Annotated in this window: 48 protein-coding genes, 1 other RNA gene and 1 pseudogene; 27 read left to right on the top strand and 23 right to left on the bottom strand. The window is 49.0% G+C overall.

Translation table 11 applies throughout. The features are described 5' to 3' along the window. Positions 1-400: 400 nt before the first annotated feature. A complete protein-coding gene (gene bchB, locus H6G50_RS22570) occupies positions 401-1,927 on the bottom strand; it encodes a ferredoxin:protochlorophyllide reductase (ATP-dependent) subunit B (protein WP_190721588.1) in 1,527 nt (508 codons plus the stop codon). 248 nt (positions 1,928-2,175) lie between these two features. Beyond that, entirely contained in the window at positions 2,176-3,246 is a 1,071-nt protein-coding gene (locus H6G50_RS22565) for an outer membrane beta-barrel protein (protein WP_190721587.1), read from the bottom strand. Between the two features lie 576 nt (positions 3,247-3,822). Here H6G50_RS22565 and petC point away from each other — a divergent pair. The 3 genes from petC to H6G50_RS22550 all read left to right on the top strand — a co-directional run bounded on the left by petC (position 3,823) and on the right by H6G50_RS22550 (position 6,756). Beyond that, entirely contained in the window at positions 3,823-4,362 is a 540-nt protein-coding gene (gene petC / locus H6G50_RS22560; RefSeq protein WP_190721585.1) for a cytochrome b6-f complex iron-sulfur subunit, read from the top strand. 35 nt (positions 4,363-4,397) lie between these two features. Then, the gene (petA, locus tag H6G50_RS22555) at positions 4,398-5,387 is read left to right on the top strand and encodes a cytochrome f (protein ID WP_190721583.1); all 990 of its coding nucleotides are present in this window, start codon (positions 4,398-4,400) and stop codon (positions 5,385-5,387) included. Positions 5,388-5,538: 151 nt separating this feature from the next. Further along, positions 5,539-6,756, top strand: a complete 1,218-nt coding sequence (locus tag H6G50_RS22550; protein WP_190721581.1) for an AI-2E family transporter — start codon at positions 5,539-5,541, stop codon at positions 6,754-6,756. Here the strand turns inward: H6G50_RS22550 and rnpB are convergent. Beyond that, positions 6,757-7,200: RNase P RNA component class A (gene rnpB / locus H6G50_RS22545), an RNA gene on the bottom strand. A gap of 98 nt (positions 7,201-7,298) precedes the next feature. On the opposite strand from rnpB, the gene H6G50_RS22540 reads away from it, so the two are divergent. From H6G50_RS22540 to H6G50_RS22530, 3 genes are all read left to right on the top strand, one after another. Beyond that, positions 7,299-11,552 (top strand): CHAT domain-containing protein, encoded by a 4,254-nt coding sequence (locus H6G50_RS22540; RefSeq protein ID WP_190721579.1) that lies wholly within the window; start codon positions 7,299-7,301, stop codon positions 11,550-11,552. Between the two features lie 89 nt (positions 11,553-11,641). Continuing rightward, entirely contained in the window at positions 11,642-12,376 is a 735-nt protein-coding gene (locus H6G50_RS22535; RefSeq protein ID WP_190721602.1) for a DUF1995 family protein, read from the top strand. A gap of 452 nt (positions 12,377-12,828) precedes the next feature. Beyond that, complete coding sequence (locus H6G50_RS22530; protein WP_190721577.1) at positions 12,829-13,431, top strand: Uma2 family endonuclease; 603 nt, start codon at positions 12,829-12,831, stop codon at positions 13,429-13,431. A 166-nt stretch (positions 13,432-13,597) separates the two neighbouring features. Here H6G50_RS22530 and H6G50_RS22525 read toward each other — a convergent pair whose 3' ends face one another. Both H6G50_RS22525 and H6G50_RS22520 read right to left on the bottom strand, forming a co-directional pair. Then, positions 13,598-14,707, bottom strand: a complete 1,110-nt coding sequence (locus H6G50_RS22525; RefSeq protein ID WP_190721575.1) for an S-(hydroxymethyl)glutathione dehydrogenase/class III alcohol dehydrogenase — start codon at positions 14,705-14,707, stop codon at positions 13,598-13,600. 69 nt (positions 14,708-14,776) lie between these two features. Further along, the gene (locus tag H6G50_RS22520) at positions 14,777-15,244 is read right to left on the bottom strand and encodes a hypothetical protein (RefSeq protein ID WP_190721573.1); all 468 of its coding nucleotides are present in this window, start codon (positions 15,242-15,244) and stop codon (positions 14,777-14,779) included. Positions 15,245-15,426: 182 nt separating this feature from the next. On the opposite strand from H6G50_RS22520, the gene H6G50_RS22515 reads away from it, so the two are divergent. Further along, positions 15,427-15,597 (top strand): hypothetical protein, encoded by a 171-nt coding sequence (locus H6G50_RS22515; RefSeq protein ID WP_190721571.1) that lies wholly within the window; start codon positions 15,427-15,429, stop codon positions 15,595-15,597. A gap of 220 nt (positions 15,598-15,817) precedes the next feature. Here the strand turns inward: H6G50_RS22515 and H6G50_RS22510 are convergent, their stop codons facing one another. Then, entirely contained in the window at positions 15,818-16,102 is a 285-nt protein-coding gene (locus H6G50_RS22510; protein WP_190721569.1) for a DUF427 domain-containing protein, read from the bottom strand. Between the two features lie 341 nt (positions 16,103-16,443). On the opposite strand from H6G50_RS22510, the gene recQ reads away from it, so the two are divergent. After that, positions 16,444-18,591, top strand: a complete 2,148-nt coding sequence (recQ, locus tag H6G50_RS22505) for a DNA helicase RecQ (protein ID WP_190721567.1) — start codon at positions 16,444-16,446, stop codon at positions 18,589-18,591. A gap of 24 nt (positions 18,592-18,615) precedes the next feature. Here the strand turns inward: recQ and H6G50_RS22500 are convergent, their stop codons facing one another. Next, positions 18,616-19,386 carry a Uma2 family endonuclease gene (locus H6G50_RS22500; RefSeq protein WP_190721566.1) on the bottom strand — a complete coding sequence of 257 codons (771 nt, stop codon included), beginning with the start codon at positions 19,384-19,386 and terminating at the stop codon, positions 18,616-18,618. Positions 19,387-19,639: 253 nt separating this feature from the next. Here H6G50_RS22500 and H6G50_RS22495 point away from each other — a divergent pair, with 253 nt between their 5' ends. Next, a complete protein-coding gene (locus H6G50_RS22495) occupies positions 19,640-20,608 on the top strand; it encodes a DMT family transporter (protein WP_190721564.1) in 969 nt (322 codons plus the stop codon). Between the two features lie 70 nt (positions 20,609-20,678). After that, on the top strand, positions 20,679-21,173 hold the full coding sequence (locus tag H6G50_RS22490) for a YbjN domain-containing protein (protein WP_190721562.1): 495 nt from the start codon (positions 20,679-20,681) through the stop codon (positions 21,171-21,173). Positions 21,174-21,434: 261 nt separating this feature from the next. On the opposite strand, the gene H6G50_RS22485 is transcribed toward H6G50_RS22490, so the two are convergent. Together H6G50_RS22485 and H6G50_RS22480 are read right to left on the bottom strand one after the other, a co-directional pair. Then, on the bottom strand, positions 21,435-23,339 hold the full coding sequence (locus H6G50_RS22485) for a S9 family peptidase (protein WP_190721560.1): 1,905 nt from the start codon (positions 23,337-23,339) through the stop codon (positions 21,435-21,437). A 123-nt stretch (positions 23,340-23,462) separates the two neighbouring features. Further along, the gene (locus H6G50_RS22480) at positions 23,463-23,735 is read right to left on the bottom strand and encodes a GlsB/YeaQ/YmgE family stress response membrane protein (protein WP_347239985.1); all 273 of its coding nucleotides are present in this window, start codon (positions 23,733-23,735) and stop codon (positions 23,463-23,465) included. Positions 23,736-23,996: 261 nt separating this feature from the next. Between H6G50_RS22480 and H6G50_RS22475 the strand changes: the two genes are divergently transcribed. The 4 genes from H6G50_RS22475 to alr all read left to right on the top strand — a co-directional run bounded on the left by H6G50_RS22475 (position 23,997) and on the right by alr (position 27,561). Continuing rightward, entirely contained in the window at positions 23,997-24,314 is a 318-nt protein-coding gene (locus H6G50_RS22475; RefSeq protein WP_190721556.1) for a hypothetical protein, read from the top strand. A 190-nt stretch (positions 24,315-24,504) separates the two neighbouring features. Continuing rightward, positions 24,505-25,194, top strand: a complete 690-nt coding sequence (locus tag H6G50_RS22470) for an SOS response-associated peptidase (RefSeq protein WP_190721555.1) — start codon at positions 24,505-24,507, stop codon at positions 25,192-25,194. Positions 25,195-25,377: 183 nt separating this feature from the next. Then, positions 25,378-26,145 carry a glycerol acyltransferase gene (locus H6G50_RS22465; RefSeq protein ID WP_190721600.1) on the top strand — a complete coding sequence of 256 codons (768 nt, stop codon included), beginning with the start codon at positions 25,378-25,380 and terminating at the stop codon, positions 26,143-26,145. A 222-nt stretch (positions 26,146-26,367) separates the two neighbouring features. Then, the gene (gene alr, locus H6G50_RS22460; RefSeq protein WP_190721553.1) at positions 26,368-27,561 is read left to right on the top strand and encodes an alanine racemase; all 1,194 of its coding nucleotides are present in this window, start codon (positions 26,368-26,370) and stop codon (positions 27,559-27,561) included. A 253-nt stretch (positions 27,562-27,814) separates the two neighbouring features. On the opposite strand, the gene H6G50_RS22455 is transcribed toward alr, so the two are convergent. The 4 genes from H6G50_RS22455 to H6G50_RS22440 all read right to left on the bottom strand — a co-directional run bounded on the left by H6G50_RS22455 (position 27,815) and on the right by H6G50_RS22440 (position 30,214). Continuing rightward, positions 27,815-28,237, bottom strand: coding sequence for a peptide chain release factor 1 (locus H6G50_RS22455; RefSeq protein WP_190721551.1), 423 nt, complete (start codon positions 28,235-28,237; stop codon positions 27,815-27,817). 19 nt (positions 28,238-28,256) lie between these two features. Next, on the bottom strand, positions 28,257-29,240 hold the full coding sequence (locus H6G50_RS22450; protein WP_190721549.1) for a GAF domain-containing protein: 984 nt from the start codon (positions 29,238-29,240) through the stop codon (positions 28,257-28,259). Between the two features lie 167 nt (positions 29,241-29,407). After that, on the bottom strand, positions 29,408-29,680 hold the full coding sequence (locus tag H6G50_RS22445; protein ID WP_190721547.1) for a DUF3143 domain-containing protein: 273 nt from the start codon (positions 29,678-29,680) through the stop codon (positions 29,408-29,410). A gap of 27 nt (positions 29,681-29,707) precedes the next feature. Beyond that, positions 29,708-30,214, bottom strand: coding sequence for a J domain-containing protein (locus H6G50_RS22440; RefSeq protein ID WP_347239984.1), 507 nt, complete (start codon positions 30,212-30,214; stop codon positions 29,708-29,710). Positions 30,215-30,264: 50 nt separating this feature from the next. On the opposite strand from H6G50_RS22440, the gene H6G50_RS22435 reads away from it, so the two are divergent. From H6G50_RS22435 to H6G50_RS22425, 3 genes are read left to right on the top strand one after another with little or no spacing between them, the layout of a single operon-like run. Continuing rightward, entirely contained in the window at positions 30,265-30,528 is a 264-nt protein-coding gene (locus H6G50_RS22435; protein WP_347239983.1) for a hypothetical protein, read from the top strand. Positions 30,529-30,535: 7 nt separating this feature from the next. Beyond that, positions 30,536-31,378: an A24 family peptidase gene (locus H6G50_RS22430; RefSeq protein ID WP_190721544.1), complete on the top strand. Its 843-nt coding sequence runs from the start codon at positions 30,536-30,538 to the stop codon at positions 31,376-31,378. Positions 31,379-31,403: 25 nt separating this feature from the next. After that, positions 31,404-31,913 carry a hypothetical protein gene (locus tag H6G50_RS22425; RefSeq protein ID WP_190721543.1) on the top strand — a complete coding sequence of 170 codons (510 nt, stop codon included), beginning with the start codon at positions 31,404-31,406 and terminating at the stop codon, positions 31,911-31,913. Positions 31,914-31,974: 61 nt separating this feature from the next. Here H6G50_RS22425 and H6G50_RS22420 read toward each other — a convergent pair whose 3' ends face one another. From H6G50_RS22420 to H6G50_RS22410, 3 genes are all read right to left on the bottom strand, one after another. After that, positions 31,975-32,991 carry an STELLO glycosyltransferase family protein gene (locus H6G50_RS22420; protein WP_190721541.1) on the bottom strand — a complete coding sequence of 339 codons (1,017 nt, stop codon included), beginning with the start codon at positions 32,989-32,991 and terminating at the stop codon, positions 31,975-31,977. A 9-nt stretch (positions 32,992-33,000) separates the two neighbouring features. Continuing rightward, positions 33,001-33,735, bottom strand: a complete 735-nt coding sequence (locus tag H6G50_RS22415; protein WP_242032950.1) for a glycosyltransferase — start codon at positions 33,733-33,735, stop codon at positions 33,001-33,003. A 386-nt stretch (positions 33,736-34,121) separates the two neighbouring features. Next, positions 34,122-34,661, bottom strand: coding sequence for a Spy/CpxP family protein refolding chaperone (locus tag H6G50_RS22410; protein ID WP_190721539.1), 540 nt, complete (start codon positions 34,659-34,661; stop codon positions 34,122-34,124). A gap of 158 nt (positions 34,662-34,819) precedes the next feature. On the opposite strand from H6G50_RS22410, the gene H6G50_RS22405 reads away from it, so the two are divergent. After that, positions 34,820-36,127 (top strand): sensor histidine kinase, encoded by a 1,308-nt coding sequence (locus H6G50_RS22405; RefSeq protein ID WP_190721538.1) that lies wholly within the window; start codon positions 34,820-34,822, stop codon positions 36,125-36,127. After that, complete coding sequence (locus H6G50_RS22400; RefSeq protein WP_190721536.1) at positions 36,124-36,753, top strand: response regulator; 630 nt, start codon at positions 36,124-36,126, stop codon at positions 36,751-36,753. Before H6G50_RS22405 ends, H6G50_RS22400 begins: the two co-directional genes overlap by 4 nt. Positions 36,754-36,891: 138 nt before the next feature. Here H6G50_RS22400 and H6G50_RS22395 read toward each other — a convergent pair whose 3' ends face one another. Beyond that, a complete protein-coding gene (locus tag H6G50_RS22395; RefSeq protein WP_347239982.1) occupies positions 36,892-39,501 on the bottom strand; it encodes a penicillin-binding protein 1A in 2,610 nt (869 codons plus the stop codon). A 419-nt stretch (positions 39,502-39,920) separates the two neighbouring features. On the opposite strand from H6G50_RS22395, the gene H6G50_RS22390 reads away from it, so the two are divergent. The 3 genes from H6G50_RS22390 to H6G50_RS22380 all read left to right on the top strand — a co-directional run bounded on the left by H6G50_RS22390 (position 39,921) and on the right by H6G50_RS22380 (position 43,754). Then, positions 39,921-41,204: a D-alanyl-D-alanine carboxypeptidase gene (locus H6G50_RS22390; protein WP_190721591.1), complete on the top strand. Its 1,284-nt coding sequence runs from the start codon at positions 39,921-39,923 to the stop codon at positions 41,202-41,204. A 503-nt stretch (positions 41,205-41,707) separates the two neighbouring features. Further along, positions 41,708-42,796: an alanine dehydrogenase gene (gene ald, locus H6G50_RS22385; protein ID WP_190721534.1), complete on the top strand. Its 1,089-nt coding sequence runs from the start codon at positions 41,708-41,710 to the stop codon at positions 42,794-42,796. A 40-nt stretch (positions 42,797-42,836) separates the two neighbouring features. Beyond that, positions 42,837-43,754 carry a class I SAM-dependent methyltransferase gene (locus tag H6G50_RS22380; RefSeq protein WP_190721532.1) on the top strand — a complete coding sequence of 306 codons (918 nt, stop codon included), beginning with the start codon at positions 42,837-42,839 and terminating at the stop codon, positions 43,752-43,754. Positions 43,755-43,855: 101 nt separating this feature from the next. Here the strand turns inward: H6G50_RS22380 and H6G50_RS22375 are convergent, their stop codons facing one another. The 4 genes from H6G50_RS22375 to hemW form a co-directional block, all read right to left on the bottom strand. Continuing rightward, on the bottom strand, positions 43,856-44,170 hold the full coding sequence (locus H6G50_RS22375; RefSeq protein ID WP_190721530.1) for a hypothetical protein: 315 nt from the start codon (positions 44,168-44,170) through the stop codon (positions 43,856-43,858). A gap of 122 nt (positions 44,171-44,292) precedes the next feature. Further along, the gene (locus tag H6G50_RS22370; RefSeq protein WP_347239981.1) at positions 44,293-45,384 is read right to left on the bottom strand and encodes an RNA-guided endonuclease TnpB family protein; all 1,092 of its coding nucleotides are present in this window, start codon (positions 45,382-45,384) and stop codon (positions 44,293-44,295) included. A 285-nt stretch (positions 45,385-45,669) separates the two neighbouring features. After that, positions 45,670-46,425, bottom strand: a complete 756-nt coding sequence (locus tag H6G50_RS22365) for a phycobilisome rod-core linker polypeptide (protein ID WP_190721528.1) — start codon at positions 46,423-46,425, stop codon at positions 45,670-45,672. A 272-nt stretch (positions 46,426-46,697) separates the two neighbouring features. Then, positions 46,698-47,858, bottom strand: coding sequence for a radical SAM family heme chaperone HemW (hemW, locus tag H6G50_RS22360; protein ID WP_190721526.1), 1,161 nt, complete (start codon positions 47,856-47,858; stop codon positions 46,698-46,700). A 238-nt stretch (positions 47,859-48,096) separates the two neighbouring features. Here hemW and H6G50_RS22355 point away from each other — a divergent pair, with 238 nt between their 5' ends. Further along, complete coding sequence (locus H6G50_RS22355; RefSeq protein ID WP_190721524.1) at positions 48,097-49,188, top strand: PIN/TRAM domain-containing protein; 1,092 nt, start codon at positions 48,097-48,099, stop codon at positions 49,186-49,188. A 336-nt stretch (positions 49,189-49,524) separates the two neighbouring features. On the opposite strand, the gene H6G50_RS22350 is transcribed toward H6G50_RS22355, so the two are convergent. Continuing rightward, positions 49,525-50,844 (bottom strand): photosystem II assembly protein, encoded by a 1,320-nt coding sequence (locus H6G50_RS22350; protein WP_190721521.1) that lies wholly within the window; start codon positions 50,842-50,844, stop codon positions 49,525-49,527. Between the two features lie 82 nt (positions 50,845-50,926). Continuing rightward, positions 50,927-51,715 carry an ABC-2 family transporter protein gene (locus H6G50_RS22345; RefSeq protein WP_190721519.1) on the bottom strand — a complete coding sequence of 263 codons (789 nt, stop codon included), beginning with the start codon at positions 51,713-51,715 and terminating at the stop codon, positions 50,927-50,929. 102 nt (positions 51,716-51,817) lie between these two features. Here H6G50_RS22345 and ada point away from each other — a divergent pair, with 102 nt between their 5' ends. From ada to H6G50_RS22325, 4 genes and pseudogenes are all read left to right on the top strand, one after another. Beyond that, positions 51,818-52,873, top strand: coding sequence for a bifunctional DNA-binding transcriptional regulator/O6-methylguanine-DNA methyltransferase Ada (gene ada / locus H6G50_RS22340; protein ID WP_190721517.1), 1,056 nt, complete (start codon positions 51,818-51,820; stop codon positions 52,871-52,873). 111 nt (positions 52,874-52,984) lie between these two features. Beyond that, positions 52,985-53,302, top strand: coding sequence for a type II toxin-antitoxin system HigB family toxin (locus H6G50_RS22335; RefSeq protein ID WP_242032949.1), 318 nt, complete (start codon positions 52,985-52,987; stop codon positions 53,300-53,302). Next, positions 53,280-53,684, top strand: coding sequence for a transcriptional regulator (locus H6G50_RS22330; protein WP_190721516.1), 405 nt, complete (start codon positions 53,280-53,282; stop codon positions 53,682-53,684). Before H6G50_RS22335 ends, H6G50_RS22330 begins: the two co-directional genes overlap by 23 nt. A gap of 387 nt (positions 53,685-54,071) precedes the next feature. Beyond that, a pseudogene (locus H6G50_RS22325) lies at positions 54,072-54,274 on the top strand (hypothetical protein); the annotation flags it as partial.

Below are 54,274 nucleotides of genomic sequence, written 5' to 3'. Positions count from 1 at the left end.
CTCATCGGGTCTTGAGTTAACTCGGGCAGGTCGGCGCGATCCCGCAGGGATCCGCTTCGCGGCGCGCATCCTACCAGAAATTCTTAAGTTGACACCAATGAACATTGTTATGCCCCTACGACAAAAAATTTAGTGCATCGTAACTGAGAATTGGTATAACGTAGCCTACTGCCGTGACACCGATCTGTAGAGACGTTATATACAACGTCTCTACAAATATTTCGTGTAACGTAGCCTACCCAAGCGTTTTCGTAGCTTAAAATGGTGCGTTACGGCGCGCCAAAAATATCAATCTCTTTTTCTCCAAAATTTAGCTCGTGCCTAACACACCCTACCCAAAAGCGTTAACTGAATAACAAATACAAGGGGTAGGGACGTTGTATGCAACGTCCCTACAACATTACGCGCCTACGGCTTCTTTAGCAGCGTACATCACCTCGAGGGTAATCTCGCTCAAACCGCGATCGCGCGCAAACTTCTCGGTGTTCCGCTTCACTTTTCCGCGCACGAAACCGGGAACTTTATTCAGTTCTACTTGCGCTTCTTTCGTCCAACCGAGATCGGAATCTGCCGAAATTCCCTTGGTAATCACTTCTTTGGTATCGTGTCCGCCGAAGATTTCCAACAGGTGATCTTCCATCCCCAAGGTAAAGGAATTGTAGACCAAATCGGCGATTTGATTTGTGCCTTCGTAGCCGCAGAAAGGCTTATAACCGATGGGGAAGTTTTGGATGTGGATGGGCGAGGCAATTACGCCGCAGGGAATATCTAAACGTTTGCCAACGTGACGTTCCATTTGAGTCCCAAAAATGGCAGCCGGTTCGATGCGCGCGATCGCGTCGCCAATCTCTCCATTATCCTCGCTAATTAACACTTCATCGCAATATTCGCTCACCTCATTGCGGAACCATTCAGCATCATACTTACAGTATGTCCCCGCCATAACAACGTGAATTCCCATCTCCCGCGCTAAAATTTTGGTCATCGCCGCAGCATGGGTATTGTCGCCAAAGACAACGGCTTTTTTACCCGTTAAGTTTTGGCAGTCAATCGATCGCGAAAACCACGCCGCTTGGGAAACATAAAGGGTTTGTTCGTTGATAAAATCTTCGTAGTCAACGTTTGCCCCTTGCGCGTTGAGAACTTGTTGAATCTGACGAATACAGCGTGCCGTTTCAACGACTCCCATCGGCGTAATTTCTACCGAAGGCGTTCCGAATTCTTTTTCGAGATATTGCGCTGTCATGCGCCCTAATTCGCGGTAGGGAATGAGGTTAAACCAGGCACGGGGTAGATTTTTTAATTCTTCAACGGTAGCGCCATCGGGAATAACGGCGTTGACTTCAATGCCTAAGTCTGCCATCAACCGTTTCAGTTCGGTAGAATCGTGTTGGTTGTGGAAACCGAGGGTTGAAATACCGATGATGTTAACCGAAGGTTTTTCGGTTTTGCCTTCAGGAAGTTCGCCTTTTTTACGAGCTTTGGCGATGTAGTATTCGACGATTTGTTGGAGGGTGCGATCGGCAGCTTGCAGTTCGTTGACGCGGTAGTGATTGACATCAGCCAGGAGAACGTCGCCCTGACAATCCATTTGGGCGCGATCGACAAAGTTTTGTAAATCTTCTTGTAGAATACTTGACGTACAAGTCGGCGTAAGCACGATTAAATCGGGCGTTTCTTCCTTATCTTTGCGGGTGATATTATCGACGACTTTTTCTTGAGAACCGCGCGCGAGGACATTGCGATCGACGATACTAGCTGTCACGGGAGTAAAGTTTCGTTCCCGTTCGAGCATGGAGCGCATGACGTTGAAATAGTCATCGCCGAGGGGCGCGTGCATAATGGCATGAACGTTTTTGAAGGAGCTAGCAATGCGAAGCGTGCCGATGTGAGCGGGGCCTGCATACATCCAATAAGCCAATTTCATAACCGAGATAGCCTCCAGCCGGTGTTAAGCGTTTAAGCATTGTCTCAAATGTTTTAGGGCGCGGCTCGAAAGGGTTCCGCAACCCAATTGTGGTGCGAAACCCTTGCTCTGTGAGAGATTGAGGGATTGGAGATGGAGCGACTGCCTCACAAATATTTTTGAAATGCAACGAATGTTAACCTTTATTCAACGATGGGTTGGGTAGAGAGTAGTAGAACCCAACCAACGCGATCGCAAGGTAACGCGCTTTAAAAGAAGTGGCGCACGCCAAACTCAAAGTTATGCGCGCCGCCATCTTTCAAGCGCACTTCTCCTAACGGCGTGTCGAAGGTATTGCCGCCTAGGGGATCGAAGTAGCGATAGCCCAAGGTTACGGCGGTTTGAGGACTGAGATAATAGGCCGTTCCCGCCATAATTTGATAGGCAAAACCCCATCTCGCATCGTCCACGCTGGTGGTTAAATCGGTTCCGGGATAGGTGGCGCTAATACCGTTACTGGCCAGTCGCGTTAGCCCAATTCCGCCGCCGATATAGGGCTGCCAATTCGAGCCGGTGTTGAGATCGTAGTAGCCGTTGAGGAATCCAGTAAAGGTAGAAATACTGCCCTTGCCGTTAACTGTTGTTGTGGAAATGGAACGAGAAGCGATCGCGGGAAGTTCGACAACGCCAATCTCGTTTTGACCGTAAGCTAATTGGGCTTCAACTCTCAAATTGTTTTGGAGTGATTTATAACCGACTGCGGCATTAATCCCAAAACCCGCGAAAAAGTCGGTGCTTCCCGTACCGATTGTTCCGATTCCCGATACGGCTAATCCTTGGAGTTGAGCTTCTCTCAACAGGCGCAAATCGCCACTCAGCGCGCCGTAGATGCCTGCGGGTAAGTTACTTGGGTTGGGGTTTCTTCTTTGGGCGACTTGGTTTCTGGGCGCGGTACGAGGGAGTTCTGTCGGTGGGGTAGAAGCAGCTAGCGTTTTCGGCGCGGTGGGGAATGATTCGATTTCGGGGGTAGAAGCAGCGAGCGTTTTCGGTGCGGTGGGGAATGATTCGGTTTCGGGGGCGAGGGAGGGCGACTCTAGGGCGGTTTCGGAAGCCGAAGGATCGAGGGCGGTGATGCGATCGAATTCTTGCAGCCTATCTTCGGTATCTGGGGTATCTCGCAGGGCGGGCATTGCTGAAGGATTGAGGGCAGCAATGGGGACGGTTTCAGCGTCAAAGTTGGGGCTGATATCTTTGGTTTCTTCGGCTCGGGCGGTACTCGCAACAGCGAAAGTCAAGGCTGTTAAAGCGATAACTTCGAGCGCATTTGGTGCTTTTTTCACGATCTATACCTGAGTTTGACTGTTTAACGCACCTATACTCTAGACCTCCGGCTGGAATTCCTCAACCATTTCATCGAAAGCCCCCTTAAAAGTTAAGTTAAAAGGTTAGGCATATCGTGTAGAATACAACAGAAGGTACAGGCTGAAAAACCGCTCTTGGCGCGATATCCGATGTGAATTTCACGCTGGATCGACTTGAAAGGAGCGATCGCCTAGAGGTATAAAAAAACCTCTTCAACGCCATCAAGATTCTTATCGAATCTGCCAACTCGCAAACTTAAAAAACAAAATGTTAGCGACAACACCGTACCGCGAGACAGGCGGAAACGGCGGGAAGAAAGGAAGTCTAATCCCCATCAACCCGAAAAGCTTGGGGAGACTGACCCTCTGGGGTTGCCTAAATTAAGCTCGATACTGGCTGCGGCTTAGCGATGTGCTAAGTCCGAACGGCGAAGATTGGGTTTAAGGACTGCCGCAAGGATAGGTAATCGTTTGGGTCGGTCGCCGAACCAGGAATTTCCGAGTCTTTTAGAGGCGCGGGAAGTGTCAGGAAACTATTCATTTGACGATTGACCCATGACTCAAAGTTCCCTACCTTCAGATGTCCCAGGAATGGGGCGACGGCAGTTCATGAACCTGCTCACTTTCGGTACGATGACCGCCACAGCGTTGGGGGCATTGTACCCCGTTGTTAAATACTTCGTTCCTCCTTCGAGCGGTGGATCGGGTGGCGGCGTAACAGCCAAAGATAAGCTGGGCAATGATGTTGTTGTCAGCGAATTTCTCAGCAGCCATAATGCAGGCGATCGCGTCCTCGCTCAAGGCTTAAAAGGCGATGCAACTTATATCGTCGTCACCGACAGCAAAGAAATCGCTAATTACGGGATTAACGCCGTCTGCACGCACTTAGGCTGCGTCGTGCCTTGGAATGCCAGCGAAAACAAATTCATGTGTCCCTGTCACGGTTCTCAGTACAACGCTGAAGGAAAAGTCGTGCGCGGCCCCGCACCCCTTTCTTTGGCCCTCGCTCATGCTAACGTCACTGACGATAAGCTCGTGTTCTCCGAGTGGACTGAAACCGACTTCCGCACCGGCGAGAATCCTTGGTGGGCGTAAAATCAATTTTGGCTTTTAGATTTTGGATTTAACAGATGAGAACACCTTCGATACAATTCCTTTGGCAGACGGGCAAGCAGATCGTCGTCAGAAGTGCTATTCTCGCGATCGCGACCGTAGCCTTATTCTTGAGCGGAGATCTAGTAGCGCCTCAGTCGGCCGCTGCCTACCCCTTCTGGGCGCAACAAACCGCCCCCGAAACCCCGCGCGAAGCCACGGGCCGGCTTGTTTGCGCGAACTGCCACCTCGCCCAAAAGCCCGCTGAAGTCGAACTGCCCCTCGCCGTCAAGCCCGACAGCGTATTTGAAGCCGTTGTTAAAATTCCCTACGACCTCAACAGCCAGCAAGTTCTCGGCGACGGTTCTAAAGGCGGACTGAACGTTGGTGCAGTATTAATGCTGCCGGATGGCTTTAAAATTGCGCCTCCCGAGCGTCTCTCAGAAGAAATGCAAGAGAAAGTCGGTAGCGTTTTCTTCCAACCCTATCGACCCGACAAAGAAAATTGGGTCATTGTCGGTCCGCTACCGGGCGAACAGTACCAAGAAATTACTTTCCCCGTTCTCTCCCCGAACCCGAAAACCGATAAAAATATCCGCTTCGGGAAGTATCCCATTTACTTAGGTGCAAACCGAGGTCGCGGTCAAATTTATCCGACCGGGGATCCCAGCAATAATAATGCAGTTAACGCCACTAAAGCTGGAACGATTAGCAAAATCGCTCCGGTCGAAGCAGGCGGCTACGAAGTCACCATTACCGCCGAAGATGGCAGTACGACCGTTGCCACGGTTCAAGCTGGACCCGAACTTATCGTTTCTGAAGGCGATACCGTCAACGCCGGACAGCCCCTAACCACGAACCCCAATGTGGGAGGCTTCGGTCAAGAAGATGCAGAAATCGTTCTCCAGGACCCCGCCCGCATTAAGTGGTTGCTGCTGTTCTTCGCAGCGATTGCCTTTGCTCAAGCTTTCTTAGTCCTCAAGAAGAGACAAATCGAACGAGTCCAAGCGGCGGAAATGGATTTCTAGAATCAGTCGGTTATCCGACGCGCGATCGAGTTTCTCCTCGAGAGAAGCTCGATTTTTTTGAGAAACCTCCATCCCAATGACAGAGGATTGCAAAAAGGCAATCCTCTAGAATAATGGAGCTATAGCAGTAGCTCAATGCTTGGCTCATTTCATGGTGAATCCCCGATCCTCTTTACCTAAAAGTCGGCTTTTGCGCTGGTGGGAAGTATTAACACCCGTAGCGCGCTTAGTTGCGATCGCCCTAGCGGCTCCCCTCATCGTTTTGAACGCCTGGGCTTTGGCAACGATTTTCGTTTATTTTCAATCGCTTTTTGTCGTCCTTTTAGTCGCGGCACTTTTTGCCTTTTTCCTCAACTATCCCACCAGTTGGCTGGCGCAGCACGGGTTGCGACGCGGGCAAGCTGCCCTTGTAGTTTTCTTGGTCGCGCTCCTGATCTTGGTTGGGTTGGGCGTAACCTTAGTCCCTCTTGTCTTTACCCAAGCGCAACAACTGGTGGCGCGCCTCCCGGAATGGCTGGACTCCGGGCAGCGTCAATTAATGATGCTGAACGATCGCGTCGATATCATGGGTTGGCCCATCAGTCTCGACGGCTTGATCGAGCAAATGAACACCCGTTTAAAGGACGACCTACAAACCTTAGCCGGACAAACCCTCAACTTAGCGCTTAACTTTACCGTTCTCACGGTTGTGCGCCTGCTGGATGTTCTGTTAACGGTGGTTTTAACCTTTTATCTCCTCCAGCACAGCGAAGAAGTTTGGGATGGTATCGTTCAATGGCTCCCCAAACGCATTCAACAGCCCTTTTCAGAAACTTTGCGCCTGAGTTTCCAAAATTATTTTATCGGGCAAATTATTAATGCGACCTTTCTGGCGATCGGCTTAACTTCTAGCTTTCTCCTCTTCAAAGTCCCCTTCGGATTGTTATTCGGGTTAACCATCGGCTTAATGGCACTGGTTCCCTTTGGCGGTTCGGTCGGGATTTTACTCGTAACCTCCCTCGTCGCCCTGCGCGATATCGGTTTAGCCCTACAAGTCCTTTCCGTTGCCGTCATCGTCCAACAAATCGTTGAAAATTGGATTGCACCCCGCATTTTGGGGCGCGTGACGGGGTTAAATCCCTTTTGGGTCTTCGTTGCTATCCTCACCGGAGCGCGCGTGGGGGGCTTCTTAGGCGTAGTCGTTGCCGTTCCCACCGCTGTTTTAATTAAGGAGGCATTAAACGCGATTCGGGCCGTCAGAAAAACAGAACAAGAACATCTCCCCAGCCTTGAGGAAACCGAAACCGTTCTCATCGCTGCCGACGAGCCAGAAGAACGTCCTCACAGCGCCGAAAAAGCGATCGGGCAAGCTTCGCCCGATCCAAGTTAGAGAAGAGAGTTAGACGTAAGCCGGATTCTGTTCCCCTCTTAACGAGAAGAGGAGGAAGGTTATCTATCTGCGATGTCTGTCACCAGACACCTGTTGCGGTACGCCTAAAACGGGACGGGAAAAAGACCAACCCTTGTCCCTCCGACCTTGCTCCCAGCCGGGGTTTACCGAGCCAGCACCTCTCGATACTGCTGGTGCGCTCTTACCGCACCTTTGCACCCTTACCTTTTAGTCGTTATCAGTCATCAGCGATCGGTTATCAGCTTAAGCGGCTGGGAACTGTTGCATGAATCGTGGGAACGGTCAAAAAGGCGGTATGTTTCTGTGGCACTCTCCTCGCGCTCGCGCGCACTGGGCGTTACCCAGCAAGCTCGGTCTTTCGGGAGTCCGGACTTTCCTCAAGCTGACTTAAAAAGCCTGCCTGCAACCTTCTCGCTAACTCTCTCGTCCTCTAGTGTAAATGAAATTTTGAGTCATATGTGAGGAGAAATAACGCGGTTAGGGCATCCTAATAAATAGAGACTGCATCGAGAGGGTTTTCCATGCGCGCAATCTACCTTACTGCATTATTACCTCTCGTTGGAGCGGGAATTTTGGGTTTAAGCACTCCCCTGGGCGCTGAATCTATTACTGCCGCCGACGACGGAACTAACACGACTGTCACCGTTGAAAATAATCGCTTCAATATTAACGGTGGCACTCTTTCTGGCGATCGCGCTAATCTTTTCCACAGTTTCCAACAATTCGGTCTTTCTACCGAACAAGTCGCTAATTTCCTCGCCACTCCCGGGCTTCAAAATATCTTAGGGCGCGTCGTCGGTGGCGATCCTTCCCTCATCAATGGTTTAATTCAAGTGACTGGCGGCAGTCCCAACCTCTACCTGATGAACCCCGCTGGCATTATCTTTGGAAACGGGGCAAGTCTCAACCTTCCCGCCGACTTCATCGCTACGACGGCGACGGGAATTGGCTGGGGCAATAATTTTTGGTTTAATGCCACTGGCAGCAACGATTATGCCAACCTCGTCGGTAATCCCTCCAACTTTGCTTTTGATCTATCGCAACCGGGCGCAATTGTCAATGCAGGTAACTTAAATGTTGCCCCCGGGCAAAACTTAACGCTACTAGCTGGAACGGTTGCGAATACCGGCAATCTGGCTGCGGCGGGCGGGCGTATTACAATTGCGGCAGTTCCCGGTAGCAGCATCGTCAAAATCTCGCAACCGGGAAGCTTACTGAGCTTAGAAATTCAGCCGCCTCGCTCGGTACAAGGGCAGATTGCGCCCTTTACCGCCCTAGATTTACCGACTCTGTTGGCTGGAGTGGGGGTTGAAACTGGATTGAGCGTTACGGCAGATAATCAAGTCCAGGCAACGGCTACGGGCGCGAGAATTTCGAGTGCGATCGGCAGTACGGCAATATCGGGCAATCTCGATGTCTCTTCAAGCGCGCAACAAGGGGGAGAAATTAATATTTTGGGGAATCGCGTCCAGTTGAGCGGTGCGAATTTGAATGCTTCGGGTAGCGGCGGCGGCAATATCCGGATTGGGGGCGATTATCAAGGCAAAGGGACGATTTTTAATGCAGAACGAACGTTTGTCAGTCGCGATTCGGTCATTGCTGCGGATGCGATCGCTCCTAGCGTTCCCGCGAGCGGAGAAAAAGTGAATGGCGGACGAGTTATTGTTTGGGGCAACGATACGACGCAATTTTACGGCACGCTAACGGCGCGGGGAGCGAGCAATGCGCCCTCTAACGGTGGATTTGTGGAAGTGTCGGGCTTGAATGCGCTGAAGTTCGACGGTAAAGTCGATACTACCGCACCGAACGGGCAAGCGGGGACATTATTGCTCGATCCGAGCAGTATTACAATTATTAGTGGCCCAGGCACATTTACAAGTTTAAGTCAAGTCGATGACTTCAACGATCCGGATGTGGGCGCGAATACGATTGATGCAGCGTTATTGAATGCGGCAACAAGTAACATTATCTTGCACTCGACGGGCGATATTACGTTTACTGCTCCGGTTAATTTAGCAAATTCTGGCGTGGGGCTGAAGGCGGAAGCGTGGAGCAATCTCGTCGTCAATCAAAATATTACAACGAACGGCGGAGCGATCGAACTCATTGCCGATGCAAACAATACAGGCGGTGGAACGCTGAATATTCTAGCGAATCTTGATGCGGGCGGCGGCAATATTATTGGGAGCGGTCGCGGGCCGGATGGCGGGAATAGTAAGTATGGAGTTGTGGTCGGTACGGGAACGACGATTGTAACCGCAGGCGGCGGTACGATCGCGCTGACGGGAACCGGAGGAAGCGGCGGACAAAATAACGACGGGATTTATGTGGGCGGTACGGTTCGCGCGGCGGACGGGGCGATAACGCTGACGGGAACGACGAACAGTAATGCGAATAATAGCTATGGGATTCGCGTCGATAATGGTCGGATCGAGACGACGGGCAGCGGCGCGATCGCGCTAACGGGAACGGCATCGAGTACGGGCATCAATGTTCAAGGGAATAGCGTTATTAGTGCGGGGGGCGGGGGCGATTTAACCCTGACGGGCGACGAGATCGATTTGCTCGACTCGAGCAGCATTCGAGGTAACGGTACGTTAACTTTACAACCGCTTACGCCGAGTTTGGGGATTACGGTAGGCGGCAACGTCAATAGTAACGATCCGCGTTTGAATTTGAATGCTAGTGAGTTGGCGTTATTGCAGCCCGGATTCAGTCAGGTTTTTATCGGACGGAGCGATAGTAGCGGCGCGATCGCGGCCCTCGGAAATGCAACCCTTAATTTTAACTCGCCGGTAACGTTGCGATCGCCGGAGGCTGGAGGAAGCATCGATACAACGCAGGCGAGCATTAACGCGCCGCAATTCAGCGCGATCGCTCATGGGAATGTTAGTAGCAGCGCGATCGCAACAACAGGCGGCCCCCTCTCCCTCAACAGTACCCAAGCTGGAATTACGACTGGCGCACTCTCCTCTGGTGGCGGTAACGTCACCCTCACTGCCCCCAGTAATATCCAAGTCACCTCGATTAATAGCGCAGGCGGCAATATCAATATAACAACCGGGCAATTTTTCCGCGCCACCGGCAGCTTTACCGCCCCGAACGGAGTCTCTGCCAGCCTTTCCAGCATCGGCAACGCGGGAGGCGGCAGCATTACCGTGAATCACGGCGGTCAAGGAACAACCCCCTTTAAAGTCGGAGATGCAACCGTCAACGGGACTAGCGCCGCGATAACCAGCGGCAGCGAAACCATTGCCCCCACCCAAAGCTATCTTTATACCCACAACCAAGGCAACGTGAATATTATCAGTGTGGATGGGCAGTCAACCCCAGCCACACCCCCAACCACACCCACACCCACACCCACACCCCCAACCCCATCCACATCCCCAACCACACCCCCAACCACACTACAGCCTAACCCGTCCGGAAATCCCCAAATTCCTGCTTCTATTGCCACCGATCTGATGTCGTCCTCTAATACACCAATAAGCGTCTCGCTTTCTGGGGGGGCAGGGGGAGGCGGCTACAGCGAGGTTGCCGCAGCAGACGCGCGCATGGCGAAAAAGTTTGAAGATTACTTCGGGATGGGGAATGTTGCCCGCAACGCTCAAGATCCCCAGCAAAAAATGCGCGAATTAGAAGCAGCAACGGGCGTGAAACCGGCTTTAATTTACGCCGTCTTTGTCCCCGCCCAACAGCAGGAAGGGACTTCGTTGCTTTCGGTGGAAGGTCAATCCTCCGAAAAACCGACCGACGTACTAGAACTGATTCTCGTGACTTCTTCTGGGGAACCATTTCGCCATCGCGTCGGCGTAACGCGCAAAGAAGTTATGGCGGAGGCGAGGCGCTTTCAAGCGGCGATTACCAATTCCGGGCGGCAAAACTATCGCGATTCGGCAGGGCAAATGTATCAATGGTTGCTAGCGCCTTTAGAGAAGGATTTGAAAGAGCAGCAGATTGTCAATTTAGTCTTTGTCGTCGATACGGGCTTGCGAACGTTGCCTTTAGCGGCGCTGTACGACGGTCAAGGGTTTGTTGTCGAGCGCTACAGTATTGGATTAATGCCCAGTTTGTCGCTGACGGATTTGAGCTATCGCGATATTCGCGAGCGTACCGTGCTGGCGATGGGGGCGCAGAAGTTTGATTCGCAGCAACCCCTTCCGGCAGCAGCGGAAGAGGTAAAGTTGATTTCGGGTGATTTGTGGCGGGGCGATGCTTTCCTCAATGATGATTTTACGTTGACCAATCTTAAAGGAGCGCGCGATCGCAATCCTTACGGCATCATTCACCTAGCGACTCACGGCGAATTCCGTGCGGGCAAACCCAGTGATTCTTACATACAATTGAGCGATACGCGACTTTCTCTCGACCAGTTGCGGACACTGGGATGGAACGATCCGCCCGTAGAGTTACTGATTTTGAGTGCCTGTCGCACGGCGGTTGGGGATGAGGAAGCGGAGTTGGGGTTTGCCGGACTGGCGGTGTTAGCGGGGGTGAAAACGGCAATGGGCAGTTTGTGGTCGGTGAGTGATGCAGGAACGTTGGGCGTGATGGCGACGTTTTACGAGCAATTGCGGGAAGTTCCGATTAAGGCTGAAGCATTACGACAAGCGCAACTGGCGATGATTCACGGCAAAGTGCGGATCGAAAACGGTCAGTTAGTCACGCCGAAAGGGAATTTTCCGTTACCGCCGGAATTGGCAAATCAACCAATTAATTTGAGCCATCCTTACTATTGGAGCGGGTTTTCTACGATCGGCAATCCTTGGTAATGATGAATTATGAGTGATGAATTATGAATTATGAATTATGAGGGAGGAGCGATCGTGAATAATGGGTGATGAATGATGAATAATGAATGATGCCTGAATTTCCTAAAACATTAGACGATGCGATCGCGACGGCAAAAGAAGCCACCCAGCGCGCCCTTGATGACGGTTGTCAGCGCGTTCAAGTTGAGTTGGGCATTCCGGAAATTGCCCTACAAGCCCAATCGCTCGCCCTGCAATTTACACCCCTGTTTGAGTCCTACGGTTCCGGTTTAAAAGTCCTCTTTTCCGATACGGGAGCAGCAGCCCTCGCACGACGCGATTGGGGCGAAACGACGTTTAAAGTCGGCGATGTCGGGACTTCTCGAACGCCGGTTGAGGGGAAAATCTCCGATGAGGATCGCATTTTTCTCATCGTTGCGCCTTCTTCAGTGGAAGTGGAGCAAGTGGAAAAACTCGCGAATTTGGCGGGCGATCGCCCTGTCGTTTTACTGATTCCGCAGTTGGAAAGCGTGGCAACAGTCGGGATTGGTTACGCCGCCCGTCAGTTGCGCGATCGCTTCCTCAGTACCCTAGAAACGAGCTACTACCTCAAACCTTTTGATGGCGGGGCTGTATTGCGCGCCTATCCTTCGTCCTGGCAAGTTTGGGTCGAAAAGGCAGAAGCCGAGTACGAACTGATAGCCGAAGAATCGCAGAAACCCGTCGGAGAAGCTTTAGAGCGCTTGTTAGCACCGCCGGACAGTGCGGAAACAGAAGCAGCAGGCGTTAAAAAGAAGGGATTTCTCGACAATTTGCAGCAAATGTTCCGTGCTTTAACGCAGTAAGTTGCTGCGATCGTTCTTGACTCGATATTTCTTCTAAACTTGCTACTGCGTAACGTATAAATCGAGCGATCGCTAGAGAGCCGGTCAACTCCTCAGTCACGGGCAAAATGTCGCTGATTTCGTATCCAAGCGAGCATTCTTGGAGAACGGCTCGAGTTTGACCCGACCCGCCCTCCAGCGGGTCGAAGGTGAGCCATTTTGTCGAAAAACGGGGCTTTAAACCCAAAATTTTGGGTAACGGAGGAGTGGGATTCCGACTACTCCGACTGCAAGAGCTTGGTAATTCTTCGAGCTTCACTTCAAGTTGTGCTTAAACAGTCGGCCCTTTGACAGAGGAATTTCTCTCACTTAAAAGGTCACAATACTTAAACGGATCGGCTCGGGTGCGCTGACCGACCTCAAGTATTTCGCGATCGATAGTTCAATTTCATTCATTACATTCTGTAACTATAATGGCAATTCCGACCGGTTTCAGTATCCAAGATTACTTACTTTTAGAAAGCAGCAGTCATCGGCGACATGAATATCGCGGCGGGATGGTTTATCCAATCCAACTAGAAAACGACGACCATCGTCGCATTCGTAGTAATTTGAGCTATTTAATCGCTACGAATCTCCAGCGAAGAGCGCGCGAATTTCAACTCTTTACCGGCGATGCCAGAATTAGCGACGGCGACTCATTTCTCTACTATCCCGATCTTTTCGTTACCGTCGATGTTCGCGATGTTGAAGACAGCAATACAAAATGTTATCCCAAACTGATTGTGGAAGTGGTTTCTCCGGCAACAGAATTATTCGATCGCAGCCCAAAGTTTGAAGATTACCGACAGCTTAACTCGCTTGAAGAATATCTTTTAATCGATCGCGATACCCGACAAGTAGAACGCCGCCATCGCATCAAAGAAGGGAACTGGCAGCGATGGGACATTGAAACTTACCAAGACGAAAAAAACATGATGTTATCGAGTCTGGGCGTAAAAATGTCCCTAGAAGAATTGTATCGTGGTGTGAGTTGGAGCGATCCTTTTCGGGACGATATAGAATCCAAAATATAGCGCTACGCAGAGCCATTTATGACCATGTACCAATTCCCAGTCCTGATGCACTGAATTTTAGATGTAGGGACAGAGTATCGCTCTGCCCTAATTCAGCTTTTAGTACCGCTCATTACCGGGCAGGTAGCGCTATAGCTGGGAGGTCATATAGCGTTTTTCGAGTCTTCTAAAACTCGATGACCGTGCGAATCGATTCACCTTTGTGCATCAAATCAAAAGCTTCATTGATGCGTTCTAATGGCAATTTATGCGTGATTAAATCGTCAATATTAATCTTGTTTTCCATATACCAATCGACAATTTTAGGGACATCCGTTCGTCCCCTCGCGCCGCCAAATGCGCTGCCTTTCCAAACGCGACCCGTCACCAACTGAAACGGGCGGGTACTAATTTCTTGCCCCGCTCCCGCTACGCCAATAATCGTACAAACGCCCCAACCTTTATGACAGCATTCTAGGGCTTGTCGCATGACGTTGACATTGCCGATACATTCAAAGCTATAGTCCGCACCGCCGTCAGTGAGTTCGATGATATGCGCGACTAAATCGCCTTCAATTTCGCGAGGATTAATGAAGTGCGTCATGCCAAATTTTTCAGCAATTTCGCGTTTTTCGGGGTTCAAATCGATGCCGATTATTTTATCCGCGCCGACCATTTTTGCGCCTTGAATGACGTTTAAACCAATGCCCCCCAACCCAAATACAACGACATTCGCCCCGGCTTCAACTTTAGCGGTAAAAATAACCGCACCGATGCCCGTTGTTACGCCGCAACCAATGTAACAAACTGCATCAAAAGGGGCATCTTCGCGAATTTTAGCCAGGGCAATTTCGGGTAAAACGGTATAGTTGGCAAAGGTGGAGGTTCCCATGTAGTGATAGATGGGTTTACCGTTGCTAGAAAAGCGAGAAGTGCCATCGGGCATTAAACCTTTGCCTTGAGTGGCGCGAATGGCTTGACAGAGATTGGTTTTGCGGCTGAGACAGAATTTGCATTGTCGGCATTCTGGAGTATACAAGGGAATGACGCGATCGCCCGCTTTAAGGCTGCTTACGCCCGCGCCGACTTCGACAACCACTCCCGCACCTTCATGCCCTAAAATAGCGGGAAATAAGCCTTCTGGGTCGGTTCCGGAGAGGGTGTAAGCATCGGTGTGACACACGCCTGTCGCTTTAATTTCGACGAGAACTTCGCCCGCTTTTGGGCCTTCGAGTTGTACGGTTTCGATGCTGAGGGGTTGTCCGGCTTCCCAGGCGACGGCGGCTTTTACGTCCATGAATTTTTGGTTGCTGCAATGCTCGGTTTAAGCTTCATTGTATCGCGGTTTTTTCCCCAATTTGCTCGATTATTCCGAGACAGAGAGGCGATAGTTCCAGCGCTGTCCAGGTTGGACGGAACCCACCCAGATTTTATAGGTTCCCGCTGGCACATTGACATCTTTAATGCTCGCGTCGCGACTTCTGTCGCTATCGTCGCCGCAGCGTAGCGTTTCGTCGTTCGGTCCTTGCATGACGAGGGTGGTATCGTTTCCGCCGCTGCTGACTTGCAGGTTGAGTTTGGGGAAGTCGTTTTGGAGCGTTAAAATATGGTCGGGGTTGGTATCGCCAAAACCCAAGCATTGTTTGCCGTTGCGATCGCGGCTGCTAAATTGCTCGGAAAAAGAGTAAGATCCGCCAGTAAACCCGTTAACTGTCGATTGCCGGAAGCCCGTTTTAATCGTTAACGAATCGAAGTTAGCAGCCAATACGGCGACGGGCGCGATCGCAACAGATGCAATTAAAATAATTAAAGGGCTACGCTTAAGTTTAAACATTACTTTTGGCTCCTCGAACCCGAATTGGGAAGCCGTCCGGCCCTTTCTCTATCTCCAGAAGCTTGACTGGCACATCCCGTTTTACATTCATTGTAGAGATTCGGACGGTGCGCTTTGTCGAGGGGGGGACAGTGGACAAGCTGACACATTGATAGCGTCCGAAATGCTTTAGGACTATAGGTATGCCTTTAATTATTTTGTTGGGTCTGCTTTTATTTTGTGGGACAAATTGGTTCTATACTGGCGCGATTGTGGGTATTCCCTTCCATTGGATTCTTGACATCAGCGGCAACTTTCGTTTGCTATTTTGGTTTTTAGTCGCCATCTTTATCGCTTGGTGTTTCGATGACTAATAAAAATTAAAATTTTAGACATTTCCTAGCTCGGTAGGGACGTTATATATAACGTCCCTACCGAGGTTCTAAGAAATTGCCTTCGCGTTTCTCAGCGTTATAGCACTACTTAAAACGTCAAGGTACGTTTCTAAAAGCACCAAAGTCCTGGCTGGTGGGCTACCCAATGTCTGTGTCCATTAATTACGAATTACGAATTACGAATTATTTCGTCAATTTGTCAGGACTCAACTTTTACACCGCGCCAAAACGCAACATAGCCTTGAATATTTTTCGCTTTTTCCTTTGCTTCGGGATAGTACCAGGCTGCATCTTTATTTTCTTGCCCGTCTACGACTACCGTATAGTAACTAGCAACTCCCTTCCAAGGGCAAGTTGTATGCGTGCTACTTTCCTTAAAATATTCGGAGTGAATGGCATCGGGGGGAAAATAATGATTGCCTTCCACAACTTCCGTGCGATCGCTTTGGGCAATAACTGTACCGTTCCAAATTGCTTTTGGCATAAGAATTCCAATTTCCAGCAGATAAAGATTCACTTTTATTATCCCGCAAAGTAACGAAAAATAGTTTTTTAGACAAACTGGTAAAAATGTTCTATGCTAATTTTAAGGTGCGATGACCGTGAAAAGAATCTCCATCGAAGTTACCCTATTATCTCAGTATTATCGCGGTTCTCGATCGGAGGAAATACACCGAGCGGACGTAAGTCGCTGCACCCCTAACCCCAATCATTTAAGAACTTGTAACTGGCTCGGTGAGCTTGTACCTTTTATACTAAAAAATGGATCGCGGTTTCCATAGCAACTACCCACTTTCGGAGCGAGGAACGGAACAAGAAGACAAGATGAACCCCATATCTACTTTAGCCGACTTATCCGAACTCGAAGTTTACCTTAAATCCTTCTTCGGTCATGACAGCTTTCGTCCCGGACAGCGCAAAATTGTTGAAAATGCCCTGCAAAACCGCGATTTATTAGCCATTATGCCCACAGGTGGCGGTAAATCGCTTTGCTTCCAACTCCCCGCACTCTTAAAACCGGGTTTAATGTTGGTTGTTTCGCCCTTAATTGCCCTCATGCAAGATCAAGTGGATAGCTTGCTGGAAAATGGCATTGGGGCAACTTTTATTAATAGTAGCTTGAGTCCGGATGAAGCGCGCGATCGCGCCCGGGATATTCTGGGGGGTAAAATTAAACTGCTTTATGTCGCCCCAGAACGCCTCCTCACTGAGAAGTTTCTCGCTTTTCTCGAACAAGTTCGCTCCCGCATCGGAATTTCTGGATTAGCAGTAGATGAAGCGCACTGCGTCTCAAATTGGGGACACGATTTTCGCCCCGAATATCGTCAATTGAAAGTGCTGCGCGAACGCTACCCCGATATTCCAATTCTCGCGCTCACCGCGACTGCTACCGAGCGCGTTCAACAGGATATTATCAGTCAATTAAACCTGCGCCAACCGCTCGTTCATCTGGCTAGTTTCAATCGTCCCAATCTCTACTACGAAGTTATTCCCAAACAGAAGCATAAATACAGTCAACTGCTAAAAAAGTTACAATCGCTGCAAGGTTCCGGAATTATTTACTGTCTGAGTCGTAGCAATGTTAATGAATTAGTTTTCAATTTACAAAGAGATGGTATTAATGCCCTACCTTATCACGCTGGGATGGAAGAATTTTCCCGCACCACCAATCAAAATCGATTTATCCGCGACGACGTACCCATTATGGTGGCAACCGTCGCATTTGGGATGGGAATTAATAAGCCCGATGTCCGTTTTGTGATTCACTACGACTTACCCCAAACTTTAGAGCAATACTACCAAGAATCGGGGCGAGCGGGACGGGATAGCGAACCGGCAAAATGTATTCTCTTTTATAGCCCTTCCGATATTTATGCCGTTAAATATTTTATCGATAAAAAGTCCGATCCTAACGAACAACGAATCGCCCAACAACAACTCAATAAAACGGTCGATTATGCAGAAGGAACGGAATGCCGCCGCACGATTATTCTAAGTTATTTTGGGGAAAAGTTCAAGGGGAATTGCAGCCAGTGCGATAATTGTTGCGATCCCAAACCGATGGAAGATTGGACGATTGAAGCGCAAAAATTTCTGTCTTGCGTGGCGCGGTGCGGCGAACGATTTGGGATGAAACATATCATCGACGTGCTGCGAGGTTCGCGCGCAAAAAAAGTAGAACAGTACGGCCATCATTTACTTTCTACTTATGGGATTGGGAAAGATAAGACGGTTGAAGAGTGGAAGAATTTGGCGCGATCGCTGTTGAATCAGGGCTTGATGAATGAAACGACGGATGGCTTCCCCATTCTAAAGTTAAATAAACGCAGTTGGGAGGTTTTTCGCAATCAGAGACGAGTAGAAATTCCAGTTCTCTCTCAAAAAGATAAACGCTTGCCGAACAGTGCGCCGCGAGAAATTGAATCGGAAATGTTGCTCGATCGCTTGCGCCAGTTACGCAAACAGATGGCTGACGAACAATCGATCGCTCCTTACATTATTTTTGCCGATTCGACGCTGAAAGTTTTCGCGCGAGACAAGCCCACAAATTTAGAAGCTTTTGGTCGTCTTTCCGGCGTAACGGAGTATAAACTGGAGCGTTACGGCGATCGCTTCGTCTCGGAAATTCGCGCTTTCGTTCAAGAACAAAAACTTCCGACACCTTTACCGACTTCTACGCAAATGGTGACGTTGCAATATTATCAACAAGGGTTGGATATCGACGCGATCGCGCGGGCGCGGAATGTACAAGCGAGTACGATTGTCAACCATTTCAGCGAACTGATTGAAATGAATCAACCGGTAGAGATCGATCGCCTCGTGAATCCAAAATTGCATCAACCGATTGTTAGCGCGATTGAAAAACTCGGCGATGTTTCGCTTACGCCGTTGCGGGAATACCTCGGTGAGGGGTATAGTTTTAACGATATTCGTTTGGTTCGGGCTTGGTGGCGTAGAACGCGATCGCATTAAATTAAATTTGCGATCGCATCTTACCTACTCCTCTCCCTCCGGATCGATTCCTAACGCTCTTAACCGAGCTATTAAGCGATCTGCCCGTTGGCGCTCGTTTTCCGCCCGCTGGCGCTCGTGTTCTGCCCGCTGACGCTCCCGTTCCACAGGCGTTAGCACCCATCCTTCCCCATCGTACCAGCGCAACCAACGATGTTCGATTCCGTCGTATTCTCCTTGCCAAACTCCCAATCCGAGCTTAATTTCTGGCAACCAAAACCGTTCGCTTTCTCCCATTTCTATTGCTCGATAGCTGCCTTCTTCGAGCTTAAACGCTTGAAATTTTTGGCTGTAGCGATCGAAAATTGCATAATAGGGAATCTTTAAAATCTGTTCGTAAACTTCCCACTTTGTCGGCGGTGCTTTCGCATCTCGCAAGGTGCGCCCTAAATCCTCTTTTTCCGTTCCGGGCGAGAGCAACTCAATAACGATAAAAGGACTGACTTTTTCATCCCACACCACATAACTCAAACGTAAATCCCGCTCTGCGTAGAGGCGAGGAACATCCAGCACGGCGTACCAATCCGGGCGCTTGTACCATAGCGTCTGTTCGGGATTGTAGTAGAGGTTGACATCGCTGCCGGTAAAGATGCGCTCTATCGGATAATCCGGGGGACAGAAGGTGTCATCAAGCAGGCGCGGTTGATAGATGTGGAAAGTATCGGGCAATCCGGGTTCCTCTGGGTTTTCACTGGGTAAATCGTACATCGTCGGCAAGTTTTTCGGCGGCGATGCGGGGGAGTCGGGTTGATACATTTTGGCGAACCTCTGACAGGGGCGGAAGGGTATCGCTTTCATTATAGAACTGGGTATTTAGGGGGAGCGAGCGATCGCGCTAGGCTTCTATGCCATCAATAATTAATTAATCGTATCCCGCTGTAACTCGAATTTGTTCTAATTGTTCTTCTATTGGCGTTAAGAAATTGCGCTTGATGTGAATTAAGAGAGTACAGTAAGACTTTACAATATTTATGCTGCCCTAAAAATCCCCCTTCTCGATTTTCCCTGCATGACTGCTCCCCAAGAAATCGCCCAATCGCCCAGCGCTCTCAAGCCTAATACCCTCGCTTTTATTTCTTTATTCATTGCTTTAATAGCTGTCTCCTTCGCTGCCATTTTTATCCGCTTTAGCGAAGCAGATATTGGGTTTAATGCCACCGTTTTTAATCGTTTCTTTATCTTTTTATCCGTCTTTGGAATCGGAAGGGCGATCGCGATTTTACGCCGCCCCAAAGACGAGCAAACGCCTTCAGAACCTCTCACTCGCCGCCACTGGATTCTGCTGCTATCAATGGGCGTTATCGCGACGCTTTCCTTAGTGCTGTGGGCGCTATCGCTGACGCAAACCAGCGTTGCTAACTCTGTTTTACTGAATAATCTTACCCCGATTTTCGCGAGCTTTGGGGGCTGGCTCTTTTTTCGTCAGCGCTTCGATCGCCAGTTTATTATCGGAACGATTATCGCCTTAATCGGGGCGATCGCGGTGGGAATCGAAGATTTTCAGGTTGAGGATAGCAGTTTAGTCGGCGACGGCTGGGCGTTACTCTCAGCAGTCTTTCTGGCTGCCTATTTCTTAATCATCGAACAATTGCGCGATCGCTTCGATGCCACTTCTCTGTTACTCTGTCGGTGCGCGATCGGTGCAACCCTATTATTACCCCTCATTCTTCTCACGAAAGAACCGCTTTTTCCCTCCACGCCTTCGGGGTGGTTTGCGGTTATCTGTCTCGGTTTGATTTGCGAAGGGATGGGACAGCGATTGTTAGCGGCGAGTTTGGAGCGATTTTCCGCCAGTTTCGTCTGCTTATTTTTATTGCTCGAACCGTTATGCAGCGCGCTACTGGCTTGGATTATCTTTGGCGAGAGTTTGAATTTTCGAGATGCGATCGCGTTTGCGGTGGTTTTGAGCGGGATTTACATCGCTAAATCGAGCGAATCGGCAACTCAATCTTCCGTCGTCCAGCACTCCTTAGACTGACTGGCAACAATCGCCTTAAAAAGGGATACTGAATAAACCACCGTGAAGCTAAATTTGAGGTAACGACATTATGACAAGCCCAGAAACCGAAACTGAAACTCTTCCCACGACGAGCGATGCGGAAGCTGAAGCGATATCCGACGAACTCATCGAGCAACAAACCAGCAGTCGCGAAATTATTGAAACTGCCATCTCGAGCTTGGATGCTGAAGGAACCGCGATGGTTGCTCAAAGCGAAGAGGGTTTTTTGTGGAAGTTTCAGTATGGCTCGGTTGAAGTCTTTATCCAAATGACGGGAGAGAGCGATGAAGATATCTTTACTGTTTGGGCGGCGGTATTACCTTTACCGGCGAAGAACGAAGATGCCCTGTTCCGCAAACTGATGGAGATGAATTGGTCGGGAACGTTTGAAACGTCTTTTGGGATTTACAATCAGCAAATCGTCATTTCCTGTCAGCGCGCGATCGCGGATTTATCGCCCCAAGAAGTCTCCCGCGCAATTACGCTCGTTTGCAGTATTGCCGACGAATACAATGAATCATTGAAAGCGGAGTTCGGGCAATAATCTTAAATGAATAATGAATGATGAATAATGAGGGGGAAATTATCAATGATGAATCGCGTCTGATGTACGCATTCCAACAGTCTTGATTTCCCTCATCCCTAGCCCCTCTCACGATCCCCCCTAACCCCCCTTACTAAAGGGGGAAAATGCGAGGGGAGAAAGAACAGTAATATCGACGATCTTTCTGGCTTCTAATTCACATTAGGCGTGAATGATGAGTAATGAGTAATCAATTACGAATTACGAATTACGAATTACAAATTACCAATGAGGTGTATACCCAAACACGCTAGAGTAGAAGTGAAATTCTTCATCGAGAGCGCGTTTGATATTCTCAGCACGGCGAAAACCGTGCTGTTCGCCTTCAAAGGGAACGTAAGACACCGGAATTCCCTTTTGCTCGAGCATCTCAACCATCATTTCCGCTTGGTTAGGCGGTACGATTTTATCTTCGAGTCCTTGGAAAAAGATAACCGGACAAGAAAGGCGATCGCAAGCATGAATCGGCGATCGCGCGATGTAAATTTCCCGTTCTTCGGGATATTTCCCCACTAAACCATCCAAATAGCGAGACTCAAATTTATGCGTATCTTTTGCTAACGCTTCGAGATCGCTGACTCCATAGTAACTCGCTCCCGCTTTGAAAACATTGCGGAAGGTTAATGCAGCCAGAGTCGTATAACCGCCCGCACTACCGCCCGCGATCGCTAATTTTTCGCGATCGACTTTTCCCGCATCTGCTAAATATTTCGCTGCGTTCGCACAGTCATCAACATCGACAATTCCCCACTGGCCATTCAAACGCTGGCGATACTCCCGCCCATAACCCGTACTGCCGCCATAGTTGACATCCACCACAGCAAAACCGCGACTCGTCCAATACTGATAGCGCAAGTTTAAAGTAGCAGAAGCCGCCGCAGTCGGCCCGCCGTGACTGCGTACTAATAAGGGCGGTAATTCGCCTGCTGGCGCTTCGTAATCTTTATTTTTGGGCGGATAAAACCACGCATAAGCCGTCTTTCCCCCCTCGGTTGGAAATTCAATTTCTTCGGGCGCAGATAAGTATTCTGGATCGATTTCTAAGTTGCTCGATCGCGCGATAACGTTTTGCTCTCCGGTTTCTAAATCGAATCGTACTAACTGCGCGGTTGCTGTTGGCGAACTGCCGATAAAATAAAGTACGTTCTCCCAAACCTTTAAGGAAGAAATACTGGTAAAGGAAGTGGAAATCGGCGTAAGTTCTTTGGTTTTTGTGTTGAGAGTTGCTAGCTGTTCGCTGCCACCGCGATCGTAAGTACAAAGGATCGTTTCTTCGGATTGAAAGCGATAGGGCTGCACGCCAAATACCCAATGGGGATAGCCAAATTCTGCTTCCATTTCGTGCAAACATTCGATCGCGCCTGTCTCTGGATTGAGGCGATAGAGATTCCACCAGTTGTTGCGATCGCTTACAAAATACAATACCCCATTCGGCGACCACAAGGGCGCACAAATCGATTCTTCCCCATTCCCCGCAACGCAAGTCCCTTGCGCAAGTTTTCCCTCTGCATCAATCTCAGCCACCCACAATTTTGTCCGATCCCACGGCATATCGGGATGGTTCCAATCGATCCAAGCGAGTTGCTTTCCGTCCGGACTCAATCGCGGCGAACTATAAAAGTCACTTCCAGAAACTAAAATCGTTATTTCCCCTGATTCCAAGCTAATCGATACGATCGCGTTTTCCGGTTCGATTTCAACGTTGCTGTGGTCTTCGATAACGCAAATTAAACGATTTCGATCGGAATCCAAAATTGCATCGGCATAACGCATTTTACCTTCTGGCGTTAAAGGTTCTGGTTCCCCTCCCGGCTTTTGTTTATAAAGGCGTTGGTCGGCAAAGTTAGAAAAATAAATCGTTCCCCCCGCGATTAAAAACGAACCCCCGCCGTATTCATGAACGCGCGTCCTCACATTAAAAGGTTGCGGCGTAATGTCGCTACTTTTTCCTTCCGACGTTTTCTTCACTAAGACGTTGCGCCCACCCTCTGAAGGTCGTCCTTCTAACCAATAAAGATCGTTACCATCTAAGGCAATTCCTCCCAAACCTATCATTCCAGAAACGATGATTTCGGAGGTAATCGGGGATTTCCAGGAACCAAACGGCGCTACATTTTTTGAAGTCATGAATGTAAATTTTCTCCAGATTATAGCGCAAAATTCCCCTAAAAAAATTTGGAGCTAGCGAACTGCTAGCTCCCACCAATCGAGATTTAAAAACCTTAAGGTAGAAGCGTCCCGGCATCTTCTCTAAACCGCGCGACGAGTAACAAGACCCCAGATAAAGATTAAGAGAATTGCACCAAGTACAGCGAAAAACACTGCCGGTATACTGAGTGCGCCTGCTGAGGCTGCTCCTGCCCCACCGAATCCCAAACTTTGTCCGAGAAACCCTCCGAGCATTGCTCCCAAAATTCCTAAGCCAATCGTTGCAATAATTCCGCCGCCTTGCGATCCGGGATAAATCGCCTTAGCGATCGCACCAGCTAATAATCCTAAAACTAACCATGCAATAATATTAATCATTACTTTTCTCCTTTAATTGTATAATGCTCAAACGGGTCAGCTTAAATTGCTGTAGTCTGTTTGGCTTTCATACCCAAATATTAGTACGGTGAAGAGAAAAACATCTTCTCTCCTAAGAGAGAAATATTGCCCGTACCTTCTAGGTAGAAATCTTCAGATCGGCAGATGGTGCGATCGCAGCTTATCCCGGTACGATAGGGCAATAGAATACAGAATTAAACCTTAACAAACGATCGAAGCGATCGAGGAGTCAAACCCATGAGCGAACTGAAAAGCGAAACCAACAAGCCCGATGATGGATACGATCGCGGTATCGTTCCTGCTGAAACCGCAGCCCGCATGGAACGCGAAGGTGAAGATTTTAAAGAACTGCCCGAGAAAGAAGGAAGCATCGATACGACGGGAGGATATACCGTCGATCGAGAAGGTTTAGCCAATAACTATGCAGTTGAACCCGAAATGTATTACGAAACTCCGGGGGATGCAGCCGCAGTAGAGGCAGCCCGCGAAGCAGAACGCGCCCAAGAGTTAAAAGAAGTTAACGAAGAAGGCGGAAAAGGCCCTGGCGTAATTTAGTTCAAGTTAACAGCACGCTCGATTCCCGATTAGCAATCATTGCCCCTAACTCTCTAGGAGTGAGGGGCGATTGCCTGTTAGAAAAGTCGCAGTTGATTAATTCTAATGTACTATAAAGGATAAAAGAAGGCAGAAAGCTTGCCACTTCTTAATTCAGCCCTTTATCGTCAAAGCAACGGGAGTTCCTGCTATGTGTGGAAGATTCACCCAAACCCATTCCGCCGAAAGTTTAGCCCGTACCTTTCAACTCGCCGATATCCCCCAACAAGCCCCCCGCTACAACATTGCGCCCACCCAAACTGTTAGCGCCGTTATCCATTCCGAAGGGACAACAGAACGAAGCTTTAAATCTTTTCACTGGGGTTTAATTCCCAGTTGGGCAAAAGATACCCGAATTGCATCCAAACTCATCAACGCGCGATCGGAAACCGTCGCCGAGAAACCTTCATTTCGCAGCGCCTTTCGCCGTCGCCGCTGTCTGATTGTTGCCGATGGGTTCTATGAGTGGCAAGCGCGAGAAGCCAAAAAACAACCCTTTTATATCCAAGTTGAAAATGGCGAGCCGTTTGCATTTGCGGGATTGTGGGAAACCTGGAAAGATACGACGGGAGAGAGTATCGAATCCTGCACGATCCTAACGACGGAAGCCAACGAAACAATGCAACCGCTCCATGCTCGAATGCCGGTTATTTTAAACCCTAAAGATTGGGATTTTTGGCTCGATACTAGCATTAGCGAGCCGGAGCCGTTAAAATCTTTGCTGATTCCCTACCAAGCCGAAGCCATGAGCGCTTATCCCGTCAGCGCGAAAGTTAACAATCCTCGCTACGATCGCGCCGATTGTCTCGAACGGCTGGAGGGAGAACGCTCGGCTAGCTGAGAGCGGAAAAAACCGTGATGAAAATGATTTATACTCCATTGTGAATTAGTTCTTTTGTTTCTTCCCACTTTGGTTTTGCAAGAAAGTCGTTATAACTCAGGGCTAACGCCTCCTAGTCCCGCCCCACTTCCCCTTACGGGTTGGTCGCTCGACGATCGCGACCCCGCCGCCATTAAATCTTGGATGCCCCTCCTCGAATGGTTCTATCGCCATTATTTCCGCGTCACGACAGAAGGTTGGGACTACGTTTCCTCAGAACGCAGAATGCTCGTTGTCGGTTCTCACAACGGCGGCATTGCATCGCCCGATATGTATATGTTTATGTACGACTGGTTCCGGCACTTCGGCGCGGAACGCCCGTTGTATGGATTGATGCACCCAAAAGCCTGGAAAGCGTACTCTTGGCCTGCCTCTGAAGTCGCTCGCTGGGGAGCGCTGCAAGCCCATCCCAAAATGGCGATCGCGGCACTGCGCGCTAATGCAGCCGTTGCCGTATATCCCGGCGGCGCGCAAGATCTCTTCCGCCCCCACTCCCAACGCAACCAAATCCACTTCGCAGGGCGCAAAGGCTTTATCAAACTTGCCCTGCGCGAAGAAGCGCCGATTGTACCGATGATTTCTACGGGCGCGCACGATACGCTCTACATTCTCGGCGATTGCTACGAACAGATGCAACAATTGCATCAATGGGGATTACCTTGGTTGTTAAACATTGACCCGGAAGTGTTTCCCATTTATTTAGGTTTGCCGTGGATTGTCGGAATCGGCCCCCTGCCCAATTTCCCGCTTCCGGTTCGCATCCATACTCGAGTTTGCGCGCCGATTGTCTTCGAGCGCTACGGACGGGCGGCGGCGAGCGATCGCGATTATGTCGATGCGTGTTACGAACAAGTTGTCGAGCGGATGCAAAAAGATTTAGATGAGATTGTCGCTTTGCACCCGCTGGATTAAACATTGCCCGCGTCAAGTCGCTTCGCTCCAATTCGTAACTAAGACTTCAAAATGAATTAATTATTAATTTTGTCCGTAATTACGAATTACGAATTACGAATTACGAATTATTTCCTCACTTCCTCCCAAGCGTCCTCCTTCTCAATTGCCAAAAATTCTGTTAACTTGTTGCCAAGCTCGGGGCTTGTCCCTTTAGTGTGTGGTGTGTAGGAGGAAATGGTTATGTTGAGTCGAGAAACGACTCCGCGCTCGGAGACGGGTGCGGATCGAGGTTTTCGCTTGTCGAGTACGGTTTGTCAGCGCGCTTGGGTTGAAATCGATCGCGCGGCCTTAGTTCATAACGTCCGGCAATTAAAACAATGGCTATCGCCGCGTACCGAACTGATGGCGGTGGTAAAAGCAGATGCTTACGGCCACGGCGCGATCGCGGTTGCTGAAACCGTGTTGGGGGCGGGTGCGACTTGGCTGGCGGTGGCGACGCTACAAGAAGGCATTCAACTGCGAGAAGCGGGAATTACCGCACCGATCTTACTCCTAGGCGCGAGCAATACGCCGGGAGAAGTCGAAGCGATCGCGCACTGGCAACTGCAACCCACCCTTTGCAATCCCCAACAAGCCCAATTATTTTCCGAACAACTCGCGCAACTGGGAAAAACCCTGCCCGTCCACCTCAAAATCGATACGGGAATGTCGCGCTTGGGAACGTCCTGGGAACGAGCCACCCCTTGGGTTAAATCCGTCCGCAAACTGCCCCATTTGCAGCTTGCAAGCCTGTATTCGCACTTTGCAACGGCCGACGATCCCGATCGCGCCATCATGGATTTGCAACACCAACGCTTCCAAAGCGCGATCGCGCAACTGCAAGCCGAAGGCATACCCCTACCGCGCTTGCACATCGCCAACTCAGCGGCAACCCTTTGCGATCGCAGCTTGCACTACGACTTCGCCCGCGCCGGACTCGCCCTCTACGGACTCTATCCCGCCCCGCACCTACAATCGATCCTCGATCTCCAACCCGTCATGCAGGTTAAGGCGCGCGTCACCCAAGTTAAAACCATCACTGCCGGAACCGGAGTCAGCTACGGTTACAAATATATTGCGCCGAAGGAGATGGCGATCGCAGTTGTGGGCATCGGTTACGCAGACGGCGTTCCCCGCAACCTCTCCAACCGCCTCCAAGTCTCGATCCGAGGGCGAAAAGTCCCTCAAATCGGCGCGATTACAATGGATCAACTGATGCTCGATGTTAGCAGCATTCCCGACTTGCAAGCGGGCGAAGTCGTCACGCTCATCGGCAAAGACGGCGCAACCTCAATCTCTGCCGACGACTGGGCGGACGCACTCGGTACGATTTCTTGGGAAATCCTCTGCGGTTTCAAACATCGTTTGCCGCGAATTACCGTCGATAATAATTGACAATTGATAATGGACAATGGATAACGTCGATAATAATTGATAATGGACAATGGACAATGGATAACGTCGATAATAATTGATAATGGACAATGGATAACGTCGATAATAATTGATAATGGACAATGGATAACGTTCGGAGCCGTTAATTGCTCTGTTAATGCCTCGTCTTTTTTCGTTACATCACACCCATTCATCTCAAACTGAGATTAAGCATTCCATTATCCATTATCTATTATCCATTATCCATTATCCATTACCAAAAACGCCGCCAATAAGGGCGACCTTTCCAAAAGACTCCCACCACAATTCCCATCAGGGAGGTTGAATCAAGCTGCACTAAAACTGGCGCGACAGGAATTAAAGATTTCAATCCGATTCCAACGATTAAACATAAAGTCAACGCCCACAAACTCCCTTGGTTGAGACGAACTTCGTTCTGGAATTGCTCGCAGCAATATACGCCCAAAGCCCCTACACCCACGCTCGCCAACAATAAAATAATTGTTCCTAACAAGTTGGATAAAAGTAGGGAGAGCGCGCGAGCGGCAACCTCCGAATAAGTCGCCGCTAAACTCAAGCTTCCCTCAACTAGAAGCGTTATCAAAGTTGCCAGACCAGCAACTTTAATTAAGGGCAACCAAGGCTGTTGTTTAAAACTGCGTAAAGGATCGCTCATTGTTGTTTTGAGGTTAAGTTTAAAGAGCGCGAAGCGCGCCAATTAAAGTAAATTTTCCGTAAAAACGCGCCCTCGAAGCATTGATTTCTACACCGATTGTCGTTCCTCCTTTTTGCTGTCCTTGAAATTGGCAACTTAGGTGAGCCTGGGGAGTCGGCGCGCTAAAACACTGGGTAAATCTGTCTGTCATCACTTGGCGATCGTCCGACGAAATTAAAACTAAAATTGATTCGAGAGCAACAAATTGTGTCGAAGAGTAACCAAAAATCTCAGCTAATCTAGGATTAGAATAAAGAAATTTGCCGCGATTGTCGATGATATAAAAACCGAGTTGCGAGAGCGTGTAAGAATCGCGACTCGGGTTCGGTAAAGGCTGAGGGGGGGGCTGAGACTCGCGATCGCTTTTCATGTAAAGTCGAGCGTTATCCAAAACCAAAGCCATTTGTGCGGTACAGGTTTGCACGATTCGAGCCATATGCTGGCTGAATTTATTGGGTTCTGAGTGGGTGAGGGTGAGAATACCGATAACAGCGCGCCCCCTGATAATCGGCAGACAGAGAACAGAACGGGCGGTGTAGGGTTGATCGGGGAGTGTCAGCCAGCGATCGTCTTTGGTTGCGTCGGGGATCAGCGCGACTTGGCGAGTGCGCGCCACCCACCCCGCTAACCCTTCGGCCAAGACTTCATTCATAATGTACTTTTTATTTTCCCGGATCGTTGCCCCGCGCGCGAGAATGCTTTCTTCAATCGCGCCGTTTGCGCCCAGCATTAAGAGGCTGCATTCTTCGGCTTGTGCGATTTTGCTAGCAATATGTGCTGCTTGAAGCACAAGCGCCCGCAGCATTAAATGACCGGTTGCTGCTTGTCCCATTGAGGAGATCGAGCGAACTAACTCGTTTTGCGCGTCGAAGGCCACTTTAATGGTGCGCAGGTACGCAACCTCGCTGCGTAGATACTTGAGTTCAGCGAGGAGTCTTTCTGGGGATGAGTCGCGATCGCGCATAAATTGAGGAGATCTCCTTCAAAGGTACCGAACGCAGTTCCCTTTCAATTAAAAGTTAAAAATGGTTTCAGTAGAGAGCGTTACAGGATTTTGAAGGGGATATCATCGGCGCATCCCGACGCGATCGTACAATTGTTCTAAGGGTGGCCGTCGTTCAACGGCTTGTATCAAGGGCCAGAAAATACGGCGGCTTCAATATCCTGCCGACTTAAGGAATATTTAAACGATCGCTTGATATCTTTCGTTCCCCCTCCCGCATTGATATAGCGCACGGACAACTCTTCAACTTCCAAACAGACTTCGGCTTTCCACAAGTCTCGTTCGACTTGCCAACAATGCAGGCGCGATCGATCTTGTTCGCAACCCATTTTCTCGAGCCAGCTTTCGATTTCGGGCAAGGGATGGTTGTATAGGGGCGTATCGGGACTGGGAAGAACCATTGAGATTTTAAAGGAATTTGAATAAGGTTAAAAGGTCAGTTCCCCCCGCGCGATCGCGACGACGACAACTAACAAAGCACAACCAACTAACGTCAAACCGAGAATAAATAACGCAAAAATTTCTCCAGACGAAAGCGGGCGATCGCTCGGATCGAGATAGGCTGAATTGGACTCATAACCCGCCTCTACCGGATCGTTGCTCCGAACGCCAGCATTATTAGCGGAGAACCGAGCGTAGCCAATTTTATTATCGTACAGGAATCGCTTTTGGGGGTCGATCAGGGTGGCGTAAGCTTGGTTAAGCTGCTGGAACTTAGCCGTTGCGATCGCGGGCGCTAACTCCGTCGTATCCGGATGATAGCGCTTGCTCAACTCCCGGTAAGCGCGCCGAATTTCTGTATCGGATGCCGCCGGATGCACCCCTAATAAGGCATAGTAATTGTTGACCAGCCGTGTTTGCGCTGGAAGTTGGCGACTGGTAAATTGAGTGCGATCCCCTTGGGATCCGCGAAGCGGCGGGCGATACTCGCTCACTGATTGCCGATCCTTTCGCGACACTGTATAAGATCGTTATTGTAGCGCCTGTGGTTTACTTTACAGAGCAATTCTATCCAAGTCCGGTCTATCCCACCGTCCAACCGGGTTTTATCGATCCCAGCCTCATTCTAGCGGCTCGCTCCATTTACTTAACCTACTATTCTGTCCATCCAGAACGACAGGATTTGCCCATTGGCGTAGCGATTCACCGCCACAGCTATCGCGGCAAACTCATTTTTGGTCGCAAACCCATTCTTTTACCCAGAGAGTGCTTTATTCCCTTCAACCAAATCGAACCGGGAGCAAAGTAAATTCAAAATGGTAGAAACTTTCCTGTGGAGCGTAACAACTGTCCTTGTTTTTGCCCTCGGCGCTTCCATTGGCAGCTTTATTAATGTCGTGGTTTATCGCCTTCCGGCGGGATTGTCGATTTTGTATCCGCCGTCGCGCTGTCCTCACTGTTTGCATCGCTTGGGAAAGGGAGAAAACGTCCCGATTTTGGGCTGGATGTGGTTGCGCGGCAAGTGCTTGCAGTGCAAAGCGCCGATTTCGGTGCGCTATCCCCTCGTCGAAGCGATCGCGGGCTTCTTATATGTCGCCACTTTCTGGTACTTTGGCTATAGCTGGCAAACTTTGAGTTATTGGGCTTTTCTCAGTTGGTTGCTCGCCCTCTCCTTCATCGATCTCGACACCCTGACACTCCCCAATCCCCTTACCCAATCGGGGTTAGTCGTCGGTACGATTTTCGCCGCCTTGGTTGGCGTATTGGGAACCCCACTGCAACCCCTAACCGCCAGTTTAGTCGCCCAACAGTTGATGGGAGGCATATTAGGGACAGTCGTAGGAATTTGGCTCTTTGATAGTATTAGTCTGCTCGGTTCCCTGATTTTTAGGAAAACAGCGATGGGGGCAGGAGATGCGAAGTTAGCTGCGATGATGGGGGCGTGGTTGGGGTGGAAATACCTCCTTGTGGCTGGTTTTTTAGCCTGTTTGTTAGGGGCGTTAGTCGGCGGCGGCGCGATCGCACTTTCCCTCCTCAGCCGCAAAAAAGCGATTCCCTTCGGCCCGTTTTTAGCCCTAGGAGCCATCCTAACGGTGTTTTGGGGTGAAAAAATCCTTTCGAGTTATTTACAGCTATTCTTCCCCTTATCGATGCAATAGCGCTCTTGTGTAATTCGTTTTGTTTATGAAGGAGTCACAAAACAACGAACTCAATATTCTCATTATTAATCTGCCAACCGAACCGCACCAAACAGAAACTTATCCGCTAGAGTTACGTTTAAATCCCCAGCGTCAAAAAGGAATGTTTCTCTACCAAGCTCAACCCTTATGGATGAGTGGTTCTTACGAAGAAGTTCGTCGCAGCGATGGTTATACGACTGCTTGCAATCGCACGTTTAAACGATTTAGTCGCTGTAAGTGGCTCTGTTGTTGGACATTAGGATATTGGCTTCAGCATCAACCCAAATCTTTTAACAGAACCGAGTTAGCCGGAGAACACCATCAAGACTATCGAGAAAATGGCTTTAAGTTCGATGAAGTCACCCAGAGATGGTATAACTGTTGGGAATATCGAGAAGTTTTTGAGGTCTACCACACAACGCATCGCCAGGGACGAAAAATTGACCTAATGTTTGATGCGATCGCGAAACAAGGAAAATATGTATCCTATTACTACTCGGAAACGCTCGACTAAAAACATTGTCGCGATTAAGTCTTATCGGGTGAAAGCGCCCTTCTTCAACTCTCCAGTTGTTTCACGATTCATTCAACAATGCCAGATCGCTTAACCACGCTTCCACTAAATCTAATTCTTGCTGGGGAAAAATAGATAAGCTAACGAGCTTTTCGTAACAAATTCTTAAATTATCTGCTACATTCTCAGCCCCAGAACGTAAATTTAAACCCGCTAAAGCTTCGCAAATCCTATGATTTTGTAAATATCCTGGAATTTCCTCTTGAAAATCCTTCATCAGATCGTGATCGTTTCGCTCCTGATAAACCGTAGGTTCGTGAAATAACACTCCCCAATCTGCCGTCCACAGAATCCGTTGCGCGATAAAACTCCGCCAAATATCGGTCATCCGAAAAGAACAGTAAGCAGGCAAATACATCAGCGGATAAACTTCCGGCCACCACGTCGTATTTTGACTATTAAAGGGACACCACGCCCCCGCTTGTAATGCTAAACGGCGATCGCTGTAAAAAGACTGCGGCAGCGGTAAAATCAGGCGATAGAGCGCATCGACATCGGGGTTTTCATTCGCTAAACCTTGTTGAATCGGACAATCGACGGAAGCAACCGGAAGCGACGACCAAGACGGAAGCGAATCATGGATTAAGTTTAACGGGAAACCCCTCGGCCAAATATTCTCATCGCTAAAGTATCGATAGGCGTTTACCCATCTCTCGTCGGCGAAGGTTGGAACGGTTTGAACGCGATCGCGCTGTTGCCAAAAACTCTCGTAAGGAATATTATCATCGTCAGTTTCAATAATCATATCTGCTCCCCCTTGCCGAGCGAGCAGATAACCAATGTTCTTGCGCGCGTAATGCTTTTCCGGACACAAGCGAGCAAACTTAAAAGGCGTTTCATGCTGCCGCTCTATCCCATAAAAATCGCACCCCTCCAAGGCAAAATCTTTAGGACTTGCCACATCGCCAATCACAATAAAATCCCAATCTTTCTGTTGACTTCCTTCCGCGATCTTACATAAAACTGGATTGGGAGCAGAAATCGACGTAATGACAACAGCAACTTTAACTTCGTTCATGATAGCGCTTTAAGCTTTTCCCCGTATCCGCAACACAAACAACCGCCACAAATTTTTTAAAGCATCTTGAATCGCGGTAGAATTAACGCTATTTCCATCGACTTTATAATTAATGGGAACTTCTGCAAGATTGAAGTTGCGACAGTAAAATTTTATTTCTGTTTGAAAGAAATGTCCCCGCGAGCGGATCCCGCGATCGAGGATAGAATTTAAAGTAAAACAGTTAAATAGCTCGAAACCACTCGTCATATCCTTAAGCTTCGTACCGAGCAAAAGATTAGTTAGCGCAGTTCCACCATAACTCACTAAATAACGTTTTACCCCACCCGTCATCCTCCCGCCTTTACAAAAACGACTGCCAAAGACACAATCATACCCTTGCGACATGATATGAAAAAATTGAGGAATATCGCTCGGTTGATGGCTGTATCCCGCATCAATTTCTAAAATCCAATCGCAACCGGCAGCCAGCGCCTCTTTGTATCCTCTAACATAAGCATCGACAACGCAGCGATTTTCCGGGGCAAAAATGACCTGAAGTTCGGGAAGCTCCAGCGCGAGATCCTTAAGAATATTGAGAGTATTATCTCGACTAACTCGGTCTAAAACTGCAAATAAACGCACCGAGCGGAAGCCCGTACACTGTTGCAAGACCTCCCGAACGAACGACTCAGCGGCAAATTCTTCGTTTGCCATCGGGCAAACAATCCCTAAATCAATGGTAGATACAGAAATTGATTTCATGAAGTGCTGTAGATTCAATTCTCGATCGCGAAGACGATCTCGGACTTTGACGATAATCTAATAAAAGAATTGTAAACATTCAGGGAGTGGATATTGACACAACATCTCGCTGAGTCATTAAGCGCTATCGTACCTCATCGTACCTCCGGCGGACGGCTGAGATTATTCAAATGTCACTCTGTTGAATAATCGGCGAGAACATTTTACACGATATTACCGGAAGAGCTAGCGAATCTCGGCAATTACGAACAGCGAGTAGTATACTGTAGCACGATAATAGCGGCCAATGCAATAGAATAGGACTGAATTCAGGAGAAGTCGATTTCAGTCCCATTCTTAGCGATTATTTCATCAATTATCCATTGTCAATTATCAATTATCAATTATTAATTGTCTCTTCCCATTCCTCCGGGTTCGCCTCGTTCCTGACGTTTTGCATCCTTCAACTCAGCCATACGAGCGCGCTGCTGCGGAGTCAGAATTTCTCGGACTTGTAACATCGTTTCAAAACGGCGATCGCCCATTTCTTGGTGGAGGCGCTGCATGATGCTATGCTGTTGGCGCAGTTGGTCGGCGGTTGCATTCCCGGCCATTAGCGATTCCATTTGGTCGCGTGCTTGCTTCATTTGCTCGTGCAAACTTTCATTTTCCGTCCGAGATTGTTGGAAAATTGCCTGAATTTGCGACGATTGCTCGCTGCTCAGATTGAGTTGTTGTAGCATTCTTTCCATCGGATTGCCATCGCCGCGCCCGCGTTGACCCCGATCCGGACGATTTCCCGGTTGGGGGTTGGGCTGCGCTTGCGCGAGAACCGAAGGCGATTCTCTTCGCAGTTCGCCTGCATTAGACTGCGACTGTACCGCATAAGTTGCGGCGGGAACCAGTAAAGAAACTGCGGCAAGGCTAGAAAGTGCGAGCCATTTCATAATCTCAATCTCTCCTTAAATATTCGCAGCATTGCTGCAATCTTTGTGCTTACAATTTAATCGTAACCCTTATTAAATTGAATGCTGTCGATCCCAAGTTCTACTTTATTTAGGACTTTGGTACTAAATTTTTATAGTCCTTAAGCACTACTTTTTCCATGCCTACCTTCCTGTGGAAAAGACATCCTTTTCGTCTGCTTCTCTACTTAGAGTGGATTTTGTTCGGCATTGCGGTCATGGCCTTATTTTCGGACTTCTTTCCCGATCGCCCGCCGCCGCGCGTTTTCTTGTATCCTGAAATCGTGCCGCGCCCCCCGCATCCGAGAGAGCGATTTACCCTCGAAGCGTTCGCAAGCATCCTCGCTTTGGGGTTCGTAGGCTGGCGATTGCCCTTCGGTTCTCGATGGCTCCAAGGTAGTTATATTGCGGTCTGTTTTGGCTTAAGTTGGCTGACCATTCTTTTAGGTGGAAAAGCCGAAAGAGTGTTTCCAGCTTTATTGTTAATTGTTGCGATTCGAGCCTGCGTCTTATTTCCTTGGAGCGGTCGCATTTTTGTGGCGCTGTTGGCTTATATTTCTTTTCTGAGCGCGCTAGCTATGTCGTGGCTGAGGATTCGTCCGCTCGGCGTTCCTTTAGGCAGGCCGTTACCGCCGGGATTGCGACGTTTGCCGCCCGATGAATTACAGACAATCTGGTTAAATCTTAATATTAATTCAGCGATTTTGTTTGCCTTGGTTCTAGCATTTGTCTTGTTGTTAGTCGGTGCTGTTTTAGCGGAGAGTCGCAGCCGAGAACAGTTGACAGCAGCGCATCGTCGCTTGCGCGAATATGCTTTACGGATTGAAAATCAAGCAACGTTGGAGGAGAGAAATCGCATCGCGCGCGAGATTCACGATTCCGTCGGACATTACCTTACTGCCCAGAGCATTCAATTAGAAAATGTGGCGTTATTTTTAGCGACAAATCCAGAACTAGCGGCAGATCGTTTGCAAAAAGCAAGGCAACTCGGTAAGGAAGCCTTAGAAAATGTGCGGCATTCTGTGGCGACGTTAAGAAATTATCCGTTGCAAGGGCGATCGCTGCAAGTCGCTTTAGAAGGGTTAGTGAAAGAGTTTAAAAAGACAACGGGTATCGAGTTAAACTCGCAGGTTGCGATCGCTGTTTCGCTGTCGGCAGAAGCGGCGACGGCGCTGTATCGGGTCATTCAGGAGGCACTGACGAATATTACCAAGCACAGTCAAGCGTCGCGCGTTAATTTATCCTTGCAGCAAGAAGGAAATAAAATTGTTTTGCAATTGGTCGATAATGGAGGTGGTTTTGAACCGACGGAGAACACAACGGGTTTTGGATTGCAGGGGATGCGAGAGCGAATCGAGGCGTTAGGCGGGAAGTTTGAAGTGCTTGCTTCGCCCGGTTTTGGGTGTACGATTCGAGTAGAAATTCCAGTTTTGGGAGCGATCGCGTGATTCGTTTGTTATTAGTAGACGATCAAAGTATCGTGCGCGAAGGATTGTCAAGTTTACTAGAAGCCCAGCCGGATTTGGAAGTTTTAGGAGAGGCTGAAAATGGCAAGGTTGCACTAGAATTAGCGCGATCGCTCCAACCGGATGTGGTATTAATGGACGTGCGAATGCCGGTAATGGATGGCGTGGCAGCGACAAAGCTAATCGTCGAGCAAGTCCCAGAAATTAAAGTTCTCGTCCTCACCACCTTTGACGACGACGATTATGTGACGCGGGCGATGGCAAACGGGGCGAAAGGATATTTGCTCAAAGATACCCCCTCAGAAGTGTTAGCTCAGGCGATTCGTTTGGTTTTTCAAGGGTATACTCAACTCGGCCCGGGATTGCTCGAAAAGGTAATGGCTGGCGACTCTCGCCCCACTTCTGCGCCGCCAGAACTGGCGCAACTCACTCCGCGAGAGCAGGAGGTATTGCAACTCATCGGAAAAGGATACAGCAATCGAGAAATTGCTGAAGCACTCTATATTTCCGAACGCACGGTGAAAAATCACGTCAATAGTTTGTTGCGCCGTTTGAATTTGCGCGATCGCACTCAAGCCGCTATTTTAGCTACTACGCTGGGAAATTAATTGATAATTGATAGCACGATTGAAAATATAGCGCTACTTGCCCGATAATGAGCGGCACTAAAAGCACCAAAGCCTTGACTGGTGGGCGCTGCCCACCCTACCGAATGTCCAAACGTATGTGCGTAGCGCTATAGTTCCTCATTCAGTGCCGCTGGGAGCCGCAGAATCCGCCGGGGCAGATTCCACGGATTTTTCCGGCTTCGAGATTTCGGGAACGGGGGCGGGTGCTGGAGCCGATTCTTCAGAACGCGAACGTCTCGAAGAGGAAGAGGAACCTTCTCCGCTTGAATCGCCCGAGGAAGAGCGCGAACGCCCTGATGAGGAAGAGGAACCACTCTCATCTGAGGAAGAACGCGAGCGCTGTCGCCGGGGTGCTTCGCTTTCGTCGCTGTTGTAGGAGCGCCGACTGCGACGACTGGAACGCTCGGAACTTCCCGAACTCGACGACTCATCCGAATCGGAACTGCGGGAACGACGCGATCGCCGGGGGGGGGTATAATTACCAGAGTCGCTGTCGCTGTTGTCGGAATTGTAGGAGCGGCGACGACGAGAACGGCGGCTGCTACCCGAATCTGAATCCGAGTTAGAGTTAGCTTCAGAATCTTCCTCGTTCTTCGGTTTGGGGAGTTCTTTATAATACTGAACTTTCGGTTGAATCGGTTGCGCTTTGATGGTGCCTTTACGCCCTTCAATCTGTTCGGGACGAGGGGGGAATTTTTCTTCCGGGAACCATTCTATGGTGTCTTCCATGAAGTTTTCCCAGGTTCCGGCAGCTAAACTGCTCGCTCCCCAGGTCGGTTCGTTGTTATCGTTACCCAACCACACGCCCGCCACGAGTTGGGGAACATAACCGACGAACCAAAGATCTCGAGCCTTGTCGGTGGTGCCGGTTTTGCCAGCGGCGGGCCGTCCGATTTGAGCGGCAGTTCCTGTTCCGCTCTCTACCACTTGACGCAAAAGCCAAGTCATGATGTTGGCGGAATCTTCATCCAAGGCTTTCACGGGTTTGGGGTTGCTTTGGTAGAGAACTTTTCCTTTGCGATCGACGATGCGGCGGATTCCGATCGCGGGCCAATGTACCCCTTGGTTTGCCAGAGTACCGTAAGCGCTGGTGAGTTCGAGCAGCGTCACTTCCGAGGAACCGAGAGCGAGGGAATAGGTTTTATTCAAAGGCGATTCGAGCCCCATTTGTTTGGCCATCTTGACGACGGGATCCCAACCCACTTGGATGAGCATCTTAACAGCCGGAATATTGCGGGAGTTAACAAGCGCATCGCGCATCGAAAGCCAGCCCTGATACTTTTCATCGTAGTTCTTGGGCGTATAACCATCGACGACGAGGGGATCGTCGCGCAATCCGTCGTAAGGGGAAAATCCGGCAGCGATCGCGGTTGAATAAACAAAAGTCTTAAACGTCGATCCGGGCTGGCGTTTGGCGAGGGTAGCGCGGTTGAATTGACCGTTTTCTTTTTTATCCTCGTAATCTTTGCCGCCCACCATCGCGCGGATTTCGCCATTGCGAGGATCGATCGCCACCAGCGCCGCTTGTTTGAAGTTGCTCGAGCCGCCGTAATTCTCAACTGCGTTTTTCACCGCTTTAGTCGCGGCGCGCTGCCAAGCGGGATGTAACGTCGTTTCGACGACGATTCCACCTTCATTAATCTCTTTGGGCGTAAGGTATTTGGGAATTTGTTTCTGAATGTACTCGGTGAAGTAGGGTTCTTTACGTTCCAGACGTTTGGGCTGTTTCGGATTGAGAACGATGGGAGAGGCGATCGCTTTTTTTGCCTCTTCAGGCGTAAGAAACTTGGCCTCAGCCATGCGTTGCAGCACGACATTGCGCCGCTCCAACGCCTTATCCTTATTTTCGAGGGGCGAATAGAGGCTCGGTGCAGGAGCCATCCCCGCCAGCATCGCCGCTTCGGGTACTGTTAAATCGCGGCCGGATTTCCCAAAATAGTTCCAAGCCGCATCGCTCACGCCGTAGGATCCCGACCCCAAATAGACTAAATTAAGGTAACGCTCGAGAATTTCGTCCTTAGAATAATCTTTTTCGATCTGCTGAGCGAGGCGCATTTCTCGCAATTTTCGCCAAACGTGGCGTTCGCGATCGAGAAAGACGATGCGGGCGAGTTGCTGCGCGATCGTGCTTCCCCCTTCCACCACATCCGCCGCCCGCAAATTAACCACCACCGCGCGCGCAATTCCCCAATAATCCACCCCACCGTGTTCCTCAAACCGCCGATCCTCGCTCGCAATGAAAGCGTGTTTGATATTGGGGGAAATTTGTTTGATGTCGAGGTATTCGTGCGTCACCGGGCCGATTTCTTGCAAGATCGAACCGTCGGTCGCTTTGATAACCATCGTCTTTTCCTGCGCGAAAGTTTCGATTTCGCCCTTTGTTGCTGGCAAACTCTGTTCTAAGCGCTGCCACGTCGAAAGCAGCACAACCGCGCCGCCCCCCGCACTCAGCCCAAACCATAACCAGAACCGACGATGCAGTTGCTTTTCCTTAAAAACGTAGTCAAAGGACGAACGAACGCGCTGCGCGGCAACTTGGTACGGTTTGGGTTGCTGCGGTTGTGGAGTCGTTGTTGTCTCCAACTCGGAACTTCCCGAAGTTGATACCGGAACCAGAACAGAATCAGCTGGAATTGGCTGTTGTTCCGTTCGGTTTGCAGAGTTCTCGGAAGCCGAAGATTCAGAGTTTCCGCTGGGGTTATTAGGTTGGTTGATAAATTTAGTCACGCCGACTCCTCACTAGCGATTGCGCATCATCCGATGGTGAATTGGAAAACTGGGGGGTATTGAGAGCGAGTTTGAGGCTCTCCCATTTTCTTTCTAGGTATTGAAATGTAAATTTTCTGTGCAGACCTTATCAACTCCGGGCATTTTAGCTCGGTTTTAACCGATGAAGGCTATCATATAACATCCAATCCGGAGTCGAAACCCATACTTTTCGGATTATCAAATCCACTCTCTGCGGCAGTCCCGACTCACTTCAAAATCGTTGGAACACTCTCTGGGAGCCTGTTAAGCGCCAAGATGTGGAGGTAAAGAGCGCGATCGCTTCCCTTTGCCCCCTCACCCGAACGGGTAAATTTTGAACTCCACAACAGCGGTATTAGGCTGCTAAAATTGCCCGTGGACAAAAAAATGTGGAATTTATGCTGGAAGTTGTGGCAGCCAGTTTGATAAGTTTATTCACCAAAGTTCTCGGACATCCGGGGGGCGAACCGGGAGTCCATCTGCTGTCGTGGCAAGAAACCAAGTTTTTTCAGTTACCCGCAGAGCCAGATACACAAGCGGAGGAAATTGTCAACCAATATTTAAAAGATTTGTCAGCCAAGGGCTACAACGTCAACCGGCAAGGGATTTGGTTGCAGTCAGATATGAAGCGCCTTGCCACCCACGAAGGGCAAACGCTTCTTTCAGCGGCTTCTCTTACGAAAATTGCGACAACCCTAGTGTCGATCGAAAAATGGGGCATCGATTATCAATTTGATACGCAGTTTTATGCGAAAGGCGAGATTCGCGATGGCGTACTGAAGGGCGATTTAGTCGTGACGGGAAGCGGCGATCCGATTTTTGTTTGGGAGGAAGCGATCGCGGTGGGAAACGCTCTCAATAAACTCGGAATTCGTCGCGTGACGGGCAATCTCGTCATTAGCCCCAACTTCTACATGAACTTTTATCCCAACCCGAATGTTGCCGCCGAAAAGCTCAAAGAAGCCCTTAACTCCAAAGTTTGGCAGCAGGAAGCCAAAAATCAGTACGCACTGATGCCGCCGGGAACGCCCCGTCCGAGTGTAGAGATTGACGGCGGCATTCAAGTGAACAACGATCGCCCCGATACCCTCCGCCTCCTCCTGGTTCATCGTTCGCCACCGATGAGCCAAATTATCAAGCAAATGAATATCTACAGCAACAATATGATTGCGGAGGTGTTGGGCGAGTTAGCCGGGGGCGGCGATGTCGTCGCGAAAACGGCAGCCGAAATCGTCGGCGTACCGCAACAAGAAATTCAACTGGTTAACGGTTCGGGGTTGGGCGTTGCTAACCGGATGTCGGCGCGCATGGCGACAGCAATGCAAGCCGAAATTGCGCGGGAACTGCAAGGCAAAGCGATCGCGATTACCGATTTATTTCCCGTAGCCGGACGGGATAAACTGGGAACGATGGTCGGTCGCAAGCTTCCACCCAGTACCTTAATTAAAACCGGAACCCTCGCCGAAGTGAGCGCGCTGGCTGGAATTTTGCCGACGCAAAAGTACGGTTGGGTGTGGTTTGCGATTATCAATCAAGGTGGAGATGTTTCGGCGTTACGAGTCGAACAAGATCGATTGTTGCGCCGACTGACAGAAGTTTGGGGAACGGAGTCTTTACCTCAATCGAGAGAGGCAGATAATTTCAAATGGGGCGATCCCGATCGCATCTTAGTAAGTCAATAATGAATAGTGAATAATGAATGGTGATTGGCGATTAGCGCTCTTGTAGGGAGGGAGTTCCTGCGAATCAAATAAAACTCAATGCTTATCGATTTCGAGTGTTTAACAAAAACCGATAAGTGCCGAGCGTCAAAAATAAATACAAATTACTCCTATTAATTGAAGATGACGTTGCACAGAATCGATTCCCCTTAATTGTTGGTTAAGATAATGGTGCGTTACGCTTCGCGCTCCGCACCCTACTTTTGCTTCTATGCAGTTTCAGATCGATATTGGGATAAAGAACGAAATATTTAATATCTTGAAAACTGGTTGATGCCAGCGGATTGTCTGAGACTTGTAAGGCAATTTAATATCGACTACTTATTCTATGATTCAGTGTAGATATGTTACTGGAATTAACCCTGCGAGATATCTTTTTGAATTTCAAGGGAGAAGGGAGGGCGTAAACAGTAGAATAATATAAGTTTCTGACTTCTCATTCAGATCGGGCGTAAATTAAAGATATGGAAATTGGCGTTCCCAAAGAAATTAAAGACCGAGAATTTCGCGTCGGGTTGAGTCCGTCGAGCGCGCGATTGCTCTGCGAAAGAAACCACCGCGTCTTTGTCGAAACCCAAGCCGGAGTCGGCGCGGGATTCAGCGATGATGAGTATCGAGAAGCAGGAGCAACCCTCGTTTCGAGTGCTTCTGAGGCTTGGGATCGAGAGATGGTAGTGAAAGTCAAAGAACCGCTCCCGGAAGAGTACCCTTACCTTAAAAGCGATCGCCTTCTCTTTACTTACCTCCATCTTGCCGCCGATCGCGGTTTAACCGAAGCCCTGCTCGATTCTAAAATTCACGCGATCGCCTATGAAACCGTCGCCCTACCCGACGGACGCTTGCCCCTCCTCGCTCCCATGAGTATCATTGCCGGACGTTTAGCAGTACAATTTGGAGCGAGATACCTGGAAAAGCAACAAGGGGGACGCGGCGTGCTGCTGGGCGGTATTCCGGGAGTGCGTCCGGGAAATGTCGTCATCCTCGGCGGCGGTGTCGTCGGTACGGAAGCCGCTCGCATCGCCGTCGGTATGGGGGCAAGAGTACAAATTTTCGATATTAACGTCGATCGCCTCGCTTACCTCGAAACCTTATTTGGCTCCCGCGTTGAATATCTCTACAGCAGTTCGGCGCAAATCGAAGCCGCCGTACCGGAAGCCGATCTCCTCGTCGGCGCGGTTCTAGTTCTCGGAAAGCGCGCCCCCACGATTGTCGCGCGCAAATCGGTTGCCCGAATGCACCCCGGTTCCGTCATCGTCGATGTTGCTGTCGATCAAGGAGGCTGCATCGAAACCCTGCGCGTTACCTCCCATAGCAATCCCAGTTACGTTGAAGATGGAGTCGTTCATGTCGGCATTCCCAATATGCCGGGAGCAGTACCCTGGACGGCTACTCAGGCGTTGAATAACAGCACCTTACCCTACGTTCTCAAGCTTGCCGATGCGGGCTTAAAAGCATTGGAACGAGATGCAGCATTGGCGGGCGGCTTAAATGTCAGCGCGGGCCAATTAATCCATCCGGCAGTGGGAGATGTCTTCCCAGATCTGGCGCGGTAGAGGAAAATTTGAGTATTATCAAACTTTTTTTTGAATCCCGATGACAGCAGCAACACCTTCAATTGGATTGGCTTCTCGCTTCGTGAATATCCTTCTCGGTATTAAACCTCTCTATAATTTGGCAAAGTATCGGGCGCGCAAGATGATGATCGATCGCGCTGAAAGCTTGGGGGTTCCTTGGCGCGATCGCGTGCGAGAATTGAGTACCTACGAGTGGGATAGTCGCTTTGAAGCCATTTGCGATCCCAACCTCGCTTACCCGCAGTATTATTTAAAACCCTTCCACGCCTACGAAGAAGGCAATTTAAGCTGGCAATGCGCTTGGGAAGTCGAACCCGCCTCCTACGCCGTTCACTCCGGCATTTGGCCCGAAGCGGGCGCGCAGGGCGATACCCGACTGCGACAGTGCTATCACGATGCCCTCAAACAGCAACTTTCCGTACCGCCTCAAGATATTTTGGATCTCGGCTGTAGCGTCGGGATGAGTACCTTCGCCTTACAAGAGCTTTATCCGCAAGCGAGGGTGACGGGTATCGATTTATCGCCTTATTTCCTCGCTGTCGCTCAGTACAACAGCGAACAGCGCCATGCTGCTGTAACTTGGAAACACGCCGCCGCCGAAGCGACAGGTTTGCCCGATGCGTCCTTTGACTTAGTTTCGGCTTGCTTGCTCTTTCACGAACTGCCTCAAGATGCCGCTAAAGCCATTTTCACAGAAGCGAAGCGCTTGCTGCGTCCCGGTGGACATTTCGCCGTGATGGATATGAATCCGCGATCGCAAGTCTACGCCCAAATGCCGCCCTATATTTTAACCTTGCTCAAAAGTACCGAACCCTATCTCGATAAATACTTTACCCTCGATATCGAGCAAGCCTTAATCGATGCCGGGTTCGAGCGGCCGACGATTACCCCCACCACGCCTCGCCACCGTGCAGTCGTGGCGCGCGTCGCATCGTAGCCCTTTTAAAACTCTAGGTTGGGTTAAACGGAGGGCTAACTAACTGTTTTGCCTCAACCCAACCTACCAATTGACCCCCATTTTTAAAGCTTGCCAGGATACTACCCTAACTCATCCGGATTAATGCCCATCTGCCGCAATTTTTTCGCCAAAAGTTCGGCTTTGCGCTGTTCTTCTAGAAGTGCCGCTTCAGCTTGCTGGGCGCGTTCTTCGGCTTGTTGGGCGCGTTCTCTTTCGCTTTCAAGTCGTCGCTGCACCTCCACATAACTTGCAAATCGCTCGCCATCCGGACGATACAGATACAACTCCTCCTCGGTTAACTCGAAGCGAATTCCCAAACGCGGACTACTCCAACCCTGTATCTCCTCAATGACTTGAAGGCGCGCGTTTTCTGCTTCTGAGTCTGAGGAGCGCATTGACACTCCCCGTCCTAAAGGAGCGGGGATTCCTGATTCAGCGAGACAACTTACCAAGTAGACTTGCATCTACTTGACAGAGGTCGAACTCTCCACAGGCGTTAATTTGGGTATGCCCTACCCTATGCAAGACCGCTTGCTAAGATATTCAATGCCGCATTGTGGTCGCGGTCTATTACAGTGCCACAATGCCCGCAGCAATGAGTGCGTTGACTCAATGTTTTGACAACTTGCTTACCGCAGTTTGAACAATTCTGACTTGTATATTGTGGTGGCACTGCAACAGTGACTTTGCCAAATACCTTGCCAAAATACTCAACCCATTGCCGGAACATTGACCAACTCACATCGTTGATAGACTTAGCTAATTTATGATTCTTGACCATATTCCGCACTTGCAAGTCTTCGTAGGCAATCAGGTCGTTAGACCGAACTACGCACCTTGCCGTCTTAATGGCAAAGTCTTTACGCTGCCTACTTACTTGTAAATGTTTCTTAGCTAACCGCTTTATAGCTTTTCTACGATTGGCAGACCCTTTCTTCCGCTTAGAAACGTTGCGCTGCAACTTTTTGAGTTGACGTTCTGATTTTCTAAGGTATTTAGGATTCTCGACAACTTCACCATTGCTATCGGTGTACAAATAGTTGAGTCCAACATCTAGCCCGATAGTGGTTTTTGAGGGTTCAATCTGTTCTCTTCGTTCAACATCGACACAGAACTGAGCATAATAACCATCGGCGCGACGCACCAGTCTAATGCGTTTAATCTGCTCGATTGGGTAGAAGTTTAGATCGCGCGAACCGATTAGTTTGAGCCTGCCAATTTTGAAGCCATCGGTCAAAGTTAGATATTTCCGATCCTCGCTAAGATTCCATCCTGTTTGTTTATATTCAACAGAATGACCGCGCTTTTTGAATCTCGGAAAGCCCTTTTTGCCGGGTACTTTCTTCTTGCAGTTTTCAAAGAATCGACGAATGGCAGACCATGCTCTTTCTGCACTGGCTTGTCTTGCTTGAGAGTTAAGCTTTTTAGCAAACTCAAATTCTTTGGCAAGTACAGCGCAGTATTTGTTGAGGTCGTATTTATCGCTCCCTTTTACGTCCATCCATAGCCTCAAAGCTTTATTGCGGACAAACAGAGCAGTACGGATTGCCTCATCGATGAGTGCGTACTGCTCTGTCTTGCCTTTTAATTTTGCTTCGAGGACTAGCATAGAGAAAAGGGAAGCTTATGACGAGAATCCTAGCATAATATGATAGATTAATGCAAAGCTGCCCTGGAAGGGCGGGGTCTTAGACCCAAGTTTTTTGATAACGAGTGCAAATTTAGATCTTGTTGCATTCCCCGAAGGCCTTTGACTTCCTAGCAACCTTCTAAGCCACCGAACAAACTTAGGGGGAGTTACTCACTCACAAGCTAACTCTTAACAACGAGTCATCCTGCGCGAGCGAGTAACTCCCCCATTCACTCATGCGAGAGTTTTAAGAGCGCCGAGAACTTACTTTTTACGGTAAGGCACGGAATCGAGGCTGATGTTCATGGCCGACACGCGCGGGGTGGGAGCGCCTTTAGCGCTGCCGATTCCGCGAGCCATATTCAAGAAGCCGGTAGGATCTCCCTCCTTGACTTTCTTCTCTTGGGGAACAAAGCGACGGACTTCGTTTTGCCAAACAATTTGCGGGAAGCCTAACTGACGGCGGTGGTAGCCGTCGTAGCGCGGAGATTTAATGTTGAAGGGCGTTTCGCCAGATTCGCGACTCGCTAAGTAGCGACGGCGCTGATAGGGAACGGTATCGTAACCGAAGTTTTCCAGGTACTCACTGCTGTTGAGCAGTTCGTCAACAAAGCCTTTAATTCCTTTGGTGGCTACGACAATCGACCAAGCGATTTTTTCGCGTTCGCTATAAACATCGCGTCCGAGAACCCGCTGCACGACCTGCTCGACGAAACGATAGTTACTATTCTTTTCGTAGAAGCTGTTGTAAAAGGTCGGCGACAGCAGCAACGCTCGAATGAAGTCGCGCACGGTAATTTGACCGTTACGGACTTGGGATTCGAGGGTTGCATCGCGATCCCACTTGAAGGCGTGGAAGAAGATTTGGCGGTAGGCCGCTTCGATTAAATCGTTCATCTCAGTCACGCCCAGCAAGTTTTCGCTGGTAAAGATTCTTGGCTGTTCGTCGCCATTAACCTCGAAACCTTCAACGCGCGTGTTTGGACAGTTGGGGTTATAACTCAATAGAGGAAGAGCCAACTTAAAACCTCCGTTATTTTACGAATTCTTAAAAAGTTTAATACTAATCATACGGGAGGAGGGTCACAAACTGGTGGGAGATTATCAATTATTTACGCTGCTAAGCCACATTCAGGGTGGTGTAAGAAAAAGAAGCTTTTGCTTTTCGTTACTTAACTTAATATTTCGTAACTTTTGGTGAGTGTTAAATGAAGAGCCGATGGGATGTGGCCGTGCAGAATTGAAAAAATAAAAAGGAATTGAAAACCAAGTTGCTGTGCGATCGCGAACTGTTAAGATTCAAAGGCTTGAAACAGTTCTGCCAAGATGGTGTTGGAGAAGAGGAAGCCTTCGGGATCGCTTAAGCGAAGGTTCTCGCGATCGCGGGCTACCCAGCCGGAGGACTCATAGCGTTGTAAAGTCGTGACGATGCGATCGCGCGCAGCCTCACCGAAGCGATCGCAAATTTCCCTTAAACTTACGCCCTCCGCTAAGCGCAGCCCCAGCATTAACGTTTCCAGTAATGCTTCTCGGGCGGTAGTCGGCGGAACCTCAACCCTGCACCCCCCTTCCACCCATGCGTAATACTCCCGCCGAGTGCGCGGGCGGGTAAAGCGCTGCCCTTGGGTGTAACTAGCCGCCCCCATCCCAAAGCCGTAGTAAGGACGATTTTCCCAGTAAACGCGGTTGTGGCGGCATTGGAAACCGGGGCGAGCGTAGTTAGAAATTTCATAATGCTCGTAACCGGCGCGGCGGAGGGTTTTGCTGGCAGTGCGGTACATTTGAGCGGTGGCTTCGTCGCTGGGGAGGGGCGTTTCTCCGGGCTGAAACTGCTTGCCGAAGGCGGTAACGGGTTCGAGGACGAGATCGTAGCAGGAAAGATGTTGGGGAGAAAGCGCGATCGCATCCCTTAAAGAATCTTGCCACTGTTCGGGCGTTTGTCCCGGCAATCCCGATATTAAATCCAAGCTAATATTCTTAACCCCGGCTCGATGCAACCACGCGATCGCCTCTAAGATATCCCGAACGCGGTGCGTCCTACCGCAACGTTCTAGCAGTTCGTCTTGAAACGCTTGCGCCCCCAAACTCACTCGCGTTACGCCTGCCTTGACATATTCCTCAATTTGTGTACTTCTAAACGTTCCCGGATCCATTTCCATTGAAATTTCGCAGGCAGCGCTCAAACCGAAGCGAGAATCGAGATCGGTTAAAATTTGGGAAAGTTGCCCCGGCGAGAGTAATGAAGGCGTTCCGCCGCCGAAAAAAACGGTTTCGAGGGATTCTCCTGAAGGGGTGGTGGCAATTTCCCGACAGAGAAACTCGACGTATTGTGCGATCGTTCCCGAAGTTTCGCCTTTAGCGTTATCCCCCACCACAGAGATCGGAAAATCGCAGTAGTAGCAGCGACGGCGACAGAAGGGAATATGAACGTAGGCAGAACGAACCATTTCCATGCTCTTATTCCCCTCATTCCCCCTCATCCCTAACCCCTCATCATTCACTATTCATTATTCATCATTCATTATTCATCCCCCACGGGAGGTTCGGTTGAGGTGAGGACTTTTCGCAACGCTGCGGACATTCAGCCAGAGTTTATAATGAAATGAATGCGATCTGTATCCGAGCGATCGCGCATCTCCCTTTTGGATTCGTCCTCAAGATTGTCGTCCAACCTCAAACCCCATTGGAATCATGCTAGATACCATTATCGTTCTCATTTTTATCATAGCGGCGGCCGGCGTTGGCTACGAAGCGATCGACCTTCTCCCTAGTAACCTATTGGTACAAGTGAGTAACGTTGAGGCTGTGCGTTTTATTGTTGCCAGCTTTGCAGCGATTGTGGGTTTAGCTTTGGGTTTAACGGCGCAAACGACTTATCGCAGGGTTGAAACCCGGGTTCGGAATCTGCCGGTAGAAACGATTTTAACGCGATCGGTGGGTTGGATTCTCGGCTTATTGCTGGCAAACTTAATGCTAGCACCGATCTTTTTACTACCCATTCCCGAACGTTTTGCCCTCGTCAAACCGATGATGGCAGTTCTCGCCAGCGTGGTATTTTCGGTATTGGGCGTGAATTTAGCCGATACTCACGGACGCAATTTTCTGCGCTTAATTAATCCCAATAGCGTCGAAACGATGTTAGTCGCAGAAGGGATGCTTAAACCGGCGACGACAAAAATTTTAGATACGAGTTGCATCATTGACGGACGGATTGAAGAATTATTAGATACGGGTTTTCTGGAAGGACAAATTTTGGTTCCTCAATTTGTTTTACAGGAATTGCAAATGTTAGCCGATGCAACAAACGACCAAAAACGAGTGAGAGGGCGGCGCGGTTTGGACTTACTCAATCGGGTACAGGATGAATACCCCGAACGCATCACGATTCACCCCGCCGATTATGACGATGTAGCGACGGTAGATGCGAAGTTGGTGCGCTTTGCGTTGGAAATCAATGGGGTTTTATTAACGAACGATTATAACTTGAGCAAAGTCGCAAGTTTGCAGAAAGTCGAAATCCTCAATGTCAACGATTTAGCCCAGGCGTTGCGATCGATTTATCTGCCCGGAGATACGCTCGATGTTAAGGTAATCAAACAAGGGAAAGAACCGACGCAAGGCGTAGGCTATCTTCAAGATGGGACGATGGTAGTGATTGAAGAGGGCGATGCTTATGTGGGGAAAGAGTTGCGCGCGGTGGTGACTTCAGCGCTTCAAACCTCGGCGGGACGAATGATTTTTGCCAAACCCCAATCTTCGGCAGTGGCGCGCGGAACGACTTAATTATCGATAGAATAGCACTGAAATAAGAGTTTAAAAATCGCCGTAGAGACGTTGTATACAACGTCGTTATTGATATTTCGTAGGGTGGGCAGCGCCCACCAGCCTTAAGTCAGTGCCATTCGATAATGGACAATTGATAATGATTTGAATTGTCCGTTATAGCAGTTTTCACCTGGATGAGGTATACCCAGCGGGCGAATACCATTCGCCCCTACGGGGCGGCGTTTAATTTCGAGGAGACCTCGAAATCCGCGCCCCTACCGATTTGATTTTTGGAACTGTACCTCACGCAAACGAAAAACGCTATATCTGTTGTTATAACTCATCACTCATAACTCATAACTTCTCTTCATAGCGAGCCAAAATTGCATAGTCGGCTAAAAAATATCTCGAATCGGACAAGGACGCTAAATACTGCTGCTTGAGGGCATTAATGTATTTCTTTTTCGGCAGTTCTAGCAGTTCTTCGTCTTCTAGATAAGGTCTTCTCTTGCCCGTAGAACTTAAATATTTATACCACTCTAACTTCAAGTCTAATTCTTCCAGGAAACACTGAATAATATTCTGTTCTTGCAAAAGGTCATCGGTTGGATAAACTCCGTACATTTCAAAAAGCTTCTCACCTTTAACAATCAAAAGAACATAGCCGCCGGGAGCAAGTTTCTCGCGAAAAATATTTTTATAGATTTTGTAAGATTCTAGGCGCTTTTTAGTGTTAGAGAAGAAGCAGTGCGAAACAACGACGAAATTAAAGAAGCCTTGAGAAATATTTGTACTGTGGTGCGGATAGTCAAATAAATCCGTTGTATCGAACCGGAAATAAATATTCAGTGCCGGATTTTGGGTATCGATGTACTGCCGCCAAAACTGAAGTCCTCGGAATTGTAAGAGGGCTTGTTTTTCTAAGGAATAATAGGAGATATGGAGCGAAGGCATCGGAAAAAAGTCGATGCTACTGCGTAGGAGTAACATGAGTCCGTAAGCTACGGTTCCGGGACCTGCTGCCAGATCGAGAATTCTCAGTTGTTCTGGGATTAAACCGGCTTCATAAATTAAATACCAAGCGATATAATTGCAATAAATGTTATCGAGAAAATCCCGAATTAAATAGGCGTAAGAACTTAACTTAAGGTCGTATTTTGGATCGCCGATCGCGGCTGAAACTTCTAAATCTTGTAGCGCCTCGCTTAAGTCAGCAGCGACTTGTTGGGGATTTTGTTTTTTGAGTTCTTTTTGGATAAAGACGGCTAAACGATGCTCGAAGTCATCAAAAGTTTGCTCGTCAATCCCCGTACATTTGAGTAAAGGCGATTCGCGATCGCTTAACTGAAAGCGATTCGTAACAAATTCAATAAATTCGGGACTTGGTTCTAAACGAGCGACTTCCGAACTTTGGCGCTTAAATTCCCGATCGAGGTCTTCAATTTTACGGATTTGTTGCTGGACTTTCCCGCGCAGACTGATGTTTTCGTGCAATCGGGATTTTAAGTCTTGTTCGGCGTACAACTGCTTGCGATAAACTCGTTCTAAAAGCGAGAGAGGAGCGCGAGATTGTTCGATTTCGCGAAAAATTGTTTCAGCCAACTCCAATTTTCCTCCTTCGAGGGCTTGGCGGAAACGGCGCGATCGCAACCAATTGTTAAAAATATTACTCATTGCTCCATTCGCCCCTATCTCTTAATTATCTAATTCGCACCGCTCTATTCATTATCCATTATCAATTATCCATTATCAATTATTAAGCTCCCATCCCCGAATATTGCTTCAAACCGCGCCGCCACAACCAGCGATTGATAAAGAAGAAAATTGCCATCCAAGCGATGAGAACGGCAAAACCGCGCCAAATATCGACCTTTAAATCCACTAACAAAGCGGTGGGAAAGTACATCAAGTAAGGAAAGGGAGTCCAGAGGGCAAACTCGCGCGCAGCGGGCGGAAAAACATCAAGCGGCGCAATCATTCCTGACAGAAAGAGGAAAAAGAGATAGAAGAATTGCTCGATCGCGGTGGCTCGTTCAGTCCAAAATGCAAACATGGCGTAAGTGTACTGCATCAGGAAGCGTAAGGCAAAAGCAAGCGCGATCGCAACCGCAAACAACAACAGCGTCCCCCAACTCGGAATCCATCGCGCCTGCGGATACAGCCAAAAGAACAATGCTACCAACACCACCACAAAGGGGGATCGCGCCAAGCGTTCCGTCAAATGTCCGGCGAGATGATGCCAAACCGGATCTATGGGTTGTAACAAGCGAAACGAAAGCCGTCCTTCCACAATTTCCCGCTCGAAATCCCAGATTACCCAAACAATGGTAAACTGCCGCACGATAAAAACTGCCAAAAAGTAGCGCGCAAATTCAACGGGCGATAACCCAAAATTTCCGCCGCGCGCCGCCTCAATCCAAACCCCCATTAAAATAATCGGCAGAGAGTTTGACAGAACCCAGAAAAATAATTCGGCGCGATACTCCACCATGAAGGCGTAGTAAACGACGAGAAAGGTAGAAATTTGCTTGAAAATCCATTTCATGGGCATTGTCGGGGCGAGAATTTGAAAGCAAGAATCGGAGTGCGCGAGGACAGGAAAAGCGCAAAGATACAATCGGAGAATACAGCAATCGGTGCAACGGCAATGTTAGAGTCCGATTTTAGATGGCAAGCGATTGTAAAACGCGATCGCGCCTTTGACGAGCGCTTCGTTTATTCTGTTAAAACCACCCGCATTTATTGTCGCCCCTCCTGTCCCGCGCGCCAACCCAAACGGCAAAACGTGCAATTTTACTCTACCGCAGCCGCAGCAGAACGGGCGGGATTTCGGGCTTGCCAGCGCTGCACGCCCAACCAACCTTCATTGTACGAACGGCAAACCGCTTGTATCGCTCGAGTCTGCCGCGAAATTGCATCCCGTGAAACAATTCCTAACTTAGAAGAATTAGCCCGCAGCGTTGGATGGAGTCCCTCGCATCTCCATCGTACCTTCAAAGCGATCGCGGGAGTCACCCCGAGAGATTACGCGATCGCGCATCGCACCCAACGCCTGCAAACCCAACTCCCGAGCAACAGTACCGTCACCGCAGCAATTTACGAAGCTGGATTCAACGCCAGCAGTCGCTTCTACGAAACCTACCCCGAAATTTTAGGCATGACACCCACCCAATACCGCACCGGCGGCGAACACCTGCAAATCTACTTCGCCATCGGCGAATGTTCCCTCGGTTCGATTCTCGTCGCCCAAACCGAAAAAGGCATTTGCGCCATCTTTCTCGGCGATGCACCCGAACCCCTCCTCCACAACCTCGAACAACGCTTTCCCCGCGCCGAATTAATCGGCGGAGATGCTAAATTTGAGTGCCACATCGCCCGCGTTATCGGTTTCGTCGAAGCGCCCGCCTTGGGGTTAGACTTACCCCTCGACGCGCGCGGAACCGCCTTTCAACAGCGCGTTTGGCAAGCCTTGCAAGAAATTCCCTTCGGTACGACAGCAACTTACGCAGAAATTGCCCGCAAAATTGGTTCGCCGCAAGCCGTTCGCGCCGTTGCTTCTGCCTGTGCTGCCAATCCGATTGCCGTGGCTATTCCCTGCCATCGGGTAGTGCGAAGCGATGGCAGTTTATCGGGGTATCGTTGGGGGGTGGAAAGGAAGCAGGCGTTGCAGGAATGGGAAGCTATGAAATCAATTTTAGTTTGAAATTATAACTGTTAAAACGGGTTCAAAATTCCTTTCAATAGTCTGTCAGAAAGAGTCAAATTTTCCCTTGACAGCAATTCCTCAAAATGAGAGAATTGAGAGGGATTTCTCTTGTTTTCTCAAATGCACCTGATTGCTATCAGTCGATTGCGCGAAGCTGCCGCTCGATTTCCCGACGTTTCCACGCAGATAGAAGACTGGTACGCGATCGTTAAAGTCTCCAATTGGCAAAGTTTAGTCGAAGTTCAACAAACCTATACTTTAGCCGAAGCGGTAGGAAACTTTACCGTATTTAACATTAAAGGCAATAATTATCGATTGATTGTTTCTATTAATTATCGCAGGCAAATTATCTATTTCAAATATTTTTTGACCCACGCCGAGTATGACAAGGAGCGCTGGAAAAATGACCCTTACTTTCGATCGTAATACCTATATCAATTTACTGGTAGAAGTTGTTCCGCAACCGATTCAAACCGAAGTGGAATACCAAAGAGCATTAACGCTTGTTGAAGCTTTAATGCACAAAGCGGATGTAACCCCAGAAGAAGAGCGGGTGCTTGACTTGTTTGTCATCTTAATTGAGAAATTTGAGTCCGAGCAGTACCCCCTTCAAAACTTATCAACTCCTCGAAGCCGCTTACTGCATTTAATGGAATCTAATAATCTCAGAGAAACCGATTTACTCGGAATATTTGGTTCTAGTGGAATTATTTCTGAGGTGATTCATGGCAAGCGAGAGATCGGTAAAACCCATGCTCAAAAACTAGGCGATTATTTTAAAGTTTCTCCAGCTTTATTTCTAATTTAGAGAGCGGTTTGAATTCACGAATAACAAATCGTGGAATCGTTTGAACCGTTCGGGTATGCCTAGAAATCGCCTTTAAGTTCTGCCAACTAATTGTTCTTACTCAACTCAAGATTATGCACCTCAAACGAGTCAGAGTCCTCAACTTTCGCTATTTTATAAACTTTTTATAAAAGCCTATAGCAGACCGTAACTTCGAGATATAAGATCGAGTTTAAATTCGGATTTCTACCAAATCCGGTTGTCAAGACCTACGAACAAGGATAAGATTAAATTAAAATCATTTAAATCCCTAAAAATGTCCAAAAAAGCTTATATAGCCCCTCACTTTAGTTCAGATGAACTGAAAAGTAAATATTTGAAAAATCAAGACCCAGTAGAATCAAGAAGATGGCATTTACTGGCGAAGAAGGGGTCAAAAACTTAAAAAATAAGACTTTAAGAGTTAGAGGAGGGAAAAAACCTTTATTAACTGACCAACAACTTGAAAAACCAGAAGCAGAAATAGATGTCTGGTTTTTTGATGAACATAGGGTCGGCTTAAAACCGATTCTCAGAAAAGTGTGGAGTCCGGTGGGAGAAAGACCTATCGC

It is taken from the genome of Oscillatoria sp. FACHB-1406, from assembly GCF_014698145.1.
Classification (GTDB): domain Bacteria; phylum Cyanobacteriota; class Cyanobacteriia; order Cyanobacteriales; family Spirulinaceae; genus FACHB-1406.
The sequence above is the reverse complement of the archived record's forward strand: the minus strand, read 5'-3'. Positions and strand labels throughout refer to the sequence as shown.

Bases quoted from the DNA above. Each gene is read 5' to 3' on its own strand.
- bchB (WP_190721588.1), bottom strand. From the start codon at position 1,927: ATGAAATTGGCTTATTGGATGTATGCAGGCCCCGCTCACATCGGCACG.
- petC (WP_190721585.1), top strand. From the start codon at position 3,823: ATGACTCAAAGTTCCCTACCTTCAGATGTCCCAGGAATGGGGCGACGG.
- petA (WP_190721583.1), top strand. From the start codon at position 4,398: ATGAGAACACCTTCGATACAATTCCTTTGGCAGACGGGCAAGCAGATC.
- H6G50_RS22550 (WP_190721581.1), top strand. From the start codon at position 5,539: ATGGTGAATCCCCGATCCTCTTTACCTAAAAGTCGGCTTTTGCGCTGG.
- H6G50_RS22540 (WP_190721579.1), top strand. From the start codon at position 7,299: ATGCGCGCAATCTACCTTACTGCATTATTACCTCTCGTTGGAGCGGGA.
- H6G50_RS22535 (WP_190721602.1), top strand. From the start codon at position 11,642: ATGCCTGAATTTCCTAAAACATTAGACGATGCGATCGCGACGGCAAAA.
- H6G50_RS22530 (WP_190721577.1), top strand. From the start codon at position 12,829: ATGGCAATTCCGACCGGTTTCAGTATCCAAGATTACTTACTTTTAGAA.
- H6G50_RS22525 (WP_190721575.1), bottom strand. From the start codon at position 14,707: ATGGACGTAAAAGCCGCCGTCGCCTGGGAAGCCGGACAACCCCTCAGC.
- H6G50_RS22520 (WP_190721573.1), bottom strand. From the start codon at position 15,244: ATGTTTAAACTTAAGCGTAGCCCTTTAATTATTTTAATTGCATCTGTT.
- H6G50_RS22515 (WP_190721571.1), top strand. From the start codon at position 15,427: ATGCCTTTAATTATTTTGTTGGGTCTGCTTTTATTTTGTGGGACAAAT.
- H6G50_RS22510 (WP_190721569.1), bottom strand. From the start codon at position 16,102: ATGCCAAAAGCAATTTGGAACGGTACAGTTATTGCCCAAAGCGATCGC.
- recQ (WP_190721567.1), top strand. From the start codon at position 16,444: ATGAACCCCATATCTACTTTAGCCGACTTATCCGAACTCGAAGTTTAC.
- H6G50_RS22500 (WP_190721566.1), bottom strand. From the start codon at position 19,386: ATGTATCAACCCGACTCCCCCGCATCGCCGCCGAAAAACTTGCCGACG.
- H6G50_RS22495 (WP_190721564.1), top strand. From the start codon at position 19,640: ATGACTGCTCCCCAAGAAATCGCCCAATCGCCCAGCGCTCTCAAGCCT.
- H6G50_RS22490 (WP_190721562.1), top strand. From the start codon at position 20,679: ATGACAAGCCCAGAAACCGAAACTGAAACTCTTCCCACGACGAGCGAT.
- H6G50_RS22485 (WP_190721560.1), bottom strand. From the start codon at position 23,339: ATGACTTCAAAAAATGTAGCGCCGTTTGGTTCCTGGAAATCCCCGATT.
- H6G50_RS22475 (WP_190721556.1), top strand. From the start codon at position 23,997: ATGAGCGAACTGAAAAGCGAAACCAACAAGCCCGATGATGGATACGAT.
- H6G50_RS22470 (WP_190721555.1), top strand. From the start codon at position 24,505: ATGTGTGGAAGATTCACCCAAACCCATTCCGCCGAAAGTTTAGCCCGT.
- H6G50_RS22465 (WP_190721600.1), top strand. From the start codon at position 25,378: ATGCCCCTCCTCGAATGGTTCTATCGCCATTATTTCCGCGTCACGACA.
- alr (WP_190721553.1), top strand. From the start codon at position 26,368: ATGTTGAGTCGAGAAACGACTCCGCGCTCGGAGACGGGTGCGGATCGA.
- H6G50_RS22455 (WP_190721551.1), bottom strand. From the start codon at position 28,237: ATGAGCGATCCTTTACGCAGTTTTAAACAACAGCCTTGGTTGCCCTTA.
- H6G50_RS22450 (WP_190721549.1), bottom strand. From the start codon at position 29,240: ATGCGCGATCGCGACTCATCCCCAGAAAGACTCCTCGCTGAACTCAAG.
- H6G50_RS22445 (WP_190721547.1), bottom strand. From the start codon at position 29,680: ATGGTTCTTCCCAGTCCCGATACGCCCCTATACAACCATCCCTTGCCC.
- H6G50_RS22430 (WP_190721544.1), top strand. From the start codon at position 30,536: ATGGTAGAAACTTTCCTGTGGAGCGTAACAACTGTCCTTGTTTTTGCC.
- H6G50_RS22425 (WP_190721543.1), top strand. From the start codon at position 31,404: ATGAAGGAGTCACAAAACAACGAACTCAATATTCTCATTATTAATCTG.
- H6G50_RS22420 (WP_190721541.1), bottom strand. From the start codon at position 32,991: ATGAACGAAGTTAAAGTTGCTGTTGTCATTACGTCGATTTCTGCTCCC.
- H6G50_RS22415 (WP_242032950.1), bottom strand. From the start codon at position 33,735: ATGAAATCAATTTCTGTATCTACCATTGATTTAGGGATTGTTTGCCCG.
- H6G50_RS22410 (WP_190721539.1), bottom strand. From the start codon at position 34,661: ATGAAATGGCTCGCACTTTCTAGCCTTGCCGCAGTTTCTTTACTGGTT.
- H6G50_RS22405 (WP_190721538.1), top strand. From the start codon at position 34,820: ATGCCTACCTTCCTGTGGAAAAGACATCCTTTTCGTCTGCTTCTCTAC.
- H6G50_RS22390 (WP_190721591.1), top strand. From the start codon at position 39,921: ATGCTGGAAGTTGTGGCAGCCAGTTTGATAAGTTTATTCACCAAAGTT.
- ald (WP_190721534.1), top strand. From the start codon at position 41,708: ATGGAAATTGGCGTTCCCAAAGAAATTAAAGACCGAGAATTTCGCGTC.
- H6G50_RS22380 (WP_190721532.1), top strand. From the start codon at position 42,837: ATGACAGCAGCAACACCTTCAATTGGATTGGCTTCTCGCTTCGTGAAT.
- H6G50_RS22375 (WP_190721530.1), bottom strand. From the start codon at position 44,170: ATGCGCTCCTCAGACTCAGAAGCAGAAAACGCGCGCCTTCAAGTCATT.
- H6G50_RS22370 (WP_347239981.1), bottom strand. From the start codon at position 45,384: ATGCTAGTCCTCGAAGCAAAATTAAAAGGCAAGACAGAGCAGTACGCA.
- hemW (WP_190721526.1), bottom strand. From the start codon at position 47,858: ATGGAAATGGTTCGTTCTGCCTACGTTCATATTCCCTTCTGTCGCCGT.
- H6G50_RS22355 (WP_190721524.1), top strand. From the start codon at position 48,097: ATGCTAGATACCATTATCGTTCTCATTTTTATCATAGCGGCGGCCGGC.
- H6G50_RS22350 (WP_190721521.1), bottom strand. From the start codon at position 50,844: ATGAGTAATATTTTTAACAATTGGTTGCGATCGCGCCGTTTCCGCCAA.
- H6G50_RS22345 (WP_190721519.1), bottom strand. From the start codon at position 51,715: ATGAAATGGATTTTCAAGCAAATTTCTACCTTTCTCGTCGTTTACTAC.
- ada (WP_190721517.1), top strand. From the start codon at position 51,818: ATGTTAGAGTCCGATTTTAGATGGCAAGCGATTGTAAAACGCGATCGC.
- H6G50_RS22330 (WP_190721516.1), top strand. From the start codon at position 53,280: ATGACCCTTACTTTCGATCGTAATACCTATATCAATTTACTGGTAGAA.